We start from the raw sequence: 55,299 nt of genomic DNA on the forward strand, positions 1-55,299 counted from the left end.
GCCCTTGCCGAATGCATCGCAGACGCGAACGTAGCTCAAGGCTTCCGGATCGGCTGCCACGATCGCATCGGCAGCATGGACCGACCCACCGCTTGCCAAGGCCGCAGCGCTGGCGATGAGAAAACGCATGATGCTCATGAGTGAGATGCCCCGTTTCCGTTGACGTCGCCGCGGCGGAAGCTTCCACTTCACGCATCCGTGATGATCGCAAGAGGCAAATAGCGAGCGAACGTGAAGCGGCGGTGACAGTCGAATTAAGCATGGATCTCACATGCAGGGGGACGGCGTCCCGCTGTCATGAGAGGTTCATGATGCCGGAATAGGGGATGAAGGTTCAATCAGGAAATCGTGATGGCCGAGTTCTCCGCACTCCATGGATCTCCCTCCGAACGGGATCATCCCCTCGACAAAAGATCGATGGGGCGCTGGTTCCTTCCCGTGTTCGGCGTTCTCATCACGGGCGGACTTGGCTATGTCGCTTTTGCGCTCGGCCAGGACCTGACCAATGCCACGTCCGTTCCGTGGATCCTGCTGGGCGTGGCACTGATGATCGCGCTTGGCTTCGAGTTCGTGAACGGCTTCCACGATACCGCCAATGCCGTGGCGACGGTCATCTACACCCGCTCCATGCCGGCGGAAATCGCCGTCGTTTGGTCGGGGTTCTTCAACTTCCTCGGCGTCCTCTTCTCGAGCGGTGCTGTTGCCTTCGGCATCGTCGCCCTGCTGCCGGTGGAACTCATCCTGCAGGTCGGCTCCGGTTCGGGTCTTGCCATGGTGTTTGCGCTCTTGACGGCGGCGATCATCTGGAACCTCGGAACATGGTATCTCGGCCTTCCCTCATCGAGCTCCCACACGCTCGTCGGCTCCATCATCGGTGTCGGCCTCGCCAACCAGTTTCTAGCACCCGCCGGAAGTGCGACCAGCGGCGTGGACTGGTCGCAGGCGACCAACATCGGCCTGTCGCTTCTGATTTCGCCGTTGATCGGCTTCGGCCTGTCGGCTCTGCTTCTTCTGATCATGAAACGGCTGGTGCACAACAAGGCGCTCTATCGCGAGCCGGTCGGCAATGCGCCTCCGCCCTTGTGGATCCGCGTGCTCCTCATCTTTACCTGCACCGGCGTCAGCTTCGCCCACGGCTCCAATGACGGGCAGAAGGGGATGGGACTCATCATGCTCATCCTCATCGGTCTCGTTCCCACGGCCTTTGCCCTGAACCGGACACCCGACGTCAACTATCTCGAAGCGTACAAGACCGCATCCACCCAGGTCGAGCAGTCGCTTGGGAAGTACGTCAAGGCGGGTACGCCGGTGACGGACTACAAGGCTGCCGTCGGCGAGGCCGTCCGGACCAAGACCTGGTCCGACGAAACGACAGCCGCACTTCAGCGCTACATCAACGCCACGAGCATTGAGGTGGCTGCGTTTCCGACGCTAGAGGCCGTGCCGACCAACCTCGTCAGCAACATTCGTAACGATATCTATCTCATCGGCGAGGCGCTGAAGCTGATCGACAAGCAGAAGCTGCTGGCGATGGACGAGCCGGATCTGGCGGCCGTTAAGACGTACCATCAGGCGGTCGACAACGCGACGAAGTTCATCCCCTTATGGGTCAAGGTCGCGGTTGCTTTGGCATTGGGACTCGGGACGATGGTCGGATGGCGGCGTATTGTCGTCACGGTTGGCGAGAAGATCGGGAAGACACATCTGACCTACGGGCAGGGCGCAGCTGCCGAGGTCGTCGCGATGGCTACGATCGGAGCTGCCGATCATTTTGGGTTGCCGGTCTCGACGACCCACGTCCTGTCGTCGGGTGTCGCAGGCACGATGGCCGCGAATGGATCTGGCCTCCAGTGGTCGACGGTCCGCAACATGCTTACCGCCTGGGTCTTGACGTTGCCAGCGTCCATCGCTCTGTCATTCACTCTCTTCCTTATCCTCCGACAGATGTTTTGAGGAATGACCGCAACATCATTTTGATCGCCCAAAGCGAATGATGAAGCTGGAAGTCAGCGGTTCGATTCCTTTCAAGGCGTGGGTATTGATGGGAGCGGCTCTTGCTACGCTTTACGTGGCTCAATGGAGCTGCTGCGATTCAAGTTCTAAACGATAGATATCGAAGTCCGATAAGCCCACTGCGATTGATGAATACCCAAAAGAATGAAAGGTACAATACTCATTAATCGTTCGGTTGATAAACAGGGCTACATTTCGTCTAGCTTATAGATAACGGGTATAATTTACCTAGCGCGCTAGACACTATTGGGCTATACAAAGCTATCTCTGCAATCCATGCACGGTCATAAAGAGGCGTCATGTCACATCGTCTAGGTACCCAGCTTTCATTCGCCATCTACGGTGTGGCTGGCCGGGTGGCACGTATGCACAAGCCTTTCCTGGAGCCGTTGGGACTGACGTTCCCGCAATACCTGGTGATGCTCGAACTCTATGCCGGAACACCTCGATATGTCGGCGACCTCGGCAACAGCCTCGGCATGGACACTGGCACCATTACACCTCTACTCAAGCGTCTCGAAGCGTCTGGCATGATCACACGGATGCGCGATCCCAGCGACGAACGATGCGTACTGATCAACCTGACCCCGGCTGCGGAAGCCATCAAGAATGAAGTCTGGAGCATTGCCGGCAGGATCAAGAGTGCCTGCAAGATCGATGAAGCCGGCATGATCGCCCTGCGCGATACGTTGAACGATTTTGCCCGCCCCGCAGTAGAATAAGAGAGGACACATTATGAACATCGGAATTATCGGCTCCGGCAATATCGGCGCAGAACTGGCCCGGAAACTGTCAGCAGCCGGGCATACGGTCAAACTCGCCAACTCCAGGGGACCTGAAAGCCTGAAGGACATCGTTCACGCCACAACAATCTCCGCCGTCGCCAAGGAAGATGTGGCAACAGACTCAGACGTCGTAATCCTGTCGATACCGTTCGCCCACAACGGTGAGGCGGCATCGTTGGTGGCCAAGGCACCTGCCGACACCATTTTTGTCGATACCTCGAACTATTACCCCATGCGCGACGGGCGGATCGCCGAGGTTGAAGGCGGCAAGCCGGAAACGGTCTGGGCCAGCGAACAGGTCGGCCGGCCGTTGATAAAGGCATGGAATGCCATTCTCTCGCAGACCCTCGTCGAGGCGGGTACCATTTCCGGAACACCAAACCGTATTGCCGTTCCAATCGCAGGCGATGATCTTGCTGCCAAGCGCGTCGTGGCCGAACTCGTCAGCGCAACTGGTTTCGACACGGTCGATGCCGGTCAGCTCGCGGACTCCTGGCGTTTCCAGCCCGGCTCGCCGGCATATTGCACCGAGTTGACGAATGCGGAACTCGACGCTGCCCTCTCGAATGCGAGCAGGGAACGTTCACCGGCCAATCGCGACGCGATCATGCAGGCGATCACGGACGGCAAGGTGCCGATGACACGTGCGGCCATGGCTTCAAACAACCGCCTCATGTCCAACTGAGCACGTAAGATAACCATCAACCGCGAAGATCCCTCTGCGGGTAATTATCTCGCGAACGAGTAAATAGAAAGCTAGGTTTATGTCGGCCATCGCCACCTCTCCCGAGGTTAACACACAGAACGCCGGGGCCAGCGATAAGCTGAGACCTGAGTTCAAGATTGCAATCAGCGTGCTGTTTGCCTCGACTTTCACCGTCATCCTCAATGAGATGCTGATGGGCGTTGCTCTGCCGACCGTGATGGCCGACCTCGGCATCACCGCTTCTACCGGGCAGTGGCTGACAACCGCCTACATGCTGACAATGGCAGTGGTCATCCCGGCGACGGGCTTTCTCACTGAACGGTACAGCATGCGCACCGTTTACACGCTGGCTATGTCCCTGTTTGCCGTCGGAACACTCGTCGCCATCATAGCGCCGGGCTTCGAAGTCCTGCTCATCGCCCGGATCATCCAGGCAGTCGGCACGGCGATTGCCACGCCGCTGGCGTTTACGGCGGTGACCGCACTAGTGCCACCATCCAGAGCTGGCCGCATGATGGCACTGCTCACGGTTTCGGTATCGACCGCGCCGGCGTTCGGCCCAGCCATTGCGGGCGCGATTTTGTCCGTCGCCGGCTGGCGCTGGCTGTTCGTGTTCATCCTGCCGATTGCGGTGATCTCCCTAGCAATCGGCAACATGATGATCCGTATACCGGGTACGTCGCGCAAAACCAAAGTGGACGGCCTGTCCGTGTTGCTTTCGGCCATCGGCTTCGCGAGCCTCGTTTATGGTCTGGCATCCTTCGGCGAAGCCTCCGGAGGCCATACGATCGTTTCGCCATGGACAGCGCTCATCGTTGGTATCGTGGTGGTGGGGATGTTTACAGCGCGGCAGTTGTCCCTGCAGAAGTCTGAACGCGCACTGCTGGATATGCGTCCGTTCGCAGTACGGAGCTTTGCAGTCCCGGCGTTGCTTGCCGTGTTCTTCATGACCGCCGCGACCGGCATGATGACGCTGATGCCGGTCATCCTGCAGGCCTCGTATGGCTTGACCCCTCTGCAGACCGGCCTGTTCATGCTCCCAGGCGGGCTGACCATTACGGTTATTTCCGTTGTCGTTGGTCGCGTCTACGATCGCCTTGGCGCACGTCCGCTCATGGTAGCGGGTGCTCTCTTTGATGCCGCGGGCCTTTGGTTCCTGTCGACGCTTGTACCCGGCACACCCATCTGGCTTTTGCTTGCCACCTACATGTTCATCATCGTCGGGCAGGCCTTTCTTTGGACCCCGACCTACGCGGCCTCGCTCGGTGCCCTCAACAAGCACCTTCTGCCGCATGGCAGCGCCATCATGAACACAATCCAGCAGCTCTCGGGTGCGGCGGGTATCGCGATCGCGTTTTCGATCATGACGGCGACCAGTGCGGCACTCATATCAGGCGGGGAAGCCGTCCAGCCGGCAATGGCGCAAGGTGCTCAGCAGTCGCATCTGGTCGCCTTTGGCGTGGTTGTGCTGGGTCTGATGGTCGCACTCATGATGCCGAAGACAATGGCGACCGGCAAAGGTCCGGTTCAGATTCACTAGGAACGCAGTTTGGTGGTCAGTATCCGACCGGATGTAATCAGGCGTTTTGAACAACCTTGCTGGCTTCTAAATGAACAATGTGCGGCATCCGTAGGGTGAAACATGTCTCATTCTCATCAGAAGTCACGTGAATATGGCCTCCGTGAGCTTTTGCAATATGCGACGCAATAAACAGTCCGAGGCCTAAGCCTCGGCTCCCTTGCTGGGAGCTGCCTCGCTGGAAAGGGAGAAACAACTTCTCGATCAGTTCGGCTGGGATCGGGTCTCCAGCATTTGCAACGCTAAACTCGATGTTATTACCGGTGATTGTTCCACTGATCCGGACAGGTGCCTTGTCAGTGCCATGTGTCAGCGCATTCCCGATGAGATTTGAAAACAATTGGGCAAGCCGGGCATGGTCTGCTGATAAATACGTAGGCTTATCAATCTGAACACTGAATTCACGCTCAGGATGGGCGACCTGCAACTCGTCAACGATGTGCAACAGGGTAGCTGCGACGTCACCATGAGCGCGGACGATCGTCAGACCTTCGCCAAGCCGGGCGCGGGCCAGGTCCATGATGTTCTCAACAAGATTGGTCATCCGCGCGGTGCTGGCCTGCATCAGTTGGAGGACAACAGGACTGCGATCGGTCCAGCCGTCTCTCAGCAATCGCTTCGTTCCGGCCTGGAGCGCTGCGATCGGATTGCGCAGGTCATGACCAAGGACCGCGATGAACTGTTCGCGCAGCTCCGCAAGTTCCTGCTCGTGGCGGAGAGCGGCAGCCGTGGCGGCAAGTTCTTCCGTTGCTTCAAGCTGATGCGCAATCAGCTGTGCGAAAATCTTGAATGCCTCCACGATCGCGACGGTGTTGACCTTGGCAGGACTCGGGTCGATCGCACAAAGCGTACCCCAGAACTGGCCGTTGGCCAGAATGATCGGGACCGAGATATAACTTCTTAAGCCATAAATCCGCGGTGTATGGTGATCGCGGTAGATCGGATCCTGTGTTGCATCTTCAAACACCACGACCTGCCGATGGCTGCGGATCTCATTGCACAGCGTGCTTTCGATCGGCAGTTCGCTTCCAGGCTTCAGCCCGAACCCCACGGGATCGAGCACTTGGCACGCGATCCAGCGATCCTCGGTGACACGAGCAACAGCGGCAAAGCCCATGCCGGTCATCCTCACGACGACGTCAAGCATCTTGGGGATGACGTCCATGTCGTGAATGCGTTCAACGTCCTTGGCCAACGAGTCGACACTCAAGCTTCCAGTCGGCAGGTGATGCGCGCTGGCCGTTTTCACGCTGAGAAGCTGTATCGTCTCATAGGCTGTCGCGGCCGCACGTGCGAGCGCTTCCAGAATGTCAATCTCCCAGCCTGACGGTGCGTAGGGCTGTGCCCAGTACGCGCCGATAGCACCTACGGGTTGGCCGGGTTCGATCGGCGCCATCATCAGGGCGCGAACGAACGTGCCCTGGTAGAGCTCGTATGGGATCCGATCGTCTCGAGCGATGTCCGGGATGACCACGGTCTGGCGATGGATCATCGCCCAACCGCTGACGCAGGCGACTGCCGGGAACGATTGTCCTTTCCACAAGGCACCGATCGCGTCTTCTTCTATATAGTGACAGACCTCACCGTCCCTGCGGATGATGGCGATACCCTCGCACCCGATCAGGTTTCGGGCCGTTGCTCGTATGGATTCCACAAGACTTTCGACAGTACGAGCGCGGGAAATGGCGCTGACAGCGTCCATCACGCGGGCAAGCGGTGTCGGGGTAGGGTGACGAAGGAATTGCGATGCCATGACGGCCGATCTGCCATACCAGTATGGCTATATGAGAACGGAAATTACCGATCACCAGCGAACTCGCCGCAGATTATCCTGAATACATGCGCTTGTCACTTCATCTGGCTGGCATGGCAACTTGGTACGCATCCCGGGCCACTATGAGCCGTAACCGAGCTACGCATCAGTCGTCTAACGACTTCAAGACATCTTTCAGCGCCCTTAGAACGGCCTCCCGTACATAGGGCTTTGGCAGGAATTTTCCGCCTTGGGGTATTTCGGGACCGATGGGCCGGTGATGTCCGGATACGATCACGATGGCTATGTCCGGCCAGCGCTTGCGGACAATCTGGGCCAGGGCCAGACCGTCCATCTCTCCCGGCATGTCGATGTCCGTAAACAGCACGTCGATATATGGGTGCTGTTCCAGCACTGCCAGCGCCTTTGCAGCGTTTGCGGCTTCGAAGGCCTCAAAGCCTTCGTCCTCGATCATGTCGATGGTATCGAATAGGATGAGGGGCTCGTCTTCTACAACGAGAATGCTGTGCCTGGCGATGACGTGCTCCTCGCTAACTGCGTTCATTTGTGTTGGTTTCGGACGCAAGCATGACCTCTTCGCTGATTTTTCCGGACACCGCGTAGCGGAAGCCGGACGCCTCATAGCTTTGGTGAGCTTCGCCATGGAAGTAGCTCGGCACGATGCGGCTGAGAAGACGTGATCCAAACCCGCCCCGGGTGGGCTGAACAGCCGGTGGACCGCCTTGTTCCACCCAGATTAGTTCAAGTTGGTTGTCATCGAGTTTCCACGACACCTCGACCGTACCAGCATCGCTGGAGAGCGCACCGTATTTTACCGCGTTGGTGGCTAGTTCATGGATTGCCAGCGCCAGTCCAAGCGCCTGCTGCGCCTGAATGGCAATGTCAGGACCAGTGAGGTGAATGCGGTCGTCAGAAGTCTGATAGGGGTTTAACGTCTGGTGGATGATGGTCCGGACGTCCGTAGTGGCCTCTCGCGTGGAAACCAGCAGATCCTGTGCATTCGACAACGCGGCGATACGATGGCTGATCGTTCGTCCAGCTTCATCGAGTGATTGCGCATGCCGCAGACTTTGGGACACAACCGCCATTGTCATGGACAGCATGTTCTTAATACGATGTGCCATTTCCCGTTGGATAACGCGATGCTGCGCGTCAAGACAGGCCTGCAGCTCAAGCTTTCGCTGCGCTTCGGCAACAGACTCGCTGAGTGCTTGCCGGTCAACGACGGCATCCGTGGTTTCTGTTGCGATGTTGATCATACCGGCAACGCGGCCGTTCATGCCGTAGAGGGGGCTGTAGGAAAACGACCAGTAGGTCTCCTCCTCGTAACCTTTCCGAGTCATGATCAGTTTCATGTTCTCGAACCAGCTCCCGTTGCCGGAAAGCGCGTCCAGGACGATCGGGGCGATGTCGTCCCAGACGTCCGCCCAGACCTGTTCGAAAGGCTGTCCGAGCGCAGACATTTCGCGAACGCCAAGAAACCGTGCGTAGGTGTCGTTGTAGATGAAGTTAAGGTCCGCGCCCCACACGAGACAGATCGCTTGCTTGGAATGTACCGCCATCTCGACGATGGTCTTTAGAGCAGGCGACCACGTGTCGATGCCGCCAATCGACGTTCCGCTCCAGTCGAACGCGCGGATGGCGTCGGCCATTGGCCCCCCGTTCTCCAGAAAACGGGATTGGTGGGCTTCGCCCGCTTCTTTCCAAAGAGTGTAGGATTTCATTGCAGTGACAGATGCCGAACAGATTTATTTATCGGCTGCTATAACAATTCGGCCAGATTCCGTCGAGGTGGTTCTGAGAAGCCGTATCGCTACATAAATCTACCCGGAGATAGGCATTAAAGCGTTTAAGGGGGGGCCTTAGTCCACCCCTTAAACGCCTGAAACAATAGTTACATCATGCGGCTGCGTTCAGCCAATGACGAACTTTTCACGGTTTCGCTCGATGAACTGGTCCAGCGTGGTCAGCGGGATACCCCAGCTGCGGACGGCGTCGAGATCGACCTTGTAGCCCTCGACGTTGTTCCAGGTCTCGTGCTGGTGGCCCAGTTCACCATAAGGCTTGGCAAGCGACTCTTCTTTCGAAAGGGTGATTGCCGAAACCGGCTTTCCGGTGGCTTCGCTGATCTTGGCTGCTACCTCGGGCAAGGTAAAGGTGTCCGCAGCGAGATCGATCTCATGACCGTGGAAGCGCTCCGGATCGGCGAATGCGGCCGCCGCGAACGCGCCGATGTCCTTTGCCGAAATCCAGTCGATGCCAGCGTCGGCTTCGACTGCAGTCTCGAACCGCCCATGTTCACGCAGCGAAGGCCACATGTTTTCCACCATCGGCGGCACGAGGTTTTCCATAATCATGGATGGCTTCAGGATTACCCGGTACGGGAAACCTGCATCCTTGACCATGTCGATGACAGCGGCCTTGTTGTCCCAATAAAGCGGCTCCCAGCGTCCTTCATCCCAGCCGACAAAGTTGTGCTGATCGCCTGCACGCGCGACAGAGGTATGAACGACCACGCGCACGCCAGCACGATGAGCCGCCTCGACCAAGGCCTTGCCGGTGACGACCTCGGTGTCCGGATCTCCGGGATGAGATCCCATCTGCATCGAGAACACGCCATCCGCCCCTGCCAAGGCCGCATCAAGGCTGGCCGGATCGTTGAAGTCACCCTTTACGACCTCGACGCCCTGCGCCGTGAGCGCCTGCGCAGCTGCTGAATGAGGATCGCGCGTCATGGCACGCACGGGATAGCGGGCTTGCAGCAGGGCACGAACGACGGAGCCGCCCTGTTTGCCGGTAGCGCCGGTGACGAGAATGGGACCTGTGAGAGTAATTGACATGGAAAGCCTTTCTTTAGGGGGCAGCGCGAGAGCGCCACTGGTTCCCCCAAAGGATAGGGCTGCTAAATACGAAACGCAAGGGTTTCGGTAATATTGTGTTTCGGATGATATGCTCTATATTGTCGCTATGAATCATACAGCCACCGAACATCAACGTCGCCTGCCGCCATCACAACGCGGGCGCACTCAGGACAGCAGCCGCGACGAGGTCATCATCGCGGCGGCACTCGAACTCCTTGCAGAAAAGGGCTATCACGGCCTGACCATGACAGATGTCGCCGCTCGGGCGGGGGTGTCAAAAGCAACGCTTTACCGCCGCTGGACCGCAAAGGTCGATGTCGTCGCCGACGCGGTGGCCACGCTCAGTCCGATGAAACCGCCCCGCTATACCGGCACCTCACTGCGCGACGATCTGATCGCACTGATGGAGCAGGCGGGGAGTTGCGACGATCGCCCCGAGATCGTGACCGCGACGTTCGAGATGGCCAGGTCGCATCCCGATCTTTTCCAGACCCTGTCCAATCGCTTCGCTAGGTTCGTCCGGGTGGAGCTGGAGAAGCTTGCCCAGCGAGCGGCGGCGGACGGGCATACGCCCTTGGCGGGGATTGAGCTTGACCTCATGAGCGATACGGCCATCGCGCTTCTGGCTCGCAATACCGATCCGGTGACCAAATCCATCTCGCGTGACCGTTTGGCGGCGCTGGTCGATCATGTGCTGATGGTCCTGATGACAGGAACGCGTACCTCGCGATAAACGGTAGCCCTTCACGAACCTAAAATAGGACCAGCTGGCGCGTGTCGAGTTCCTGTTTTCGCCAGTTGCCGGACGATGCCGCTGCGTCGAGAGCTGCAATCACAAACGCCACCGGCCCGCCCGCCTCGTCGACCAGTGCCGGATCCGTGAAATGGGACAGGAAGCCGGTTTCGGTCAGGGGGAGGGGGCACCGCGCCGGCACCTCCGATGTCAGGGTCAGGTGGCAGGGGTTGTAGCCTTTGATCGCCAGCCAGTTCCGCTCATAGGTGATCCGGATGCGGATACCGCGCCAGTCGATGTGGTAGATATCATAGCGGTGCTCTCTCATGGCTAGGCCTCCGCATCGTCCTGCGGGCGCACTACCCTGACGCGGAAGTCCACCCGACGGTAAAACTCCGTCATGTAGCGGCTTGCATTGGCCTCTCTGACATCGAGCAAAAACTCCTGAATGGCAGCGTGCGCCTCGGCACGACTGGTGAACGTCTGCGGCATGGTCACGCCGTCCTCGTCCTCCTCGGTCCATGTATTGGTCCAGCCGTCACAGACGATGTGCTGTTCGACCTGATAGCGCTTGTTTGTTGTCATCTCTTCTCCTTAGGGCTTGGGTTGCTCATGCAACCTTGCCCGTCGGCGAGATCGGGGTGTCCAAGCCGTCAGAGGAGAATCCGGCCGGGTGGTGCGGGCGCACGACGCGTAAGCGGCGGAGCCTCGGCCGGCCTGATTGTCCTTGCGGCGCGGGGAGGGGCTGGCCCCTAAGTACGAGGCGTGCCGATGTCAAATCCGGGACGCCAGCTTTCACGAACAGGAAACTTGCCATCGTTATGAAGGAGGATGTTTCTTGTCAGGCTTTGCCAGAAACTGATTGATAGTCTTGGTTCTCTTGATCCATTTGTCGACGCTGTAGCCTGATTATCGGCAATTGCATCAAGGCGTCGGACCGCTGTCTGACAAAGGCTCTTGATTTGCAGCAATCGAGTAGCGTCTTAGCACCTCGTCACCAGTCCTGATGCGGAAACTTTTCCCTGAAGCTTACTATGCCGGCTACAAGCGGTATATTGGTCACCGAAGGAAAATGAGAGGGCCAAGTCGTATAGCCTTTACGCCTAGAGCTTTCTTCACGAAGGCCAAGGCATCATCGGTGTCGGCAACTTTTATCGTACCGCTAACGCGGCGATCGGCCAGCATCGAACTTGTGATGACGATGTGACCGCCAAAGTGTCGATTCATCTCATCCACGACAGCTGAAAGCGGCGCATTGTCGACGGCAAGCTGTCCGCGCTTCCAGGCGAGCGCGACAAGACTATCCACCGGCAAAACCCTGGTTTCTCTCGTCGCGTGATCATAAACAGCCTGTTCGTCGTGATCGACTTGGATCGAGCGAGAGGAGTTCCCGACAGTATCGATCTGCACAGCATGCTCCGTGACGGTCACGTCCGTTTCCGTGTTGCCGTAGCGGACGTCGAACGCCGTTCCGAGCGCTGTGACGCTTGTCTCTCCCGCCTCTACCGTGAACGGCCGTCCGGGGGCGGTAGCGACGCGAAAGAAAGCCTGCCCGCGCAACAAATGAACTGTGCGACGCTTCTCGGTAAAATCAATGGAGATCGCCGAAGACGCGTTCAGCTGAACGTCGGACCCATCTTCAAGGGTGATCACCGGCATCTCGCCGGATTCTGCTATCACGTCCGCCTCAAGACGCACAGGCCCGTCGAAGGCAAGAAAGGCTCCCGTTGCGAGCACTGCGGCGACGAGCGTGGTCACGATCGGTTTTGCTCCGCTCCGGGACGTCACTTTGATGTTGGCAAGCCCTGGGTCGGACTGGATGGCTTGGCGCGCGTCGCCCATCAGGCGCTCGGCAGCGCTGTACGTCCGACAGTTCTCCGGATCACTATCGAGCCACGCTTCGAACTTCGATCTCTCGTCCTGCGACAGGTTCGGATTGCTGTTGCGCAGCAGCCAGTCGGATGCTTCGCGATTGCGCTTTCTTTGCGTGTTTGTCACGTCTTTGCTCCGCATCATCGACCGTAGCCCCCGCCTCTGTCCTCAAGACGTTTCACGTTATCGGTTAAGGACTGTGTAGATCTGTTCGGCTGAGAATACGTCTCCGTTTTCTTTTCCAGATTGCAGGATCTTGAACGGTCTCTAGAGGAGGCAATCAAGGCAGTGGGCGAAAGCGCGACGCAGGTGGCGGTCCACCATGTTTCTTGAGATATTCAGCTTTGCCCCAATCTGGTCCGGCGTCAGCTGATGCAGCCGATGCAGGATGAAGACGACGCGGCGTCGTTCCGGCAGATCGGCGATCGCTTGCCGCAGTATAGCCAGCCGCGCTTCGATCTCCAGCGCGTGATCGGGCGCCGGACCCGCGCTTGCCACCGAAAGTGCCTCACGTTCGGTGCCGGAGAAGAGCCGTGCTTCCTTCGTCTCCCGGCGCTGACGGTCGATCCCCAGATTGATCGCGGCGCGGCAGAGGAAGGCTTTGATCGAACTCTTATTCTGCAACACGTCCGGCCTGGCTGCGAGCTTCACATAGAGGTCGTGGACGACGTCTCTGGCGCTGGAGCCGGAATGACCGCGTCGGCGGACGGCATTGGTGATCTCGGCGTAATGGGCTTCCATCGCCCGGTTGAGCAGGTCATTGCTATCGACACTGTCCCAGATGGAGGGCGAAGGGGTGGAGCTCGACATTGGTGCGATGTTCCCAAACCGGCGGTCATCTTCAGAGCGATAGCCTGAACCTTGATGACGGATGGCTACTGAATCCCGAAAATCCATGCAAGAGCAATAGGTTAGAAACATTCCAAAGAGATGTTTGACCCTAGCCACAAACAGGAGTGAATGAGTCACCTTTACCGCTGATTTCGTTGCAGGATTCTCGGATCTTCTTTTTTGTATCCAGCGCCTGCCTCCATCGAGACGATGATCGAATGCGCAGGCGGTGTGATAATCCGGTGACAGCTATGGTCTTGCTACAGCGGAACGCAAAGCGGCGTGCCGGCAACGGGGTCGCGGATCACGAGCGTCTTCACCTTGAAGACATCGGCAATCGTCTTGGCGGAAATGACATTGTCCGGCGGGCCTGCCGCAATGACCTTGCCGTCCTTGAGCATGACGATATGCGTGGCGTAGCGTGCCGCTTGGTTGATGTCATGCAGAACGGCAACCACCGTCTTGCCGTGTCTATCGACCAGCGTCTTGATCAGGTTCATCAGTTCGATCTGATGTTCGAGGTCGAGATAGGTTGTCGGTTCGTCGAGCAGCAAGACTTCACCCTGCTGCGCCAGCGTCATGGCGATCCAGGCACGTTGGCGCTGGCCGCCGGAAAGACTGTCGAGCAGGCGGTCGGAGATATCCATCGTTCCGGTCAACGTCAGCGCCTCGTCGCAGGCCTGCTGGTCGGCGGCGGACCATCGGCCGAAGAGCGATCGGTGGGGATAGCGGCCTTGCCGCACGAGGTCGCCGACGGTCAGCCCCTCGGGCGCGACGGGCCCTTGCAGCAGGACGCCGACCTTGCGGGCAACCTCCCCGGTCGAGAGGTCCGTCAGGTCTCGGCCATCCAGCAGTATACTGCCGCCTGAGGGCTTCATGAGTCCTGCATAGGCCCGGAGGACCGTGGATTTTCCACTGCCGTTGGGTCCGATGAGCGCCGTGAAGCGTCTTTCTGGAATATCGAGATCGAGCGTCTCGACAATCCGACGTTTGCCATAGGCAAGATCGATGTGTTTGCCGGAGATCTTGGCTTTATGTTCGCAATCAGCAGCCATGGCGACGCCCCCACAGGAGATAGGCAAAGAAGGGTGCGCCCACGAGGCCGGTGACGATGCCCGCGGGAAATTGGATCGGTGGCAGGATGATGCGGCCGAGAAGGTCGGCAGCGACGACGAGGCAAGCGCCGACGAGAGCCGCGACCGGAAGTATGCGGGCATGAGAGGCCCCGACAAGCCTGCGCGCGATATGCGGCGCGACAAGGCCAACAAAGCCGATCAAGCCCGACACGGCAACGGCGGCTCCCGAGAGCACTGTGACGAGCACGATCATCAAGCCACGGATGCGGTCGGCCGGTTGACCAAGACTTTTGGCAGTGCTGTCGCCGAAGCGGATGAGATCGAGTTCACGGGCGCTTGAAAAGGCAAGAGTGAGGGGAACGATGAGCCAGAGTGCAAGCAGTCTGACCTTCACCATGCTGGCATCGTAGACGCTGCCGGCAAGCCAGATCATCGCGCGCTGCACATTGCCGATCTCGCCGAAAGCGGACAGAAAGGTGGTGCCGGCGGTGGCGAGCGACGACAAGCCGATGCCGATCAGGATGATCCGCAACGACGATGTGCCGCGCCGCCAGGCAAGCGTAAAGACGGCAAGCGCCATGGCTGCCGCGCCGCAGAAACCGGCAGCCTGCAGCAGGGCAACGGGCGGGTCCCGCACCAGAACGATGACCGCCATGACCGTGACCGCCGCGCCGCTATTGATGCCGAGGACCCCGGGCTCTGCGAGCGGATTGCGCATGATGGCCAGTGTGATCGTTCCGGCGGTGGCAAGTGCTACACCCACGAGAAGGGCAAGCAGCACGCGCGGCAGGCGCAGATCGTGCACAATCATGCTGCTCTGTTGATCCGTACTTCCGAGGGAATGGTAGAGCTCCATCCAGGTCAGTGACACGTCGCCGAAGGCCAGGCTGGCCAAAACGAGGAGCGCAAGCGATAGGCTAAACGCGATGAGCAGACGGATCATGCCGCACCCTTCAGCCGCGTGTGTGCGAGATAGAGGAAAAAGGGCGCGCCAACCAGCGCAACCGTTACCCCGACTGGAAAGCTCTGGCTGCCGAACACGAGCCTGCCGGCCATATCAGAGACGACGACGAGGAGGGCGCCACCCAGCGCGCAGAAGGGTAGAACCCAACGATAGTCGATACCGACGAGCATGCGCACCACATGCGGCACGACGAGGCCGACGAAGCCGATGGGTCCGGCGAGCGCTACGGCGCTGCCTGCCAGCAGGATCACGACAACGACCGATGCGCCGCGCCAGACGATCGGGTTCTGCCCGAGGGTACGCGAAGCATCTGCGCCGAGGCTCAGCGTGGTGAGGTGTCGCCCGACAAGAAACGCGGCTACGAGGCCAACGAGGAGTGCAGGTGCAACGGTTCTCGCCTGCACCATCGTCCGGCCCGTTACCGAGCCCGCGGTCCACAGCCGCACAGCATCGAGCGTGCTTTCATCGAATATGAGAACGGCAGTGGTGAGCGAGGTAAGAAAAGTTGCGACAACAGCGCCGGCCAGCACGAGGCCCAGCGGCGAGTACCCGATGGCACCAATCGAGCCGAGCGTAAAGACGACAAGGGCAGCTGTGCCTGCGCCGAGGAAGGCATACAGGAGATAGACGTCGCTCGTTCCCGTTCCGAAAAAGGTCATCGCCGTGACGACGGCAAAGGCAGCACCGGCATTGATGCCAAGGAGCCCGGGCGATGCGAGCGGATTGTTCGTGACCGCTTGCATGATGGCGCCGGAGACGGCGAGCGCGCTGCCGGCAAGCAGCGCTGCAATGACGCGCGGCAGGCGGATCGTTGTCACGAGAAGGTGGTCGCGCGACCCGTCATACCGAAAGATCGCTGAAACGATGGTGGAAAACGGCATGGTGGTCGTGCCGAGCGCGACGGCGGTGATCGCGGCAAGCATCAGCAGACAGAGAACGGCAATCAGGGCCAACGCCCGGCCGCGCTCGGTTGCGGTCACGCCGCCTGCGCGTCGCACCTTCATGGATCCGCCACGATATAGCGTTCCACGTCATCGAGAATCCGGTTCGCCGAGCCGATGCCATGAAAGCTTTGCCAAGGGCCGCGATCCACCCGGTGAGCACGGCCCGCCTGCACGGCCGGCAGAAGCTGCCAAAGCGGGTTCCCGGTTACCTGTTTCTCCAGGGCGTCATCCGGTCCGATCTCGAAGCCACTGGCGGACACATAGAGGAGGACGTCCCCGTCGAGGTTGGCGAGCTCCTCCCAGTCCGGCCGCTTGACGATCGTGCCATCGGTGACCATCTCATAGGCGGTGCGCTTCACTCCGGCTTCGCGCAGCACGGCAAAGGGGGCGTAGGCATCGGGTCCATCGACGAAGACGACGAAGCGATCTGGCGCGAAACGGACGGTAGAGACCGTGAGGTCCTTCGTCTTCATCCTCTCGCGGATCGCCGCGACCCGTGCGTCATAGGCGGCAAGCGAAGCATCCGCGACACCCCTTCGACCGGTGACCTCGGAAAGACGCTGGAGGTAATGCTTCCAATCCATGTGTTTGAAGAGGACCGTCGGGGCGATCCTGGCCGCCTGCTCGTAAATACCCGCGTGGACTTCGGCCGAACCGATGATCAGATCCGGTTTCAGCGTTGCGACGCGTTCTAGGCTCGGCTCCTTCGGATTGCCGAGATCCATCATTCTCCGGGCCTTCACCGCGTCGAGGACGTCGTTTTCCACAATCCCCATATAAGGCGTCGCGACGACGGGTGCGTTCAGCTCGATCAGGAGCCCGAGCGTGATCAGCGGATCGAGTGTGACGATCCGCTTCGCCTCCACGGGTAGGCAGACAGGCGGATTGTAGATCTCCTCGGTGATGGTCTTGCCCTCACAGGCCGCGTGCGCCAGCGCGTTGGACAAGAGAAATGCGAGAAGGAGAATACAGACGCGCAAGACGGATACCATGTCGTTACCGGGCTTGAAGGAGGGACTGCGGGACCAGCGCCCCGCAGTCCCTCGCCATTAGAATTTCGTGCGGATATTCAAGCCGAAGGAGCGGCGCTTGCCGGCCTGGCCGAAGGGCAGTGAGTAGTCCGGATCGACAATCGTGAAGTATTTTTCGTCGGTCAGATTTTCCGCAAAGGCGGTGATTTCCCAATTGTCCTTCTTGAAGCCCGTCTGCGCGTTGAGGATGAAGCGTGGATCGATCTTGTACATGCCCTTCGTGCCGAAGCGCGAATTGTAGCTCGTCGTGTACTTGGCATCCGCCCCGACGAAGATACCATTCTCGAATTCGTATCGGCCGCCAAAGCCCCAGCTCCATTCCGGCGCTTCCGGAAACGCCTTTCCATCCTGCGGAACCGTGAGCGCCGCGTGATTGAAGTCGAGGAACTTAGTGTTGAGATACCCGATCGAGGCAAATGCCGTGAACTGTTCGGTCACTGCGAAGGTCGGCTCGATTTCGAAGCCCCAGGCCCGCGACGTCGCGGCGTTCGACGTGATGCGATAGCCGGGGATGGTCGGATCCGGGCGGATTTCGACCTGTTGATCGTCATATTTCGTGTAGAAAACATTGGCGTTGAGCGTCAGCCGCTCATCAAGCAGCGTGCCCTTGTAGGACAGCTCGATATTCTGGGAATATTCCGGATCGTATGTCCCAAGCGAACCGGTCACACGATCGAAATAGGAACCGCCCGAGCGAAAACCCTGCGTGTAGGTGAGGCCCACCGTCTGGTTCTCTCCAAACTCTTTGGAAAGGCCGACCTTCGGCACGAAGTTCAGCTCGCTCAGCGACGTCGGGTCGCCTGTCAGAATGGGCGAGGAATCGATCCCGCCGAAGTAGTTCTGCTGATGGTCCTTGTCCTTTAGGTAGTCCAGGCGGCCGCCAAGCGTTGCAAACCATGTCGGGGCGAATTCGTAGCTCGCTTCGCCGAAGACGGCGAGATTCGACGTTCTGCGATGCTGTGAATCGCTCTGCTGATAGGCATCGAATGCGACGATATCTGTTTCGCCATCCCAGACTTCCCGGCTGCCATAGACGCCGGCGACCCATTTCCAGCGGTCAGCCTCATAGTTCAGGCGAAGTTCCTGTGTGAAGATCGAGTTGTCGTCCTCGCCGGTGATGCCGTTGACCACACCTTCCGTCCCGTAGTCGATCGAACGGCGATTGTTGATGCCGAATTGATAGCCGGTCATCGAGGTGAAGCGCAGCGTGTCGGAGATATCGTGCGTAACCTCCAGCCCAATATTGTGCGCCTCGGTCCAGCGATATTCGGTATAGGTGACCGGAGAATTGTTGAAGTCGCCGCGGCCGCTGTAAAGACCGACAAGCGCATCGTTCGGCCGATCCTTCGAATAGGCATAGGTCAGCAGCGCACGCGTATCCGGCATTTCGGACGGGGTGATCAGCAGCTTGGCCCTTATAACGCCACTAATATCCGTCGTCAGGTCGTCGAAATTGTCGAAACTCTCGAAATCATTTTAGGTGGGTTCTGCGTGAAAGCGCTCGAAGGCGCCGGAAATGCGCAGTGCGATCTGGTCCTCGACGAGCGGCGTGTTGACCATGAAGGCGGTTCCCGCAAGGTCGTTGCTGCCGACCGTGCCGGAAAGTTCGGCTTGCCTGTCGAAGGTCGGATCCTTCGACTTGATATAGATGGCGCCCGTCATCGCCGCGCGGCCGGACAGCGTCGATTGCGGACCGCGATAGACCTCGACCTGCTCGACGTCCCAGAGGTTGCGTGCACCGAAACGGGAGTTGTACCGCGTTTGCAGGATGCCATCGATGTAGACGGAGCCCGCGGGGCCGCCCGAAGGGACCAGGCCTTCCGAGCTCATGCCGCGGATGACGAAGCCGGCGTTGACCGTGCCGCTGTCCAGCACGTTCGCCATCCGCCGGAAGGTCTCCTGCGTGGTGCGGATCTGGCTGTCGGCAAGTGTCTCGACGCCGACAATGGCGACGCTGCTCGTCGTGCCGCCGAGCGTCGTCGTGTTGCGCGCGCCATAGATCGTGATCATCTCCAGTTCCGTCGCGCCATCCGGTACCATACCGGACGCGGCCCCACCGCTTTGCAGCGTCACCTGGTTGCTGCCGGCAAAGCGCGCGGTAACGCCGGTGTTCCCGAGCACCGCATTCAGCGCCTGTTCGGGCGTCAACGTGCCCTTCGCACCCCGTGTCGTCTTTCCATCGGCAACCGATGCATCGAACAGGATCTGAAGGCCGGTCTGGGCGGCAAGGCTGTTCAGCGCCGCCGTCAGCGGGCCGGCCGGCACGGAGATCGGCTCTGCCGTCACCTGTGCCACCGCTTCTTGCACAATCCCCGGCACCGCGGGGAGCATCACGAGGCTCGTTCCTGTGAGGAATGCCGCCCGTAGGCTCGCCCTTGCCCTGCGCGAAATACATCTGGTCGTCGTCATCCGAAATCCCCAATCCTACGGCGTTCAAGGCGCCGCAGCCCACCTTCATGAACGGCTAAACACTCCGCTCATGAAGGAAGACGATCCGATTTCCGAGTTTGGGACTCGGGGACTGGAGAAAAATTGAACGAAATTTATAGATCAACTGACGCCAAGATGCCGGCGCATGGCAAGACGCAATTCCGCATCCCGCTCTTCCGGCCTCTTCAGCACGCATGTCGGGCAGTATGTGCCGCCTTCCACGAGATAGTAACGGCAGCAGCCGCCACGCTGGCGGAAGGTATAGGAGAAATCCTCCTGCCGGCTGTCGAGCACCGTCAGGTCGAAATAGTGGAGCTGGCGATTGGCAAGCGGCGAACCGGGCACTTTCAGAATCCGCATCGCGGCCGCCTTAGACGCCTCGACCGCACCGAAATGGCGCCCGGAGTCGAGAAAGCGTCCGGCTATCGCATCAGCGGCAAGCCGCCACAGCGCTGCGCGAGACAGATGCGTCCGGGTGTGGATCGCCTCGACGACGGGGCTGAGATGCCGCTCGATTTCGACGCGGAACCGTTCCCCATCGGCGAGGTCATCGAGCTGGCCTTGCCAAAATCCTTCTTTGCTAAAACGTACATGAGCTCGTCGTGTACGGTGCATCTTCCCTTCATGCGGCTCCTCGATCGTGTAAAAGGAGAGTGCGACAGCGGCAGGAGTCAGATCCGGAACCAAGCCGAAGCCGCTGAAAAGAGGGACGGCCGCAGCGGCTAGAATGTAGCCGTAATCCGTCATCAACAGTGCTGCTGCAGTCCGTAGGTCGGTGCCTTTATTCAACGACTGCTCGAAGTGAATAAATTCGTTCAGGCGAAGTTCGTCGTTGAAGAAGGCTTCTGCTGTTACCCATCCTTCTCCAGCCGGATGAAGATCTGCGCGAACGTCGGGCATGTAGACAGCCTGCGCCTCGAGCGCGCGGCAGAGAAAGTCTGGCGTCTGGCATAAAGCAAGCGTCATGAGATCCGTGATGTCCGGCCGAGATTCGGCAGTAAGCGATCGCGCAGGCCACTTATCATCGAAAGACTCCCCAATCGGCCGACGAAGACATAACTGCCCGTGACACAAATCTCAACTCAAGCTCGCATCGCCGCTGGTTCGATTCCTTTCAAGACCTCCGTTACCCAACTCCGAAATAAACCGATACACTCTTACAGCGGATCTGCCGCATTGCGCATGCAAGGCTGGATGTATGCCTCGCACTCGGCGGGGATGACGTATAGATCTTCATAGAAGCGCGTTACGTTGCCAAGCTGTGTTCGAAATCACAAAGCTCGATCCCGAGCTGGGCGATCTCCTCGAAGAACAGGCTGTTGTAATCGTTGCGGTATGTGATGAAGTATTCGAGCTTTGGCAGGCGGAACGCCGAGCGGATGATCCGCAGGCGCCCGTCTGTGACATAGCGGCTGAAGAAAGCCTTGGGCAGGATGGTGATGCCGAGACCATGGGCTGCAAGCTCGGCAAGGGCCGCCATATTGTTGCACGAAATCGTTTTCGTGAACGGCATCCGCGGATTGTCGATGACGTCCTGCAGGATGGGGCGCAGCATGGAGCCGGCCGACTGGATGAGCAGCGGAAACTTCAACATATCCGCGCGGCTGAGCTCAGCATTGCCGCTATAGAGCTTCGGACTGCACATCCACACAAGCTCGATTTCGCCCAGTCGCTTATTGACGAACTGCGGGTGCTGGGTGAGGCGCGGGCAGATGACGAAGTCGATGCGGCGCTCTTTCAGCCGCTCTAGCAGCCCCGCCGTCAGATCGATCTCCGGCTCCAGTGAGATGCCGGGATAACGCTCCATGATCGTCGCCAGAAGCTGCGGCAGCCAGGAGAGAGCAACGAGGTCCGTCACGCCGAGCCGGAATCGGAAAGGTGGCGCATTGGCGGCGCGGGCGGTCAGCGTCAGCCGGTCGTTCAGACGTAGCATCTGTTCGGCAATGTCGCGGATGTCCTGCCCCTTGCTCGTCAGGATCGACTGGCGGCTGGAGCGATCGAACAGCGGCACTGGAAACTTCCCCTCCAGCTCGCCGATCCGCTTGGAGATCGTCGATTGCGTGACATTGAGGTAGGAGCCTGCCGCCTCGAAGCTGCCGAGCGTCGAGACCCAATAGAGCGCTTCGAGCTGCTTAAACGTAAACATGGGAACAACCTCGCATGAAAAAAAGCGATATGAATAGAAGCGAATTTATCGCTTTTTTTCGGATGAACGCAAGTTTACCTTTTTGGCTAAGGGCAGACCTTGGGAGAGGTCTTCTTGAAGGTCCAAACATCGAGCTCTTAGGAGGAGACATGACGATCGAAGAAAACGCAGCTCCGCAGGCGGTAGATCCCGGCCTGATCAGCGAGTATCGCGGGGTTGCCACCTCCATCATCAGCGACAACCTCTCCCGCCTGCCGGGCGCGACCGGCGTGCTGCCGTATCATGCAGGCGGTCCGCTCATCGGAACGGCGCTGACGGTGAAGACGCGCAACGGCGACAACCTCGCCATTCACGCCGCACTGAATATCGCGCGCCGTGGCGACGTGATCGTGGTCGATGGAGGCGGTGATGTCAGCCAGGCGCTGATCGGCGAGATCATCCTGACGCATGCGGAGTCCATCGGCGTCGCCGGTTTCGTGATCGACGGCGCCATCCGTGACGTTTCGGCGATCCGGGCTTCTGACCTTCCGTGTTATGCCCGTGGCGTGACCCACAAGGGTCCCTATAAGAATGGTCCGGGATCTCTCAACGTTCCGGTTTCGATCGGCGGGCTGGTCGTCCATCCCGGTGATCTCATCGTGGGCGACGACGACGGCGTGGTCGCATTGTCGCCGCAGGTGGCCGCTGCTCTGCTGCCGGGTATCCGGGCGCAGGAGGAGCGCGAACGGGTGAAGATCGCCAAGTTCAAGGAGGCGCGGCTGCAGCTTGTGAGGGCCTGAGCCCGTCCTGCCGGACGGATCCATTCGAACGACAATGAGGAGAACGTCGTTGAATTTCTGGAAATCCATTGCGCTGGTCGCATCGACCGCCTTGACCACCCCCGCCAGTCTTGCGCATGCGCAGGATGCGACCGCCGTCACCATCGTGCTTCCCGCCGGTCCAGACCGGCTGGACCCCTGCGAAACGCCCCGCTCGGTCATTGGCCGCATCATCAAGCAGAACGTCGTGGAAACGCTGGTGGAGCTGGACTATGCCAACCAGAAAACCTTGCCGCGTCTGGCGGAAAGCTGGGAGCAGACGGCGCCGACCGAATGGGTGTTCAAGCTTCGGCCGGGGATTACCTTCCACGACGGCACACCCTTCGACGCCAAGTCCGTCGTCCACTCGCTGGAGCGCACCAACGATTCGGCGCTCACCTGCATCACCCGTACCAAATATCTCGACGGCATCGATATCAAGGCCGTGGAGGTTGATCCGCAAACGGTAAAGTTTACAACGAAGACGGCAGTGCCGATCCTGCCGACGCTGCTCGCGCAGCTCACCATTTCATCGGTCAACACACCGAAGGGCGAATACACCGCCAAGCCGATCGGCACGGGCCCCTATATTTTCGACCACTGGACGCAGGGCGAAAATATCGGCCTCGTCCGCAATGATGGCTACTGGGGCGAAAGGCCGGTGATCGACAAGGCGACCTATGTCTGGCGCACGGAATCCTCGGTCGCGGCGGCCATGGTGGAGACAGGCGAGGCCGATCTCGCTTTTTCCATCGCGCCGCAGGATGCGACCAATCCGGAGACGGACAAGGTCTACCCAAATTCCGACAGCGCATTGTTCCGGCTGTCCGTCGATATTCCCCCGCTCAACGACATCCGCGTGCGCAAGGCGATCAATCTGGCCATCGACCGCAAGGCGTTTCTCGGCAGCGTCATCAGCGACAAGGCGGAGCTGGCCATGCAGCAGGTGGGCCCGAGTGCGCTGGGTTTCAATCCCAACCTGAAGCCTTGGCCTTACGATCCGGAGCAGGCGCAGAAGCTGCTGGCCGAAGCCAAGGCAGATGGCGTGGAGGTCGATCGCGAGATCCGAATGATCGGCCGCCCGGCGATGTTTGCCAACTCGAACGAGTTCGTCGAAGCCTCTGCCGAAATGCTGCGCGCCGTCGGCTTCAACATCAAGCTCGAAAACCTCGAGATGACGCAATGGCTGAAGATGGCGAACAAGCCTTTCTCGCCGGACCGGGCGCCCAACATCTTCCTGACCATGCACGACAACAACAGCGGCGACGCGGCGTTCACGGCCTTCTTCAAGTACCATTCCGACGGCCGGCAGAGCGAGTTGCACGACCCGGCGCTGGACGCCCTGATCGTGGGTGCCGGCACGAAAGCCGGCGATGAACGCGTGCGGGAATACAACGAGGTTTTCCGCAGGATCTACGAGGACGTCGTCGCCGACGTGCCGCTGTTCCATATGGTCAACTACATGCGTGTCGGTAAGCGGCTGGACTTCACGCCAACCATCGCGAACGCCGTCGAACTGCAGCTTGCCCGGCTGAAGCTCGCCGACAAGGCGACGGACTGACCTGTCTGACGATGCGCCTCCTGTCCAAGGGGGCGCACCGTGTCCGACCATCGATCCACATCCGGCGGAGGAGGCTGATATGGGGTCTTTCATCTTCAAGCGATCGTTGCAGAGCGTGTTCTCGCTCATCGCGCTGATCATTCTCATCTTCTTTCTGGCGCGCATGACGGGCTCGCCCGCAGATCTTTATCTGCCGCAGGACGCATCCGCAGAAGCGCGTTTCCAGTTCAACGAGCAATACGGGTTCAACGATCCGCTGATCGAGCAGTTCGGGCGCTTCCTGTGGGGGCTCCTGCATTTCGACATGGGCCAGTCGCTGCAGTTCTCACGCCCTGCCGTCGAGGTCGTGCTGCAGGCCTTCCCGACGACACTGGCGCTTGCGGCCATCACCATGCCGCTCGTCCTTCTCGTGTCGATCGTCACGGGATCTCTCGCAGCGTACCGGCCCGGCGGCATCTTCGACCGGCTCGCCAGCATTATCTCGCTGATCGGCGCCAGCACGCCGAATTTCTGGGTGGCGATCGTCGGCGTTCTCGTCTTCGCCGTCACGCTGCGGGTCCTGCCGACGTCCGGCACCGGTACCGCACTGCACTGGATCCTGCCTGTCGGCGTTCTCATGCTGCGGCCGACCGGCGTGCTCGTTCAGGTGGTCCGAACATCGATGATGACGGCCCTGTCCTCCACCTACATCAAGACCGCGCGTGCCAAGGGCGTCGGTTCGCGTGCCATCGTCTTTGTGCATGCGCTGCGCAACGGCCTGCTTCCGGTCATCACGGTCGCGAGCGACCAGGCGGCCGGCATCGTCAACGGCGCCGTCATCGTGGAAACGGTGTTCGGATTTCCCGGCATCGGTAAACTCATGATCGACTCCGTCCTCCTGCGGGATTTCGCCGTCATCCAGGCCGCCGTCCTCGTCACGGCCCTCGCCGTTTTCGTCATCAACATCATCGTGGATATCGCCTATGCCCTCGTCGACCCGCGCATACGGTACAGCTGAGATGGCCGAGCCCGCCTCGCTCGCCGCCAGACCCGCCGCGCCGTCTTCCGGCGTCTTGGAGATCCTCGGCCTTCTCTGGCAGGACAAGGTCGCCGCCGTCTCGGCAGCCCTCCTGACCCTCGTCCTCGCCTGCGTCCTTCTCGGACCCTGGCTGCTCGCCGATCAGGCGCGCGCGCTCAACCTCATGGCCCGCAACGCCCCGCCGTTTTCGATCGACAAGGGTTGGCTGTTCGTGCTCGGCGCGGATGCGCTCGGCCGTAGCCTGCTTGCCCGCATTGTCGTCGCCAGTCAGAACACGATGCTGATCGCGGTCAGCGCGGTCGCCATTTCCGTCATCGTCGGCGGCATTCTCGGCCTCATCGCCGGCTATCAGGGCGGATGGGCGAGCGCCATCCTCCTGCGGCTGGCGGATGCGATCATGAGCTTTCCGTCCATGCTTCTGGCGGTCATCGTGCTCTTCGTGTTCGATCCCGGCGTCACCAACGTCATCCTCGTGCTGGCCGTCTCCCGCATCCCGATCTTCCTGCGCACGGTGCGGGCCGAGGTGCTGGAAATCAAGGAGCGCATGTTCGTCATTGCCGCCCGCGCTATGGGCGCCCGGACGAACCGCGTTCTCCTGCGCCATGTCGCGCCGATGATCCTGCCGACCATCATCAACCTGGCCGCGCTCGAAATCGCCTTCGTCATGCTCGTGGAGTCCGGTCTCTCCTTCCTCGGGATCGGCATCCAGCCGCCGGAGGTGACCTGGGGGCTGATGGTGGCCGACGGGCGCAACTATCTGGGCTCCGCCTGGTGGCTCGCTTTCTGGCCCGGCGTCGCCATCATGCTCGTCACCATGGCCCTCAACCTTCTTTCCAACTGGCTCCGCGTCGTCACCGATCCGGTCGAGCGCTGGCGCCTTCAGACATCGGTAGGCAGACATGACTGATCAGCCGCTTCTCAACATTCGCCATCTCTCGATCGACTTCCCCAACCGCCACGGCGTCGTCCATGCCGTTGCCGATGTCAGCTGGTCCGTGAATTCGGGCGAAACACTGGCAATCCTGGGTGAAAGTGGCTCCGGCAAGAGCGTCAGCGCATCGGCGGTGATGGACTTGGTGGATGCGCCGCCCGCGCTCATCACCAGCGGCGAAATCCTCTACCGCGGCCGCGATCTTCTGAAGACGCCGCGCGACGAGCGCCGCAAGATCAACGGCAAGAATATCTCCATGATCTTCCAGGATCCGCTGGCGGCCCTCAATCCGGTCTACCCGGTCGGCTGGCAGATCGCGGAGACACTGCGGGTCCACGGCATCGACAAGCCGACGGCCCATGCACGGGTGATCGATCTTCTTGGCCGCGTCGGCATCGCCGATCCGGAGCGCCGGGCGAAACAGTATCCGCACCAGTTTTCCGGCGGCCAGCGCCAGCGCATCATGATCGCGTCGGCCATCGCGCTCGAGCCCGACCTGCTGATTGCCGACGAGCCGACCAGCGCGCTCGACGTGACGGTCCAGGCGCAGGTTCTGAAGCTTTTGAAGGAGTTGCAGGCGGAAAGCGGTATGGGTCTTGTGCTGATCACCCACGATCTCGGCGTTGTTGAAAAGGTGGCCGATCGCGTCGTCGTCATGCAGAACGGCCGGATCGTCGAAGCGGGAACGGCAACCGCCATCATGACCAAACCGCAGCACCCATATACCCGCAAGCTGCTCGACGCGATGCCCGGACGTCATGGTTTCGAGACGCCGCCGAGCGTCGCGGCGAGCGCGCGGCCCATTCTGGAGGTGTGCAACGTCTCGCGCGTCTACGGCGTCCTTCCCGGCAAGGTCTCCGAGATCGTGCCGAATGCGGTGAAGGCTGTGGACGATGCGAGCTTCGTGCTGAACAAGGGGGAAACGCTCGGCATCGTCGGCGAATCCGGCTCCGGCAAATCGACGCTTGCCCGAATGCTGCTCGGGCTCGACAAGCCGACGCTCGGCACGATCCGGTTCGATGGTCACGACCTCAATGCCATGTCGACGGCCGAGACGTTCAAGGTACGGCGGCGGATGCAGTTCGTCTTCCAGGACCCCACGGCCTCGCTCAACCCGCGCATGACGGTTGGTCAGATCGTCTCGGAGCCTTGGGCAATCCATACCGACGTGCTGGAAAAGCGGTTCTGGCGCGACCGTGCCATCGATCTTCTGGAGCGCGTCGGCCTGAAGGCCGATCAGATCGACCGCCATCCGCACCAGTTCTCCGGCGGCCAGCGCCAGCGCATCGCCATCGCCCGGGCGCTGGCGCTCCAGCCGGATGTGATCGTGTGCGACGAGGCGGTGTCGGCGCTCGACGTGTCGGTGCAGGCGCAGGTGATCGATCTTCTAAAGACGCTCCGTCGCGACTTCGGTCTTTCCTACATCTTCATCGCCCACGACCTTGCGCTGATCCGCGACTTCGCAACCTCGACCATCGTCATGTACAGGGGGCAGATCGTCGAGCATGCATCAACAGAAGCCCTCTTCCGCGACCCGCAGCATGCGTACACTCAAAGGCTGCTTCAAGCGAGCGAAACGCATCTTGAGGTGGCAGCGTAACGTCATCGGCATGTCGAATGCGCAAGGTGTTGGTTTCCACTCAGAACTTAGTCGCTTAGGCTCAGGACCTATTAATCTGATTTGAGATGTGATTCACAGTCTCCATTGAGGAGTCCGTGATGAGTGATTTGTTTTTGCTGAGCGAGCGTCAGATGTCTCGGATCTCACCGATCTTTCCCTTGGCGCATGGTGTGCCGCGGGTCGATGACCGGCGGGTGGTGAGCGGGATCGTCTATCGCTTTAAGCCCGCAGCAGCAATTCGTTCGGACCTGCCGTTTCGACCCGATTCCGCCCAAGGGCTTTTGCCCTATACAGGGCGCCGTCGGCACTTGCGAGCATCCCGGTGAGGTCCTGGCAGTCCGGCGCCGCAAGACCGATACTGACGGTTGCCTGGGTCTCCAGGCCCTCTGCCCGAGCGGCTGCTTTTGCGAACCTGCTTGCAATGACTGAGCCCCGACTGAGAGCTTGACGATGGTCGCATCGTGGCAAGAGCGCGGCGAATTCCTCACCACCAAGTCGGACAAGAAGCGCGTCGGGTCCCGCTTCTTCGCGGGCGGTTTCGGCGAACAGTTTCAGGATTCTATCTCCGACCGGATGGCCATGGCGGTCGTTGATCGCCTTGAAGTGGTCGAGATCGAAAGCAAGTAGGGAGACGGGGTAGTGATGCCGCTCCCTGAGGATCAGAGCGGCCTGCTCAAAAAAGGCGTGACGGTTTGCGAGCCCGGTCAATTGATCGGTATGCGACATGCGGAGCAGGTGCTGCTTCTCCTCCTCTCGAATGATCATCAGAAAGGACATCGGCATCGCTACCGAGTACAAGACGGCCTCATACATCGTTGCCTTCCCGATGGTGGAGAGAATATCTGGTCCGTACTGCTGAAAGAGGACAGGGGATATGGACGCACGGCCGAGGTAGAACACGGCATGGACAGCCGAGATCCATACTGCGATCGGACGTGAGCGCAAGCGTCGCGCAGTGTGGCTGCGCATAAGTATCCATGCTGTCAGGCCGCAGGTCAGCGCGATCGGGAGAGACGAGACATGGTTCCAAAAGGCTGCCGGGAATTGCGTGCCAGCCATCGCCCAGGCGAGGACCAGGAAGCCCAGCGCTCCAGCGGACAACCTAATATATCGGTGACCGTCGAGGCCGGCGCTGGCATTGAGGACTAGAAGGTATCCCAACATCATCAGGATGTTGGTCGCCCCCATGCCGAGAACAACCGGTATGTGGCTGCGGTTCATTGCAACGACGCAGCCGAGAGCGAATGTGAAAAGTGCCGCGATTAGAACGCCTAGCACGCGTGCGCGAGCAGGGTGAGCCTGCCTTTCCCAAAGTAGAAGCGAAGCTGATACCAGCAGCGTCCCAACCGTTAAGTACCAAAGAGTTTGTAAATCGATCTGCATTGCTCTGCCTGCCTCACGTAGAGGCTACAGGGCAGTGTTTATAAGATCCTTTACGTTGCCTCCTATACGGACGACATAGTTTGCACAACGTTAAGCGTGGTTTCAGTGTTGGCATTCACGGATAAGGGTTGATTTCCGCCGTGATAGCGATTTTGCGTCTGATCGAATGCGACGGCAGTTTCGCTTAGCCGCCCTCGCGGTCGGTATGACGGTGATGCTGGTAACCAGCCTGCTCGTGTCAAGAGACCTTTTCCCTTTCACAGCGCTGAATGGGGCGTCTGCAGTGCGCGAAATCCTCATATTCGGAGGCTGCTCAGTCCTGTTGATCATCGCGATCCAGCTGGGAAAGCGGTCGGAGGTGGTGATGAATGTCTTTCGAAAGACATTCGGAATGCGTACTCCGCACGGTATATGGGCATGGTTTGTCAGCATCCTAGCTCTAATTGTTGCGGCTTGGGGAGTGAAGAGCTTCTCCGAGATGGCGTTTGGATCGAAGCGGATGCTAGCCTACTCGCTCGACATGTGGGGCTTCAACGAGTCGACGCGAGGATTATTCTTGAATTAGGGGTCAATTGTTGATCCGCGCGCGGCCGTCACTCACTACGGCCTATCTATATTGAAATGGATTGACTCCGCACGATGAGCGAATAACTGCGTGGACCTCGGCTAATTCGTATCGATGTGAGATCCACGCGTCGTGCTCGCACATCTTGCGCTGGCCACGGGATCGTCCTTGGCCTAGGAAATACCGATGCCAGAACAGGACGACGTTATTCATCCGGAGGCGGCCGTTGCTCCGGGTTATCTTGCCAACCACGCTGCCCGCGTGTTCAACCGGTTGGTCGATACGGCGCTGCGACCATACGGGCTTTCCTTGGCTCTGATCGGTCCTATCATGCTTCTGTCCTGGAAGGGACCGATGCTTCAGCGCGACCTTGTCCGTGCCTCGGCCGTCAAGCAGCCGGCGATGGTGGCGCTCCTCGACAAGCTGGAAGCGATGACGCTGATCTCCCGGTCGCCGTCCTCAACCGATCGAAGGGCGGCGCTGGTGGAATTGACGAGCCAAGGTCAGGAGGCGGCCTTGCGTGGGCGCGACGCATTGTTGGCTGCCAATGCCAAAGGTCTGGAAGGCTTTTCGCCCGAAGAGGCGGCGTCGATGGTTCAGCTCTTCCAACGCCTCATCGACAATTTCGAGCGATAGCGAGCGGAACAAATATATCAAGAGTGATGTTCTTTAGGAAAAGGAGATCACCTCATGCCCCCTCGCATCCTCATCACCGGCGCAAGCGTCGCCGGCAACACGGCCGCATGGTGGCTAGGCCACTACGGCTTCGACGTGACCGTCGTCGAACGCGCGCCCGCGTTTCGAGACGGCGGCCAGAACATCGACATCCGAGGCGTCGGCCGGGAGGTGCTGCGCCGGATGGGGCTGGAGCAGACGGCACTCGATCGCGGGACAGGGGAAGAGGGCACCGTCTGGATCGACGAGCAGGGCGCAGACGTCGCGAGGTTCATCACCGAAGACCTCGGGAGCGATGGCCCGACGGCGGAGATGGAAATCCTGCGGGGCGATCTCGCACGCCTTCTGTACGAGCCCGCGCGCAACCGGGCGACGTTTCGCTTCGGCGATCGTGTCGCTGGCATCGAGGAGGGCGCGGAAGCGGTTTCGGTCACTTTCTCCAGCGGACAGATCGAACGCTATGATGCGATCGTCATTGCCGAGGGCGTAGGCTCATCGACCCGCGAGCTTGTTTTTCCACAGGAAAACGATCCGCGATGGATGGACCTCACGATCGCCTATTTCACCATCCCGCGGCAGGCCGACGACGACCGGATGTGGCGCTGGTACAACGCGACGGATGGACGAAGCATCTCGCTGCGTCCGGACAGGCATGGAACGACGCGCGCCATGCTGTCGCTCCAGCAGCCACCGAATGGCGAGCAGGACTGGAGCGTCGAGCAGCAGAAGGCCTATATGCGCCAGCGTTTCACGGATGCCGGCTGGCAGGCGCAAAGAGTGCTGGCCGCCATGGACGACACGGACGACTTCTACTTCGACGTTTTGCGCCAGGTGCGCATGAAGCGATGGTCGAAGGGGCGCGTCGTGCTCACCGGCGACGCCGCGTGGTGCGCAACACCCCTTGCGGGCATCGGCGCGACACTCGCCGTGACGGGCGGCTATGTCCTTGCCAGCGAGCTGCAGCGGAGCAGCGATATCGGGCAAGCCTTCTCGGCCTATGAGGACGCGATGCGGCCGATGGTCGAGAAAGGGCAGGGCGTCCCGAAGATTGCACCCCGCATGATGAACCCCCACAGCCGGCTTGGCATCAACCTTTTGCACAACGCCCTCAACATTGCGAGCAAGCCAATCATCCGCGGCCTTGCCACCAAACTGTTCGCCAGCGAACCGGACGGACCGGATCTTTCACACTACGACGCGTCAAGCCCATCATCAGGGAATTAGCGACTTCGCCCGTTCCATAAGGTTGTATCGAGATTGACAGTCGAGCGCCTATCTCGCTCCCGAGGTTGGCGCGCTCTTTGGCACCAATTGTTGCAAGAATTCATGCCCAATCAAGCCTGCCTTCCCTGTCATGCGAATTGCGGATTATCAGCGCACGCGTCCATATCCGTACCGGACACGTGTCTGGCAATTGTCACTGATCCGCAGCTTCAGTGCAGCCTGCTCACCGCGTTTCGACATGTAGACGTAAAGCGACGATTGATCTTCAGCACTGCACTTGCCCGGCGGGTGGATATGTTCGAGTCTGAACGGACCTTGTCAGAAATCGAACGCTTCCGGGCAGGCTTCAGAACTTTTTTGACAGCACATCCGGAAGCATGGCCGTCCAGTGACACTTCCGCAACGATCCGCTTCAGCTTTGCCTCCTCCTCTTCCACCTGGCGCAACCGCTCATCTCGTAGGGCATGTGACCTGCTTATTTCTTGCGTCAGATGTGGGACGTTGCGGCCGAAAAGCCTTCCTTCCGGCAGACCTTCCCAATTGGCAAGCCGTAACAACATCGGCGGTTCGAATTCACCGCGTCCCTCCCGGCGCGCAGGAATGCGCGAGACTCCATAGGAGTCAGCCGTCTTCGACTATAGTGTTCAGAATTAACGGTTTGCCAGTTCAATGCCGTCGGGGAGGCATTTTGCGCTGACGGAAGACCCCAGTCAGGCATCCCTCTGCTGATCGCCACTCTCGGCCAACCTGGAAAACTCCGATGTCGTTTCTGCCCCGTTTTCCAGGTCGTCGAAATAGGCCTCGAAATACTGGCGCATGAGGATCGCGGTCATCGACGGGCTGCGCTGAGGATCGATGATGAGGGAGAGGGTGAGCGGTGGCAGGCCGCGATCGCTGAGAGGCAGATAGGCTAGACCGTCGTCCCGTCGGGCCTGTGCGCCCTGTGACAGCGCGATCAGGCCGAACCCAACACATTCTCGAACCATCGACCGCATGAGGTCAAGGCTATTGGTCGTCAGCACGGGCTGGAGCCGCGTTCCGGTCCGGGCGGCGGCGACATCGACGGCATCGCGAAGATGCGTGCTGGCATCGGGTATGATGGTCGGATTCTGAAAGAACGCCTCAAGCGAGAGCGTCGTCTCTGCTGCGGAGACCGTGCCTGCCGGTACAACAGCATGCAGGTGAAAGGGAGCAGAGCGGGTTACGGTCACGCCCGGCAGCGGCTGAGGGCTGAACGTCAGCCCGAAATCGGCAAGCCCGTCCAGGACAAGTTTACGAACCTGATCGGAGTCTGCAACGAGCACAGTGTTGCGGATACGCGGATGGTCGCGCATAAACCGGGCTATTGCGCCCGGCAGGAAATCGAAGACGGCTTCCTGCGAAACGGCGATCTTGACCTCGCCGCGGCGCAGGCCTTTCAGCTGCTCGATTTCGAACGTGATGCGGGAGAAATCCTTGCGCCATCCCCTGACGCCATGAATGAGGATCTCGCCTGCCGCAGTCAGGCGCATGCCGCGCGGCAGGCGTTCAAAAAGGGCCACGCCCAATTCCTCCTCCGCGCGGATCAACTGTTTGTCGATGGCGGAAGCGGACACGTTCAGTTCCGCTGCCGCTTTCCGGATGGATCCGAGACGCGCGATCGCCTCGAGATACTGGGCGAAGCGGGAGAAGAGCAGCCTGCTCATGAGAGATCGACGGCCCTGTGTTGAGAAAAAGGAAACGCACCGGACAGATCTTGATGTTTGTAAAAGTCACGCTGTCGATTGTCTATAGAGGCTTGCCGATGAAGGACCCACATGATCCCGAGCGCACCTCAGACCTTTAGCGTGGACATTGCAGGCAAGACGTTTGACCTGCCGATCATCGCGCTCAGTGATCGGCGTGCGATAGCGCTGCTCATGGTGATCGATATGGGCATAGGCTTCGGCGATCTCGTCGGCGATGCGATGGCGGCTCGGTTTGCCGCGCTGAAGCCCGATATTGTGGTGGGCAGCGCGACGCTCGGCATTCCCGTGGCCATCGAGGTGTCGCGCCGTCTCGGGCTGGACCAGTATGTCATTCTGCAGAAATCGCCGAAATTCCACCTCGCAGAAGCGCTGATCGAGGACGTGAGGTCCATCACCACGGGCGGCTCCCAGCGGCTCCTGCTCGACAGGCGCTCCATCGCGCTCCTGCAGGGCAAGCGCGTGCTGGTCGTTGATGACGTTGTTGCGACCGGCTCCAGCATGGCCGCGGCGATCCGGCTGGTGCGACGCGCCGGGGCCGAGGTGGTGGGTGCCGGCGCGATCCTGGCCGAGGGACGCGCCTGGCGCGACGCACTGGGCCGGGATGCCGACCTCGTGACCACGCTCGGTCAGATCCCGCAGTTCGATATCGTCGACGGCATCGCCATACCGGATGACGCAGCGGAAGGTTCGGCTCGAACAGGCGCCAGCCGCGCGTTTGATCGGGACAATCGGAACGCCGCGGGACGGTTTGCCGGCTAGAGCTTGTCAGGGGACAAAGGGACACCAGCGTTCCCGAAACGAGAAATGCAAACAAACACCGAGGGTTCTTCAGGACCGAACCGAACCTGGTCCGGACCGTCGGACAACAGACGAGCAGGCGGACGGCTCATGGGCCCAACCGCCTTTGACAGACCATCAGGGAGGTCTCCCGGGGCGGGCGCCATGCCCGAAGACTGTCTCTCTCTCAACACAAGGGGAACGATGAAAATGCAACAGACAACTCTCTCCCACAGTGAGGGCAACACCCTCTTTCCGCTCGTGCTTTCTATCGTCGCGGCTGCCGCCACCGGTGTGCTCTGGGCCTATGCCAATCCGATGCAGCTTGTGCCCGGCGTCATCCAATGGCGGATCTTCGCCTTTCTTCCGCCGCTGATCGGCATCCTGCTCGGCTGGCGCAGCGGCTTCATCTGCGGCTATCTCGGCACGATCGTCTGGTCGCTTCTCGCCGGCACGTTCATTCCCGCCCATTCGCTGATCGTCGACGGCATCATGGTCGGCCTGACGGGCCTTGTTCCGGGCGTCCTGTTCGATCCGGCAAAGACGACTTTCGACCGCACGGTTCTGGTCAAGATCGCGCTCGCCTGCCTGGCCGTTGGCATTGTCATGGTCGCCGCCGTGTCCGCAAGCCTTGCCTATCTCGGCATTTTTCCGTTCTGGTGGGCTTTCGGCTATATCGGCCTGTCCGACATCGTGCCCATGGTCATCGGCACGCCCCTGCTGATCGTCCCGGCCATGAAGATCCTCAAGAGCGCCCACCCCGTGGGCTTCAAGCGCTTCTGAGACCAACCGGAAAGATCCCGTGCTCAAAATGACCAGCCTTCGTCTCGGTTTCGGCGGTCCCGATCCTGTGATCGCCGAGGCGGACTGCCATCTGCAGGAAGGCCAGCGGCTCCTGATCTGTGGCGAGGCCGGCAGCGGCAAGACGACGTTTCTTGCCGCTGCCGCCGGCCTTATCCCGCGCCTGCTGCCGATCCCCGACCATGCGGGCGAGGTCACGCTGATGGGCCGCCCGATGGCGTCCTTCGACAAGACCGAGCTTTTTTCCACCATCGCCTTCGTCTCGCAGAACATCGACGACCAACTCTGGGATCTCTGCGTGGAGGATGTCATCGCCTTCCCGCTGGAAAACCGGGGCGTCGGGAAACTGGCGATTCGCGAGCGGTTGCGCACGCTGATCGCGGCCTTCGAGATCGAGGCCCTGTGCGGGCGCCGGGTGCTAACGCTGTCCGGCGGCGAGCGGCGCATGGTGGCGATTGCCGCGGCCCTTGCCGCAAGCCCCTTGATTCTGGTCATGGACGAACCGACCACCGGCCTCGACCCGGCAGCGCGGGCGCGGCTCGCGGCACTTCTGCAAACGGTCGCGACGTCCGTCTCGTGCCTCATGGTCGCCGAGCAGGATGCTCTGGCCCTCCTGTCGGTGGTTGACCGTATTGCACTTCTGTCCGATCGCCACCTGTCGCGCCCCGTCCCCGCCGCCGACCTGGTTTCAATCGATAGCCCCTGGCGGAATGCTGGCCTCCTGCCGCCGCGGCGGCCACGCTCCGTGCGTCCGCCCGCTATCCTCGGGCGGCCCCTGCTGGAGGTGCGCGGCCTGACCACGCGGCTCGCACGGCCCGGCGGCCAGCCGGTTCTCGAGGGGGTAGATGTCGAGATCCGCGCCGGCGAGGTTTTGGCCCTGATCGGGCGCAACGGCGCGGGCAAAACCACCCTCTTCAAGGCGATCCTCGGCCTTGAGAAGACCGCGGCCGGCACACTCGTTCTCGACGGAGCGGGCGCCAACAGGTGGACGGTTGCTGCCCGGGCGCGCAGGATCGCCTATATCCCCCAGAACATGCGGCATATCCTGTTCAACATGACGGTGACCGGCGAGGTGATCTTCGCCATCACGGCTGCAAGCGCCACCTCGACCGATCCCGACATTCTCGCGCGGGCCGCAGCAGCGCTTGATCGCTACGGCCTGTCGGCCTTTGCCGAGGCCAACCCGTTCGTTCTATCGGCCCGCCAGCAGGCGCTGCTCGGCCTTGCCTGCGCGGATGCGGCCGGCGCGCTGATCGCCATCATCGACGAACCTCTCCTGGCCCGCGACCTCAAAGGCCGTCGCATGCTCGACCTCTTCATCGCCACCCTGCAGGAAAGTGGCCGATCCGTCATGCTGATCTCGCACGATCTTGAACTGGTGGACGATGTGGCGACCCGCATGATGATCCTCGACGACGGCGCGATCGTCTTTGACGGTGCGCTGGACGAAGGCTGGGAGAGCGCGACCTTCCGCCGGCTCGGCTGGCCGGCACCCTATCGCCAGATGGCCGGAGAGATCGGATGAGCCGGCTGCACGAGATCAATTTCTTTATCAAGCTCAGCTTTGCTTTTGCCGTAATGCTGGTGGCCTGGCTGGTACCCGGCTGGCGCTTCGGCGTGCCGCTCGCGCTCCTGACGATCGCCTTCCTGTGGCTTGCCGGCGTGCCTGGCCTGCGCGGCTACATCAAGGGCGCGCTGCTGCTGTCGGGCATGGTTGTCGTCAGTTGGCTGGTGAACCTGTGGCTGCAGGGCGCAACGACGGCCGCAGCCCTGCCGATCGCTGCCGGCATGGCTGCGCGTCTGGTGACGACCACGGCTGCCTTCTTCTTCGTCATGGAAACCAGCACGCCCGGCTCGATCCTTGCGGCGTCAAGCGCTGCGCGCCTGCCGCCGGTCGTCACGCTCGTGCTGTCGCTGACCTTCGGCATTATCCCCATGCTGCGCGACGACTTCGAGCGCATCGCCGATGCCCAGCGTGCGCGGGGCATGGAGATCGACGATGTGGCCCTGGCGACGAAACTGCGGTTTGCGCTGGCGCGGGGCATTCCGCTTCTCGTTCAGGCCATTCGCATGGCGCACGCCATTTCCTTTTCGCTCGCCATTTACGGGTTCGACCTCAAACAAAAACGAACCACATGGCGCACCGTCGGCCTCATGGTCGAACCTCGCATGAACATGAAGGACAACGCCGATGACAGATAACCCCGCAGACGCAAAAACCGATCCGGCAACGGGACAAAGCTGGTGCGTTGACGTCGCCGGCTGGCCTATCGATCTGCCGATCGTGGCGATCAAGCCGGACTTTGCCATTTCGCTGATGATGGTGATCGATCTCGGTGTCAGATTCGGCGCGCATGTCGGACAGGCTCTGGCCGCCAAACTCAAGGCGCTGGAGCCCGACATCATCGTTGGCGCCGCGACGCTCGGCATTCCGGTTGCGATCGACGTCACCCGTGCTCTTGGCCTCGACGCCTATGTGATCCTGCAGAAATCGCCGAAACTCCATCTGGCGAACGCGCTGGAACAGCGGATTTCATCGATCACCTCCAAGGGCGAGCAGCGCCTTCTCCTCGACCGTGCGGCGGTTCCGCTGTTGAAGGGCAAGCGCGTCGTCGTCGTTGATGACGTCATCGCATCCGGTTCCAGCATGAAAGGCTCGCTGGACCTCGTGCGCAAGGCAGGCGCCGAGGTGGTCGGCATCGGCGTCATCCTAACGGAGGCGACGGAGTGGAAGCCGATGCTGGGCGCCGACGAACACCTTGTCCACAGCCTTGCCCATATCCCCCAGTTTTCACCCGACCGGGACGGCACCTGGAAGCCGAGGGCCGGGACATGACGTCCGGGGCGTTGTCATCGCCGGCGAGAGCCGATGGGAGATGTCGAGAAAGCGCTGAACCCAGCACGAGAAGGGCCCGCAGCAGATCTGCGGCTGTGGGCACGGCTCTTGGTGGCATGAGGCGGCGCCCAGGATGGTCTGGACGCTGATCTGCCGCCATACAACGATTGCGCGAAGACCCCAAAAACGCGTCCGCCTAAGACCGATCGTCCAGAATCCGTTGTCCTTCGGCTCGATCAGCTCTTCAGTCAAGCTCACCAGCGCAGCCAGAACCGGCCCATCAGACCACCAAGCGCCGTGCAGAGCCCGATACCGAGCGTGTACCAGAGGGCAACGAAGGGGAGGCCGTTTTCGATGCAGCCCCAGCTGTAGGTCCAGGCGCCGAGCGCACCGGCGGCAAGGCCGGCCAGGGTGCCGGCAAGGGTGGGGGCGGTGGGGGCGCTTCTGCGCAGGAACCAGAAGGTCGCGGCCATGAGGGGCGCACCGGTCGCAAGGATGATCAGCGGGCAGTAGAGAGCGGACACGCCCATGACGAGGCGGCGGCTCTCTTCCGGCGAGGCGGCCTGCCGCAGCTGCAGGACGGCGAGCGCGACCAGCAGCGCATAGACGATCGCCACCTCGAGCACGCTGCCGAGCGGCCGTCCGCCGGGCCGCGCGACGACGAGCAGCGCCCCGAGGCCGATGAGGGCGAGCAGCAGCGGATAGGCGGACTTGACCCAGAAGGCGGGGACGGAGAGGGCCGCCCCGAGATCCGGCCGCAGCCCGTGGCCGAACAGAACGAAGGATGCGGAGAGCGCCATTCCCGGCAGCAGCGCGCGGGCAAGGAGGCTTGCAAGCGCGTGCCTGCGCACCGGCCGGAGATCCCGCACGAGGTCCTCGATCAGGTCATTGGTCTTTGTCATGATCGCCTCTCAATCTTGCCGCCAGTGCCTTGATTCCCCGGTGAATGCCGACCTTGACCATGCTTTCGGACCGGCCCGCATGCCGCGCGGCCTCGGTGATCGATCGGCCGTCGAGCCGCACCTGCCGGATCGCCTCGGCCTGCCAGGCGGGAAGACCGGCCAGCAGCCGCCGAATGTCCATCTGCGCCGACACCGCATCCTCGCGATAGCCATCCGCCATCTCGTCCACCGCCTGCAGCCCGACATGGCCGCGACCGCCCGTCCTGCGGTGATGATCCACCAGCTTGTGGCGGGCGATGGTGAAGAACCAGGCCGTGAATGGCCGGTCGCGATCATAGGTGATGCGGCGCTGGTGCAGCGCAAGCAGCGTCTCCTGCACCAGATCGTCCACCTCGCTTCTGTCCGACCGTCCGAGGCGCCGTCCGTAGTAGCGCTCCAGAAGGTGCCGGAGCACGTCGAGCAGGCAGCGATAGGCCGCCTCGTCCCCGTCGAGGGACAAGAGCATCAGCACCTTCAGCTCGGACTCGGTTACATCTGGCATGTCTCTGGAAGACTCATACGGGAAGACCTCGAAACGGTTACAGCGCTTCCGGAAAAAAGCGAGCGAATTCCCGGCACGATCACGTCCGCGTGATGGCTGTAACCGGATCGGCCTCCCGCCCGAATGAGTGTCCCGTGAGCATCGACGCAGCCCGCGTCCGTCACCTCCAGAGGAGATCCATCATGACCCATCGCATCATCGCCGCCTCCGCCTTTCTCGGCCTTGCTCTCTCCTTGGGTGCGGCGCAGGCTCAGACCGCCACCGACGCCATGAAGAAGCCGGACGCGATGCAGACGGACAGCATGAAGGCCGACCCCATGAAGACGAATGCTATGAAGCCGGACGCCATGAAACACGACGCCATGAAGGGCACCAAGGCGGACTGCGCGCACAAGGCCGGCATGGAAAAGGACAGCATGAAGAAGGCCGACATGATGAAGGGCTGCGACGCCCTCTAGGCATCGCCGCCGCAGTGATCCTCGCCGTTCCCCGCTTCGTAGATGGTTTCATGAGCCGGGGAACGACGGTTCCGGGTCCACCTTCGCTCGCGAAGGCAGGTCCCGGAGATCGTCCCGATATCGCCGACTTCGAAGGGAACGTCATGTTCGGCTCGTCTTCCACCCCGTCCGGTCAGCGGATACTGATCCGCCGTCACAGCCTCACCGTGCGCCTGTCGCACTGGCTGAACGTGCTCGCCATGACGGTGCTGCTCGTCAGCGGCCTGCAGATCTTCAATGCGCATCCCTCGCTCTACTGGGGCCAGTACGGTGCCGACGACGACCCGGCCGTGCTCTCGCTGCAAGCCGTCGAGACAGACGGTGCGCTCAAGGGCGTGACGCGCATCGGCAGCCTCTCGCTCGACACCACGGGCGTGCTCGGCGTCTCCACTGTCGATGGCGCGCCAACGGTGCGCGGCTTTCCGGCCTGGATCACGCTTCCGAGCTATCAGGATCTCGCCACCGGGCGTCGATGGCATTTCTTCTTCGCCTGGGCCTTCGTCATCAACGGTCTCGTCTATGTCGCCCATGGCCTCGTTTCGCGGCATTTCCGGCGCGACCTCGTGCCGACCCGGGCCGAGCTGACGCCGGCCCATCTCGGACGCGAGATCGCCGACCATGCCCGGCTCCGCTTTCCCAAGGGCGAGACGGCGCGGCACTATAACGCGCTTCAAAAGCTCGCCTATCTCGCCGTCATCGTCCTCATGCTTCCGGGCATGATCCTGACCGGGCTGACCATGTCGCCGGGCTTCAACGCCTTTGCCCCGTGGCTGCTCGATCTCTTCGGCGGCCGGCAGTCGGCCCGCACGCTGCACTTCATCTTCGCCACTTCGCTCGTCGCCTTCGTCATCGTCCATATCGCGATGGTGCTGGCCTCCGGCGTCGTCAACACCATGCGCTCGATGATCACCGGCCGTTACGCGATCCGCACGGAACCATCGCCGGCCGCTTCATTGACGGCATCGGAGATCGCGCCATGACCCGTCTTCTGACCCGCCGCCGGTTCCTCATCGGCTCGACGCTCACCGCCTCGGCGCTTGGCCTCACCGGTTGCGACGGGCTTGCGGAGGATGGCACCGTCCAGTCCGTCATCCGCATGGCCGAGCGCCTGACGATGGGAACGCAGCGCCTTCTCATAGGCGACACGGCCCTTGCCCGCGAGTTCCGCCCGGAGGATCTCTCGCCGACCTTCCGCGCCAATGGCACCACCATGCCGGACGGCGCCGAATATCAGGCGCTGCTCGCCGGCGGCTTCACGCAGTGGCAGCTGCAGATCGGCGGTCTGGTCGAGCATCCCGCAAGCCTGTCGCTTGCCGCCCTGAAGGCGATGCCGGCGCGCACGCAGATCACCCGGCACGATTGCGTCGAGGGCTGGAGCGCGATCGGACAGTGGACCGGCGTGCCGCTCGGCGCGGTGCTGAAGGCTGCGGGCCTGAAGAAGGAGGCCCGCTACATCGTGCTCCACTGCGCCGACGAATACGAAAAGACGCTCGATGGCAGCGGCTGGTATTATGAGAGCATCGACCTCGTCGATGCCTTCCACCCCCAGACCCTGCTTGCCTACGCCATGAACGGCCGCGATCTCGAGGTGGCGCACGGCGCGCCGCTGCGGCTGAGGGTCGAGCGGCAGCTCGGCTACAAGCAGGCGAAATATCTCATGCGCATCGAGGCCGTCGCCGATCTCGCGGCGTTTTATGGCGGCAATGGCGGCTTCTGGGAGGATCGCGGCTACGAATGGTATGCCGGGATCTGACGGACCTTGATGTTTTTGTTTTCGGTCGTCTTTTCGGCATGTCGGGTTCCTTTTGTCCCGCAGAGACGCCCGGCGAAACCGGCGACCAACCCCCGCATGCGCCGGACTTGACGACAGGGGATGAACAAGGAATGACACATGGCCTATTTTTCGAACATCGGCACGGCTGCCCTGACTGGCGTCGCCCTCGCGGCCCTGCTCGGCACGGCCGTCCAGGCGGCTGACCAGATCCGGGTGCGCGGCACCGTGGAAAGCCTTGACGGCAACACGCTGTCGGTCAAGACCCGCGAGGGGACCGACGCGAAGATCCTGCTGAAGGACGGCTGGAAGGTCTCGAGCGTCGCCAAGGCCTCGATCGACGATATCAAGACCGGGGACTTCGTCGGCATCGCCTCGCTGCCGACGGCCGAGGGCGGCGACGGCGCGCTGGAAGTGTTGATCTTCCCGGCGGCCATGAAGGGCACGGGCGAGGGAAGCTATGCCTGGGACCTGAAGCCCAACAGCTCCATGACCAACGCCACCGTCGCCAATGCCGTCAAGGCGGTGGACGGCCAGACGGTGACGGTGACCTACAAGGGCAAGGAAAAGAAGATCTCCATTCCCGCGGGCACGCCGGTCGTCACCTTCGCGCCGGCCGTGGAGGCGGACCTGAAGAGCGGCGCCACCGTCTTCGTCCCCTCCGAAAAAGCCGCCGACGGCACGATCTCCAGCAGCCGCGTGGTCGTCGGCACCAACGGCGTTCAGCCGCCGATGTAGCAGGAAGAACTGAACCCGCTGCGAGCGGCGATCCGCTCGCAGCGGGTTATGGGAGATCGCTGATAGCGTTGAGGTCAGTCTCTGCGTTCAGCCGGGCAGCCTGCGGCATTTCGTTCGAGGCGATGATGATGAACGCGCGGAATATCTAACGACTGCAAGGAAGCGGCGCACTTAAGAGCCACTTTGTGATTATGCAAGATCCACCTTCTACAGTATGTCCCTAAAGAAAATGCAAGACGTTTGGAAAGAGCTACTGCGAGTCGCGAGGGGAAGTTTCCCTTAGGCTGCTCCGGCGGATAATTAGCCCCGGCTTGACGTCTATTGCCATTGTGCCGGTCGCCCCATCGAGGAGATCGAGGATAAGGCTGCCTGTGCGCAGGCCGATCTCGCGCGCATGGGCGTCGATCGTCGTCAGCGTGGGTACGCACATGCCGGCGATTTCGTAGTTGCCAAAACCTCCGATGGCGATCTGGTCCGGGACGACGATGCCGCGTCGGTGGCATTCCGTGAGCGCTCCGAACGCAGAGAGGTCCGAAACGCAGATCACGGCGTCGGTGTCGGGGTGATCGTGCAAAAGCCGCGCCATGGCATCTGCACCCTCGCGCATGGAAATCGGCGGTGCGCCCGCTGCGATGAGGCAGGGGTCATCGTGCCCATGGGATCTCATCGCAGTGAGGAAGCCGCGCCGCCTGTCGCTGCCGCGTGTATCCCGTCCCGCATCGCCCCCGATAAAGGCGATCCGTCTATAGCCGACCGCAACGAAATGATCGACCATGGCACGCACGGCGTCGGCGTTCGAAAACCCGATATAGTGGTCGATCGGCTGGTCCGGGACGTCCCATGTCTCGACCACCGGGATCCGCGCATTTTCCAGCAGGCGGCGCGCGCGCGCCGTATGGTGTCCGCCCGTGACCACGATCGCCTGGGGATTGCGCCGCAGAAGTTGCTCGATCAGCTGCTCTTCGACGTCCACGTCGTAATTCGTATAGCCGAGCAGGGTCTGCATGTTTCGGCCAGAGAGGATCTCGGACAGGCCCGCAACCGTATCGGCGAAGTTCGCGTTGTTGATCGAGGGAATTGTCACCGCGACGAAGTCCGTCCTCTGCGAACGCAGGTTCGATGCCGCCGCATGAAAGATGTAACCGAGCTCCTCGGCAGCCTCCAGAATGGCGCTGCGGGTTTCCGGGCTGATGACGCTATCGGCCTTCAGCGCGCGCGAGACCGTCATGGCGGACACGCCGGCCTTGCGGGCGACGTCGCTCATCGTCGGCGATTTTCGATTGGGTTTCATGGAGGGGACTTATCGTCAGAGTTACGATTCTCTAGCGCACTCCATCGCGTTTCCGTGCCAGGCGCAAGGGTGCGGCCGGGACGAAACGGGCTGAAGACATGCCAGTCTCTCCTCGATCGTCTCCGGCAACGGCAAATCACGGCCGAAGGTCAGGGCCACCTCGTCGGCGCCGGGTTGTTCCAGCGTGGCGAACGAGCTCTCGAGCAGGGAGGCCCGGCATGATGTGCCCGCGACCTTTCCCTCATTCGGGAGGAGATCAGCTCCATGAAACCTGCGAGATGGACGAAGACGAGGCCGTCGTGAACCCGGTTGCGGATGCGGTCCCGATACGATCGCTTCAACGCCGAACGGTCGATGACGGTCGTGCCCGCGCCTGTCCCGAGCCTGTTGCCGTCGAAAAATCGTCCGTCCAGCGCAGCGCTGACCGTCAATTTGTCGCAGCCGGAAACGCCGATGACCACGATCTTGCAGATCGGTTTCACGTCAGAGCGAGGCGGTGATGCCGCCATCCACGTACAGGATATGGCCGTTGACGAAGGAGGACGCATCGGACGCAAGAAAGATGCAGGCGCCGACCAGTTCCTCGACCTTTCCCCAGCGGCCGGCCGGTGTGCGCTTTTCCAGCCATGTCGAAAACGCCTCGTCGGCAACCAGAGCTGCGTTCAGCGGCGTGTCGAAATAGCCGGGTGCGATGGCGTTGCATTGCAGGCCATGCTTCGCCCAGTCTGTCGCCATGCCTTTCGTCAGATTGCCGACGGCACCTTTGGTCGCGGTGTACGGCGCGATGCCGGGGCGGGCGAGTGCCGTCTGGACGCTCGCGATGTTGATGATTTTGCCGGCACCCCGCGCGATCATGTGGCGGGCAACGGCCTGGCCGACGTTGAAGACGCTCGACACGTTGGTGCGCAGCAGCCTCTCGAAAGCGTCGGCCGGGAACTCTTCCAGCGGCGTGCGATACTGCATGCCGGCATTGTTGACGAGGATATCGATTGCGCCGACATCGGCCTCGAACCGATCCACCGCCAGGCGCGCCGCCGGATGATCGGTGGCGTCGAAAGCGAGATGATCGACCGGCGTTTCGAATTGAGCGGCCGCTGCCGCAAGCTTCTCCGCATCGCGCCCGTTCAAGACGATGCGCGCACCGGCAGCCTGCAGGCCGCGGGCAAGCGCAAGACCGATCCCCTGCGACGATCCGGTGATCAGAGCCCGTTTCCCAGATAGGTCGAACAGCCGCACCGACATGATTCTCTCCTGATGTCTCTCGACAACGTCTTCTTTCTACGGTTATGTTATCGATAACATAACCTGTCAAGCCATTTCCGCAACATGCGGGCCCCGAGCGCAAAAGCCCCGAACGCGAGAGCCATGATGACAAAACCGCAGATCCTCCAGGTCGGTCCCTATCCGGAATGGGACGAGACGCCTCTCAATGCCGCGTTTGCGGTCCATCGCTATTTCGAAGCGGCCGATAAGCAGGCCTTTCTGGCCGAGATCGGGCCGGACGTCCGGGGCATCGCCACGCGTGGCGAACTGGGCGCCAGCCGCGCCATGATCGGGGCCTGCCCGAACCTCGAGGTCATCGCCGTCTATGGCGTCGGCTACGATGCCGTCGATCTCGCCGCCTGCCGGGAACGGGGCATCCGCGTGACCAACACGCCGGACGTGCTGACCAAAGACGTGGCGGATCTCGGCGTTGCCATGATGCTCTGCCAGTCGCGCGGCGTCATCGGTGCGGAAACCTGGGTGCGGAATGGAAACTGGGCCGGGCGGGGTCTTTATCCCCTGCGCCGTCGGGTCTGGGGCCGTCGTGCCGGCATTCTGGGCCTCGGCCGCATCGGCCTGGAGGTGGCGAAACGGCTGAGGGGTTTCGATATGCAGATCGCCTACAGCGGCATCCGGCCCAAGCCCGAGGCCAATGGCCTGACCTTCGTGGCAGATCCTGTCGCGCTGGCGCGGGACGTGGATTTCCTGTTCGTAACGCTGGCGGCATCCGCCGAAACGCGCCACATCGTCGGCCGCGACGTTATCGCGGCGCTCGGGGCTGACGGCATGCTGATCAACATCTCCCGTGCGTCCAACATCGACGAAAACGCCCTGCTGGACGCCCTGGAGCAGGGAACGCTCGGCTCGGCGGCACTCGACGTGTTCGAGGGCGAGCCTGCGCTCAATCCGCGCTTCCTGGCGCTCGACAACGTCCTTCTCCAGCCGCATCATGCCTCGGGCACCATCGAAACCCGCAAGGCGATGGGGCAGCTGGTTCGCGACAATCTGCAGGCGCACTTTGCCGGCGCGCCGCTTCCGACCCCGGTCCTGTGAGGTTGCCGTCATGAAAGCCATCATCGCCCATGCCGCGAAGGATCTTCGCATCGAAGAGACCGCGGACGAACAGGCCGGTCCCGGCGAGGTCCGGCTGCGGCTTGCCACCGGCGGCATCTGCGGCAGCGACCTGCATTACTATCATCACGGCGGCTTCGGTGCGGTGCGTCTGAAGCAGCCGATGATCCTCGGCCATGAGGTTTCCGCCTATGTCGAGGCTCTGCGCGAAGGCGTTGACGGGCTGGAGGTCGGAGACCTCGTCGCCGTGTCGCCATCCAGGCCGTGCCGTACGTGTCCATATTGCCAGCAAGGCCTGCAGAATCATTGCCTGAACATGCGTTTCTACGGCAGCGCCATGCCGTTTCCGCATATTCAGGGCGCCTTCCGCGAGACTCTCGTTGCGGACGCTTACCAATGCGTTCCCGCCGGCGATCTGTCGCCTGGCGAAGCGGCCATGGCGGAGCCGCTGGCGGTGGTCTTGCATGCGACGCGCCGGGCGGGAGACCTGCTCGGAAAGCGGGTGCTCGTCACCGGTTGCGGCCCGATCGGCGTCCTGTCGATCCTGGCTGCGCGGCGTGCCGGTGCCGCGGAGATCGTGGCGATCGACCTTTCCGACTTCACGCTCGCGATGGCAAAATCAGCCGGCGCCGACCGGACGATCAATACGGCACGCGAACCCGATGCGCTGGCGCCGTACGCGGCGAACAAGGGCACGTTCGACATTCTCTACGAATGCTCGGGTGCCGCACCGGCATTGCTCGGCGCCATTCCCGTCCTGCGGCCACGCGGCATCATCGTCCAGCTCGGCCTCGGCGGCGATATCACCCTGCCGATGACGGTGATTACCGCCAAGGAGCTGGACCTGCGTGGCTCGTTCCGCTTCCACGAGGAGTTTGCGACGGGCGTCGCCCTGATGCGCAAGGGCCTGATCGACGTCAAGCCGCTGATCACGCACACCGTGCGGCTCGAAGACGCGCTGTCCGCCTTCGACATCGCCTCCGACCGCAGCCGGGCGATGAAGGCGCAGATCGTGTTTTCCTGACACATGGGACCAAGGAGGAACCGGAGAAGGTCGGTTTTCTTTACCGGCTTTTCTCGGACTTGACACCCGTGCAACTCCAGTGACCCTCGGCCCCCAGCCTCTCCACGACCGAGAGAACGATGTTGCGGACCTCGATGACGGCCCGGCTGGGCGGATGGTTGACCGGCATATCGAGAACGAGCCGGCGCTGGAGGCCGGGCTTCACCAGCGTCGCGGTCGACAGACGTTCGTTCTCGTGATCGGCGTAGACGGCACCACGCCCGAGGATCGTGACGCCCAGTCCGGCGCGGATGGCGGCTTTCGTGCTCGCCACGCCTTCGATTTCGCGGATGATATTGATCTCGCGCCCGAGCATCAGCGCCTGTCGCTCGAGAAGAATACGAATCCCGTGTCTGCGTGTGGGGAGGATCAGCGGCAGGCCGAGCGCCTTTTCGATCGTCAGCGTTTCACCGGGGGCAAACTGACCGTTTGCGCCTATGGCAAACAGCACCTCGTCGAACAAGGGGATGGCAGCCGGCTTGGCAACGCCCTCCAGCGTGACGGCAAGATCGTAGAGTTTCGTATCCACCCCGACGCGCAGCGCCTGGCTGTCCCCCTCGCTGATCGTTAGTCGCACCTTGGGAAAGCGCTGCGCGCACGCTTGGATGACAGGAATGCCGAGGATCGGGCTGATCGAGCCGAGAATGCCCAGCGACACGTCGCCGCTCGGATATTTTGCCTGCTCCTTCGTCGCGACCTCCGCCTGATCGACGGCCCTCAGGATCGCCTGGGCGTGGGCCAGAAGCGTCTGGCCGGCCGCCGTCGCCGTCACGCCGCGCGGCGTCCTGTTGAGCAGCAGAACGCCGAGCTGCTCCTCCAGTGTCCGTATGTGCGAACTGAGGGCCGGCTGCGCGACACCCAGCTCGCCGGCTGCGCGGGTAAACGAGCCGAGTTCCGCGATCTTGCTGAAGTACCGCATCTTCAAAAGGTCGAGCGTCATGGTCGCGGATCCGTCCATACAGAATGAATATATCTATTATCCTCAATATATATTTGTTCGAATGTCCGGCAACGGATAAATCTCACCCTACCAGCGAGAGGATGCGCTGTTTGGGAGGATCGACATGAACATGAATCGAATTCTGGGAGCCGTTATCTTTGCTGGCGCGGTCTCTCTGTCGGTGACCGCAAAGGCTGAACTGCTTGACGATATCAAGGCAGCGGGAACCCTGAACTGCGGCGTGCTGACCAATTCGCCGCCGCTCGGCTTTCAGGATGTGAAGACCCGCGAGCCCGCCGGCTACGAAATCGAGATCTGCCAGAAGCTCGCAAAATCGCTCGGCGTGACGGCGAAGCTCACCGCCGTTTCTCCCCAGACCCGTATGGCGGAACTGACGCAGGGGCGCGTCGATATCCTGGCATCGCTGCTCAGCTACAGCAAGCAACGTGCCGAACAGGTCGATTTCAGCGGTGCCTACATCGCCGAAGACTTCAACTTCGTGGTGCTCGACAAATCGGATATCAAGACGGTGGACGATCTCGCAGGCCAGCGCATCGGCCTCGTCAAGGGCTCGGTGTTGATCCCGATCACGGAGAAGCGGCTTCCGGACGCCCGTGTTCTTTCCTTCGAGACGAGCGCGGCCTCGTTCCTCGCCCTGCAACAGGGCAAGGTAAAGGCAACCGTCTATCGCTACTCCGAAGGCAAGGCGGTCGAGCGCAATGCCGGGGCGGATATCAACAAGCTCCGTTTCCTCGACGAGCCGCTCCTGTCCATGCCGTCCGGCTTTGCGTTCCGCAAGGGATCGCCGGAACTCGTCAAGGCGACGAACGCCTTTCTCGCATCTCTGGAAACATCCGGCGAGGGGCAGGCCCTCTACGACAAGTGGCTGGGCAAGGACAGCGATCTGAAGGCGACCCGGAAATTCGAATTCGGCAAGCCGCAGGAAACCTGGTTCACCAACTGAGACATTCCCGGCAATGACGGTTCCGCGGCCTTCAGGCGCGCAACCGTCCCACAGGTCAGGACGGCGACGGTGATGCGCGTGGAAACGTGCATCCCGTGAGAGGCAGAATGGTATTCCCATGGGCTATCAGCTTGATTTCAGCAAGGTTCTTCAGGGCGAGTATTTCGATCTCATTCTGCAAGGGCTCCAGACGACGATGGTTCTCTTCGTCATTTCCTGGGTTCTGGGGCTGATCCTCGCGATCTTTCTGACAGTCGTGCGGGCCATCGAGTTCCGGCCGACGCAGTTCCTGGTCGCAGCTTTCGTCGAGTATCATCGCAACGTGCCGATCCTGATCCAGCTGTTCGTCTGGTATTTCGGCTTCGCCGTGGTGCTGCCCGATGTCGTCAACGACTACCTCAACGATGTCGGTGCCGAGATCGGTTATGCCATCGTGGCGCTGGCGCTGAACAAGGCGGCCTATATGTCGGAGGATTTCCGCAGCGGCCTTCGCTCCATCCACCCTGCGCAGATGGAAGCCGCCCGCGCCATCGGATTGACCTATCTCGGCGCCATGAAATGGGTGATCCTGCCGCAGGCATGGCGGCTGGCGCTGCCGGCCCTGCTTGGCCAGACCCTGATCCTGTTCAAAGGTACCAGCCTTGCCGCCGGTATCGGCGTGGCCGAGCTCAGCTATCAGGCACGCTATGTCGAGGAACAATCCTTTCGGATCTTCGAGGCCTATGGCGTCGTCACCGCGATCTACATGCTGATCTCGTTCGCAATCATGTGGGCCTCGTCTTTCCTGTCCACACGCTACCGGCTGAGGGTCAAGTGATGCTGGACATCCTTCAGGAATACGGCGTCCTCCTTCTCATCGGCGAATATCCGCACGGCAAGCTCGGCGGTCTGGCGATGACGCTCATCATCTCCTTCGTCAGTCTGATCGTGACGTTTCCCTGCGCCGTCCTCATCGCGCTCGCCCGAACGGGACAAAACAAGCCCCTGAAAAGACTGGCCAGCGGTTTCGTGCACTGCGTGCGCGCCATTCCGCTGCTGATTCTGATCTTCTGGGCCTATTTTGCGCTTCCCGTCGTCATTGGCATACCGATCGATGCGACCTACACGTTGATCATCGCTATCGTCATCTATCAGACAGCCTATCTCGGCGAGATCATCGCCTCGGGCCTTGAAGGCCTTCCGAAAGGACAAATGGAGGCGGCCGAAGCGCTCGGTCTCGGTTACATCCCGACGACGTTCCGCATCCTGTTGCCGCAGGCGCTGTTCAACGTCATCCCCGGCATCGTCAACCAGTTGACGACAATCATCAAGGAATCCTCGCTGGGCTCGATCATCGCCGTGCCGGAACTGTCCTATGCCATGCTCCAGGTCAACTCGAACGAGGTCACCAAGCCCCTGCAGATCTTCGGCATTCTCGCCGCCACCTATTTCGTCCTCTGCTTTGCACTGAGCCAGGCAACGGGCGTGCTGGAACGGCGTATTTCCAACCGGCGAACCGGCCGGGTCGTCGTGGAGGCCGTGGCATGATCGAGTTTCACAGCGTCTCCAAGCGCTATGGCGCGCTGCAGGTGATCCACGATATCTCGGCCGCGGTCGAGAAAGGCACGACCATCGTGCTGTGTGGTCCCTCGGGTTCGGGCAAATCCACGCTGGTGCGAACGGTCAACCGGCTGGAGCCGATCCAGTCGGGCAGGATCACGGTCGCCGGGCGCGATATCCACGCAAAGTCCGTCGATGTGAATATGTTGCGCTCCGGCATTGGCTTTGTCTTCCAGCAGTTCAACCTGTTTCCGCACCTCACGGTCGTCGACAATGTGATGCTGCCGCTGCGTCGCCTTCGCGGGCAGTCGCGCAGACAGGCGCTGCCGACGGCCATGCTCATGCTCGAGCGCGTCGGCCTTGCCGACAGGGCGCAGTCTTTGCCGGCCGATACTTCGGGCGGGCAGGCGCAGCGGGTGGCCATTGCCCGCTCGCTGATCCTCAAGCCCGAGATCCTGATCCTTGACGAGCCGACCAGTGCGCTCGACCCGGAGATGGTCGGCGAGGTGTTGAAGCTGCTGCGTGAGCTTTCCGGCGGCGGCATCACGCTGATGTGCGTCACCCATGAAATGGGCTTTGCCCGCGAGGTCGCCGACCGCATCTGGTTCCTCAAAAGCGGGCGACTGACGTTCGACGCCAGCCCCGACCTGTTCTTCTCCCAGGAAGCACATCCCGATGTGCGGGGCTTCCTCTCCTCCATCCACCGCAATCATTGAAACAGTCGAGAGATCCGATCATGATCCATATCAAGCAAATCCCGGCGCGTCCAAGCGCGGAAGACATCAAGGCGCTTTCACCCTTCTCGCCGGCAACCATTCATGAGGCACAGGGGCGTCGTGGCGCCCTGTCGTCGCGCATCAAGCCTGTCGATTACCGTATGAAACTGTGCGGACCGGCCTTTACCGTGAAAAGCGCACCGCGCGACAATGTCATGCTGCAGCTGGCGATCAATTATGCCAGCCCGGGCGACATCATCGTCGTCTCGGGCGGTGCATACGAAGAGGCCGGTTCCTTCGGCGATGTCCTCGCCAATGCCTGTCTCGCCAAGGGGATCGGCGGGCTGGTGACCGATACCGGCGTGCGGGATACGATGCAGCTGCGTGATCTCGGCTTTCCCGTTTTCTCTCTCAGCGTCTGCATCAAGGGGACGGTCAAGGAGACGTTGACAGCTGTCAACGACCCCATCATCGTCGGCGACGAACTGATCTATCCCGGCGACATCATCGTCGGCGATGCCGACGGGCTCGTGGTCGTCCGTCGTGGCGAGGCGCAGGCGGTGGCGAGGCTTTCGCGGGAGCGGGAAGAGGCCGAAGCCGGGTATATCGCGGCCTACAAGGCGGGCAGGTCGGTGATCGAGGTCAGCAATCTGGAGCCGGTGCTGAAAGCCAAGGGCTTCCGGTCGGAGATCTGATCTCAGACGACGCTGGGTATCAGGCCTCGGCGGTGGCCAATGCCGTTTCTGCCATCTGCAGGCTCCGCTTCAGCCGGCTTTCCCGCCAGACGGCAAACAGGCCGGCGGCGGCCACGATGATGCCGCCGGCGATCGTGGTGGCGACGGGCAGCTGGCCGAAGGCGAGATAGCCGATGACCACGGACCAGATCAGCGTGGAATACTCGAACGGCGCCAGCAGCGAGGCCTGCGCATGGCGAAGGCTCAACGTGATCAGGATCTGCGTCATGCCGCCGGAAATTCCGGCGGCCAGAAGCAGGCAGAGCTGCGTGGCGCTCGGCATCGTCCAGCCGAAAACCGCCGTCGCCAGGCCGATGACGGTGGTGACGAGCGAGAAATAGAGCACGATGGCGCCCGGCTGTTCGGTCCTGGCGAGATGGCGGATCTGCACAGAGGACACGGCGGAGAAGAACGCCGCCACCAGCCCCGCCGCACTGCCGAGCAGCAGGCCCATGCCGATGGCGTCGGCCTTGAAGATATCGAGATGCGGCGCCAGCATCACCAGCACGCCGGTGAAGCCGACCGCGACCGATGTCCAGCGGTAGACCCGGACGACCTCGCCCAGCAGCACGGCGGCCAGAATGACGGTGAAGAGCGGCGCGGCATAGCTGAGCGCCGTCGCGTCGGCGAGCGGCAGATAGGCGAGCGCGAGATAGCCGAAGAACATGCCGCCCGTGCCGGAGATGCTGCGGACGATGTGCCCGCTAAAATGCTTCGTGCGAGTGAGGGCCACAAGGTTTCCCTGGAGGCCGAGCCAGATGCCGAGAGGCAGAAGCGCGCCGACGGACCGGAAGAACACGACTTCCCCTGTCGGGATCTCGCCGTTCAGCCCCTTCACGCTCGCCGCCATCAAGGTCGCGCAGAGGGCGGCCAGAAGTTTGAAGAGAATGCCTTTTGCGGGATTCATCATATCCACCGTCGCCAAACCTCCCGAGCTGGCCTCCCGGTCGCCATTCACCACGAACCGCCGTCGACGGAAACCGGAAATGCGCTCCATCAAAACTTCGTCTGACCCCATCGCCCCACCGCTGATGTAGCAAGAATGGCACCCTTCGCCGCGACGGCCGGCGAGCCGGGACCTTGCAGACAGGTGGCGAATGGACCTCTCGAAAATCAAAACCCTGATCGACTTCGTCGGCCAATCCGACATCACCGAATTGACGGTGAGCGAGAAGGATACGACGGTCCGGATTTTCCGGACGAAGACGACGGGCGAGACCGCCGGCCCCGTCGTCCGGCCGGCCGCTGCCGCGCAGGAGACCGGCGCGACGCCGGTGACGGCGCCCATCTTCGGGATCCTGCATGCGGCATCGGCACCCGGCGAGAAGCCGTTCGTCGCCGTTGGCGATTCCGTCGAGGCCGGCCAGACGCTGTTCATCATCGAGGCCATGAAGGTGTTCAACAGCATTGCCGCGCCGTGCGCCGGCCGCATCGTCCGGCTCGCGGGCGTAGACGGCGCCGAGATCGAGGCCGGCGACCTTTTGGCGGAGATCGGCTGATGTCCGGCGGCGCCACGACCGCGCAGGACGCGCGCAGCTTCGATACGGTCCTCATCGCCAATCGCGGCGAAATCGCGCTGCGGGTCCTCAGGGCCTGTAAGGAGCTCGGCCTCAAGACGGTGATGATCTGCTCGCAGGCCGACCGGGACGCGCAATATGGTGCGCTGGCCGACACCTTCCTGTGCATCGGCCCGGCCAGCGCCGGCAGAAGCTACCTCAATCAGGATGCGATCCTCCTTGCGGCGCGCCTGACGGGCGCCGGCGCCGTTCATCCCGGCTATGGCTTCCTGTCCGAGAATGCCGCTTTCTCCGCGGCCGTCGAAGCGGCGGGGATGGCGTTCATCGGGCCGAGTGCCGCCGCGATCTCGACCATGGGCGACAAGATCGCGGCGAAATCCGCGATGATGGCGGCCGGCGTCCCTTGCGTTCCCGGTCCGGATACGGCGCTGCCGGACGATCCCGCAGCAGTCCAGGCCATCGCCGCGGAGATCGGCTATCCCGTGATCGTCAAGGCGGCCGGCGGCGGCGGCGGACGTGGCATGCGAGTCGTGCTTGCGGCGCAACATCTGCAGGACGCGGTGTCGCTGACCCGCGAGGAAGCCCGTCAGGCCTTCGGCAGCCCGGCGCTCTACATGGAGAAATTCCTCCAGCATCCGCGCCACATCGAAATCCAGGTTCTTTGCGACATGCACGGAAACGCCGTCTGGCTCGGGCATCGCGATTGCTCCATGCAGCGCCGCCACCAGAAGGTGGTGGAGGAAGCACCGGCGCCGGGTATCGCGCCCGAGCGCATCGGTCCCGTCGCCGAAGCGTGCCTGACCGCCTGCCGGCTGATCGGCTATCGCGGCGTCGGCACGTTCGAGTTTCTCTACGAGGATGGCGAATTCTACTTCATCGAGATGAACACGCGGCTTCAGGTCGAGCATCCCGTGACCGAGATGACGGCGGATATCGACATCGTGCAGGCGCAGATCCGCGTGGCGCAGGGCGAGCCGCTGGCGCTGGGGCAGGAGGACGTGACGGCCGAAGGCCATGCCTTCGAATGCCGGATCAATGCGGAAGACCCCGAGACCTTTCTGGCCGCCGCCGGCACCATCACCGGCATCGCCCTGCCGTCCGGCCCGGGCATCCGGGTCGATACGCATGTCTATGCCGGCTACAAGGTGCCGCCCTATTACGACTCGCTGATCGGCAAGCTGATCGTGCATGCGCCGAGCCGGCCCGAGGCCATTGCCGCCATGCGCCGGGCGCTGGCGCAGACGCGCATCGACGGCATCGCCACCAACCTGCCGCTGTTGCGCGCGCTTTTCGACGACGCGGCCTTTGCCGCCGGGGGCACGGACATTCACTATCTCGAGACATGGCTGAAGCAGCGGAGCGCGGCATGAGCAGGCTGGATTTCACCGACCCCGCTGTCCTCGACGCCCTTGCCGCCGCCCTGACGGCCGCGGGCGTGGACGGCATCGAAATCACGCAGTCGTCGCGCACGCTGCGGCTGGTCGTGGCGGGCGAGCCCCCGCGCGCGACGGTGCACCGCGACGCCAGCCCTGCCGCCGCAGCCGCAGCCGATATCGTCGCGGCACCGATGGCCGGCCTGCTCGATCTTCGCACCGTCCCGAGCGACCTGCCGCGAACCGTCCGGGCGGGCGAGATCCTTGCCTGTCTGCGCGTCGGGCCGGTGCTGGTGCCCGTCAGAGCCATGAAAGCCTGCACCGTGATGCGGTGCCTGTGCGATGCCGATGCGCTCGTCGGCTTCGGCGATCCCCTGTTCGACATCAAGGCCCGCCCATGACCCGCGCCGCCACCTCTCCTGCCAGCCGGCCGCTGATCCGGTCGCGACCCGGGATCTCCGCCATCGGCGCGCGGGCATTCCTGTTCGACGCGCCGGGTGCGTTCGAGCTGGCCGCGCAACGCCGGATCTGGGCGCTGACGCAGACCGTGCGGCAATGGCCCGACGTGATCGAAACCGTGCCGGGCATGACCAATCTGCTGGCCATCTTCGAGGCCGTGCCGGAAGACCCCGACGGCGTGATCTCCCGTCTGCTCAAGGCCTGGGAGCGCGCCGAAAGCATCGACATCACGGGCCGGACGATCGACATTCCCGTTCAC

General features: G+C 61.7%; 57 protein-coding genes and 1 pseudogene (1 of these 58 only partly in view). 33 read left to right on the plus strand and 25 right to left on the minus strand.

Annotated features, from left to right (window positions below; translation table 11 throughout):
• On the minus strand, positions 1-138 hold a 138-nt coding region (locus tag LRX75_RS10090), incomplete at its 3' end, for a porin (protein WP_231814501.1).
• Between the two features lie 279 nt (positions 139-417).
• Between LRX75_RS10090 and LRX75_RS10095 the strand changes: the two genes are divergently transcribed.
• From LRX75_RS10095 to LRX75_RS10110, 4 genes are all read left to right on the plus strand, one after another.
• A complete protein-coding gene (locus LRX75_RS10095) occupies positions 418-1,953 on the plus strand; it encodes an inorganic phosphate transporter (protein WP_420851185.1) in 1,536 nt (511 codons plus the stop codon).
• A gap of 359 nt (positions 1,954-2,312) precedes the next feature.
• Positions 2,313-2,735, plus strand: coding sequence for a MarR family winged helix-turn-helix transcriptional regulator (locus LRX75_RS10100; RefSeq protein WP_231813999.1), 423 nt, complete (start codon positions 2,313-2,315; stop codon positions 2,733-2,735).
• 13 nt (positions 2,736-2,748) lie between these two features.
• Positions 2,749-3,483, plus strand: coding sequence for an NADPH-dependent F420 reductase (locus LRX75_RS10105; protein WP_231814001.1), 735 nt, complete (start codon positions 2,749-2,751; stop codon positions 3,481-3,483).
• Positions 3,484-3,562: 79 nt separating this feature from the next.
• The gene (locus LRX75_RS10110) at positions 3,563-5,044 is read left to right on the plus strand and encodes a DHA2 family efflux MFS transporter permease subunit (protein WP_231814003.1); all 1,482 of its coding nucleotides are present in this window, start codon (positions 3,563-3,565) and stop codon (positions 5,042-5,044) included.
• Between the two features lie 37 nt (positions 5,045-5,081).
• On the opposite strand, the gene LRX75_RS10115 is transcribed toward LRX75_RS10110, so the two are convergent.
• The 4 genes from LRX75_RS10115 to LRX75_RS10130 form a co-directional block, all read right to left on the minus strand.
• Positions 5,082-6,836: a sensor histidine kinase gene (locus LRX75_RS10115; protein ID WP_231814005.1), complete on the minus strand. Its 1,755-nt coding sequence runs from the start codon at positions 6,834-6,836 to the stop codon at positions 5,082-5,084.
• A 166-nt stretch (positions 6,837-7,002) separates the two neighbouring features.
• Positions 7,003-7,401 (minus strand): response regulator, encoded by a 399-nt coding sequence (locus tag LRX75_RS10120; RefSeq protein WP_231814007.1) that lies wholly within the window; start codon positions 7,399-7,401, stop codon positions 7,003-7,005.
• Entirely contained in the window at positions 7,388-8,509 is a 1,122-nt protein-coding gene (locus tag LRX75_RS10125; RefSeq protein WP_231814009.1) for a PAS domain-containing sensor histidine kinase, read from the minus strand. Before LRX75_RS10125 ends, LRX75_RS10120 begins: the two co-directional genes overlap by 14 nt.
• 261 nt (positions 8,510-8,770) lie before the next feature.
• Positions 8,771-9,697, minus strand: a complete 927-nt coding sequence (locus tag LRX75_RS10130) for an NmrA/HSCARG family protein (RefSeq protein WP_231814011.1) — start codon at positions 9,695-9,697, stop codon at positions 8,771-8,773.
• Between the two features lie 109 nt (positions 9,698-9,806).
• On the opposite strand from LRX75_RS10130, the gene LRX75_RS10135 reads away from it, so the two are divergent.
• On the plus strand, positions 9,807-10,451 hold the full coding sequence (locus LRX75_RS10135; protein ID WP_231814013.1) for a TetR/AcrR family transcriptional regulator: 645 nt from the start codon (positions 9,807-9,809) through the stop codon (positions 10,449-10,451).
• A gap of 19 nt (positions 10,452-10,470) precedes the next feature.
• Here the strand turns inward: LRX75_RS10135 and LRX75_RS10140 are convergent, their stop codons facing one another.
• The 12 genes from LRX75_RS10140 to LRX75_RS10195 all read right to left on the minus strand — a co-directional run bounded on the left by LRX75_RS10140 (position 10,471) and on the right by LRX75_RS10195 (position 21,745).
• Positions 10,471-10,779, minus strand: coding sequence for a hypothetical protein (locus LRX75_RS10140; protein WP_231814015.1), 309 nt, complete (start codon positions 10,777-10,779; stop codon positions 10,471-10,473).
• A gap of 2 nt (positions 10,780-10,781) precedes the next feature.
• Positions 10,782-11,036, minus strand: coding sequence for a hypothetical protein (locus tag LRX75_RS10145; protein ID WP_231814017.1), 255 nt, complete (start codon positions 11,034-11,036; stop codon positions 10,782-10,784).
• Positions 11,037-11,510: 474 nt separating this feature from the next.
• Positions 11,511-12,449 (minus strand): FecR family protein, encoded by a 939-nt coding sequence (locus LRX75_RS10150; RefSeq protein ID WP_338110304.1) that lies wholly within the window; start codon positions 12,447-12,449, stop codon positions 11,511-11,513.
• 141 nt (positions 12,450-12,590) lie between these two features.
• A complete protein-coding gene (locus tag LRX75_RS10155; protein ID WP_113152149.1) occupies positions 12,591-13,133 on the minus strand; it encodes an RNA polymerase sigma factor in 543 nt (180 codons plus the stop codon).
• Positions 13,134-13,414: 281 nt separating this feature from the next.
• Positions 13,415-14,209 carry an ABC transporter ATP-binding protein gene (locus LRX75_RS10160; protein ID WP_231814019.1) on the minus strand — a complete coding sequence of 265 codons (795 nt, stop codon included), beginning with the start codon at positions 14,207-14,209 and terminating at the stop codon, positions 13,415-13,417.
• Complete coding sequence (locus tag LRX75_RS10165) at positions 14,199-15,173, minus strand: FecCD family ABC transporter permease (RefSeq protein WP_231814021.1); 975 nt, start codon at positions 15,171-15,173, stop codon at positions 14,199-14,201. The genes LRX75_RS10160 and LRX75_RS10165 overlap by 11 nt, the downstream gene beginning before the upstream one ends.
• Positions 15,170-16,198: a FecCD family ABC transporter permease gene (locus LRX75_RS10170; RefSeq protein ID WP_231814023.1), complete on the minus strand. Its 1,029-nt coding sequence runs from the start codon at positions 16,196-16,198 to the stop codon at positions 15,170-15,172. The genes LRX75_RS10165 and LRX75_RS10170 overlap by 4 nt, the downstream gene beginning before the upstream one ends.
• Positions 16,195-17,085 carry an iron-siderophore ABC transporter substrate-binding protein gene (locus tag LRX75_RS10175; RefSeq protein ID WP_231814024.1) on the minus strand — a complete coding sequence of 297 codons (891 nt, stop codon included), beginning with the start codon at positions 17,083-17,085 and terminating at the stop codon, positions 16,195-16,197. Before LRX75_RS10175 ends, LRX75_RS10170 begins: the two co-directional genes overlap by 4 nt.
• Before the next feature lie 102 nt (positions 17,086-17,187).
• Positions 17,188-18,555, minus strand: coding sequence for a TonB-dependent receptor (locus tag LRX75_RS10180; protein WP_231814026.1), 1,368 nt, complete (start codon positions 18,553-18,555; stop codon positions 17,188-17,190).
• Between the two features lie 90 nt (positions 18,556-18,645).
• Positions 18,646-19,500: a TonB-dependent receptor gene (locus LRX75_RS10185; protein ID WP_231814505.1), complete on the minus strand. Its 855-nt coding sequence runs from the start codon at positions 19,498-19,500 to the stop codon at positions 18,646-18,648.
• A 219-nt stretch (positions 19,501-19,719) separates the two neighbouring features.
• Entirely contained in the window at positions 19,720-20,565 is an 846-nt protein-coding gene (locus tag LRX75_RS10190) for a (2Fe-2S)-binding protein (protein WP_231814028.1), read from the minus strand.
• Between the two features lie 280 nt (positions 20,566-20,845).
• Positions 20,846-21,745: a LysR family transcriptional regulator gene (locus tag LRX75_RS10195; RefSeq protein WP_231814029.1), complete on the minus strand. Its 900-nt coding sequence runs from the start codon at positions 21,743-21,745 to the stop codon at positions 20,846-20,848.
• Between the two features lie 149 nt (positions 21,746-21,894).
• On the opposite strand from LRX75_RS10195, the gene LRX75_RS10200 reads away from it, so the two are divergent.
• From LRX75_RS10200 to LRX75_RS10225, 6 genes and pseudogenes are all read left to right on the plus strand, one after another.
• The gene (locus tag LRX75_RS10200) at positions 21,895-22,524 is read left to right on the plus strand and encodes an RraA family protein (RefSeq protein WP_231814507.1); all 630 of its coding nucleotides are present in this window, start codon (positions 21,895-21,897) and stop codon (positions 22,522-22,524) included.
• Positions 22,525-22,573: 49 nt separating this feature from the next.
• Entirely contained in the window at positions 22,574-24,103 is a 1,530-nt protein-coding gene (locus LRX75_RS10205) for an ABC transporter substrate-binding protein (protein ID WP_231814031.1), read from the plus strand.
• Between the two features lie 79 nt (positions 24,104-24,182).
• Positions 24,183-25,100, plus strand: a complete 918-nt coding sequence (locus LRX75_RS10210; protein ID WP_231814033.1) for an ABC transporter permease — start codon at positions 24,183-24,185, stop codon at positions 25,098-25,100.
• A 1-nt stretch (position 25,101) separates the two neighbouring features.
• Positions 25,102-26,028 (plus strand): ABC transporter permease, encoded by a 927-nt coding sequence (locus LRX75_RS10215; protein WP_420851186.1) that lies wholly within the window; start codon positions 25,102-25,104, stop codon positions 26,026-26,028.
• Complete coding sequence (locus tag LRX75_RS10220; protein ID WP_231814037.1) at positions 26,021-27,652, plus strand: ABC transporter ATP-binding protein; 1,632 nt, start codon at positions 26,021-26,023, stop codon at positions 27,650-27,652. Before LRX75_RS10215 ends, LRX75_RS10220 begins: the two co-directional genes overlap by 8 nt.
• 119 nt (positions 27,653-27,771) lie before the next feature.
• Positions 27,772-27,888 (plus strand): annotated as a pseudogene (locus LRX75_RS10225) (IS5/IS1182 family transposase); the annotation flags it as partial.
• Positions 27,889-27,892: 4 nt separating this feature from the next.
• Here the strand turns inward: LRX75_RS10225 and LRX75_RS10230 are convergent.
• The gene (locus LRX75_RS10230; protein ID WP_231814039.1) at positions 27,893-29,056 is read right to left on the minus strand and encodes a GGDEF domain-containing protein; all 1,164 of its coding nucleotides are present in this window, start codon (positions 29,054-29,056) and stop codon (positions 27,893-27,895) included.
• Positions 29,057-29,807: 751 nt separating this feature from the next.
• Between LRX75_RS10230 and LRX75_RS10235 the strand changes: the two genes are divergently transcribed.
• Together LRX75_RS10235 and LRX75_RS10240 are read left to right on the plus strand one after the other, a co-directional pair.
• A complete protein-coding gene (locus LRX75_RS10235; RefSeq protein ID WP_231814041.1) occupies positions 29,808-30,257 on the plus strand; it encodes a MarR family winged helix-turn-helix transcriptional regulator in 450 nt (149 codons plus the stop codon).
• Positions 30,258-30,311: 54 nt separating this feature from the next.
• Entirely contained in the window at positions 30,312-31,520 is a 1,209-nt protein-coding gene (locus LRX75_RS10240; protein WP_231814043.1) for an FAD-dependent oxidoreductase, read from the plus strand.
• Between the two features lie 710 nt (positions 31,521-32,230).
• Here the strand turns inward: LRX75_RS10240 and LRX75_RS10245 are convergent.
• Positions 32,231-33,205: a LysR family transcriptional regulator gene (locus tag LRX75_RS10245; protein ID WP_269456157.1), complete on the minus strand. Its 975-nt coding sequence runs from the start codon at positions 33,203-33,205 to the stop codon at positions 32,231-32,233.
• Positions 33,206-33,316: 111 nt separating this feature from the next.
• Here LRX75_RS10245 and LRX75_RS10250 point away from each other — a divergent pair, with 111 nt between their 5' ends.
• The 5 genes from LRX75_RS10250 to LRX75_RS10270 all read left to right on the plus strand — a co-directional run bounded on the left by LRX75_RS10250 (position 33,317) and on the right by LRX75_RS10270 (position 37,661).
• On the plus strand, positions 33,317-34,006 hold the full coding sequence (locus LRX75_RS10250) for a phosphoribosyltransferase family protein (RefSeq protein ID WP_231814047.1): 690 nt from the start codon (positions 33,317-33,319) through the stop codon (positions 34,004-34,006).
• Positions 34,007-34,234: 228 nt separating this feature from the next.
• Positions 34,235-34,807 (plus strand): aminotriazole resistance protein, encoded by a 573-nt coding sequence (locus LRX75_RS10255; RefSeq protein ID WP_231814049.1) that lies wholly within the window; start codon positions 34,235-34,237, stop codon positions 34,805-34,807.
• A 28-nt stretch (positions 34,808-34,835) separates the two neighbouring features.
• Entirely contained in the window at positions 34,836-36,350 is a 1,515-nt protein-coding gene (locus LRX75_RS10260) for an ATP-binding cassette domain-containing protein (RefSeq protein ID WP_231814509.1), read from the plus strand.
• Positions 36,347-37,027 (plus strand): energy-coupling factor transporter transmembrane component T family protein, encoded by a 681-nt coding sequence (locus tag LRX75_RS10265; protein WP_231814051.1) that lies wholly within the window; start codon positions 36,347-36,349, stop codon positions 37,025-37,027. The genes LRX75_RS10260 and LRX75_RS10265 overlap by 4 nt, the downstream gene beginning before the upstream one ends.
• Positions 37,017-37,661, plus strand: coding sequence for a phosphoribosyltransferase family protein (locus LRX75_RS10270; RefSeq protein ID WP_231814053.1), 645 nt, complete (start codon positions 37,017-37,019; stop codon positions 37,659-37,661). The genes LRX75_RS10265 and LRX75_RS10270 overlap by 11 nt, the downstream gene beginning before the upstream one ends.
• Positions 37,662-37,915: 254 nt before the next feature.
• On the opposite strand, the gene LRX75_RS10275 is transcribed toward LRX75_RS10270, so the two are convergent.
• Complete coding sequence (locus LRX75_RS10275) at positions 37,916-38,563, minus strand: NrsF family protein (protein WP_231814055.1); 648 nt, start codon at positions 38,561-38,563, stop codon at positions 37,916-37,918.
• Positions 38,547-39,104, minus strand: coding sequence for a sigma-70 family RNA polymerase sigma factor (locus LRX75_RS10280; protein WP_231814057.1), 558 nt, complete (start codon positions 39,102-39,104; stop codon positions 38,547-38,549). The genes LRX75_RS10275 and LRX75_RS10280 overlap by 17 nt, the downstream gene beginning before the upstream one ends.
• A 182-nt stretch (positions 39,105-39,286) precedes the next feature.
• On the opposite strand from LRX75_RS10280, the gene LRX75_RS10285 reads away from it, so the two are divergent.
• From LRX75_RS10285 to LRX75_RS10300, 4 genes are all read left to right on the plus strand, one after another.
• A complete protein-coding gene (locus tag LRX75_RS10285; RefSeq protein ID WP_231814059.1) occupies positions 39,287-39,562 on the plus strand; it encodes a pentapeptide MXKDX repeat protein in 276 nt (91 codons plus the stop codon).
• A 143-nt stretch (positions 39,563-39,705) separates the two neighbouring features.
• Positions 39,706-40,581 (plus strand): cytochrome b/b6 domain-containing protein, encoded by an 876-nt coding sequence (locus LRX75_RS10290; protein ID WP_231814511.1) that lies wholly within the window; start codon positions 39,706-39,708, stop codon positions 40,579-40,581.
• Positions 40,578-41,354: a molybdopterin-binding protein gene (locus tag LRX75_RS10295; RefSeq protein ID WP_231814061.1), complete on the plus strand. Its 777-nt coding sequence runs from the start codon at positions 40,578-40,580 to the stop codon at positions 41,352-41,354. The genes LRX75_RS10290 and LRX75_RS10295 overlap by 4 nt, the downstream gene beginning before the upstream one ends.
• A 138-nt stretch (positions 41,355-41,492) precedes the next feature.
• Positions 41,493-42,110 (plus strand): hypothetical protein, encoded by a 618-nt coding sequence (locus LRX75_RS10300; protein WP_231814063.1) that lies wholly within the window; start codon positions 41,493-41,495, stop codon positions 42,108-42,110.
• Positions 42,111-42,360: 250 nt separating this feature from the next.
• On the opposite strand, the gene LRX75_RS10305 is transcribed toward LRX75_RS10300, so the two are convergent.
• Both LRX75_RS10305 and LRX75_RS10310 read right to left on the minus strand, forming a co-directional pair.
• Positions 42,361-43,401, minus strand: a complete 1,041-nt coding sequence (locus LRX75_RS10305) for a LacI family DNA-binding transcriptional regulator (protein ID WP_231814065.1) — start codon at positions 43,399-43,401, stop codon at positions 42,361-42,363.
• A gap of 483 nt (positions 43,402-43,884) precedes the next feature.
• Entirely contained in the window at positions 43,885-44,643 is a 759-nt protein-coding gene (locus tag LRX75_RS10310) for an SDR family oxidoreductase (protein WP_231814067.1), read from the minus strand.
• A gap of 126 nt (positions 44,644-44,769) precedes the next feature.
• On the opposite strand from LRX75_RS10310, the gene LRX75_RS10315 reads away from it, so the two are divergent.
• Both LRX75_RS10315 and LRX75_RS10320 read left to right on the plus strand, forming a co-directional pair.
• On the plus strand, positions 44,770-45,717 hold the full coding sequence (locus LRX75_RS10315; protein WP_231814513.1) for a 2-hydroxyacid dehydrogenase: 948 nt from the start codon (positions 44,770-44,772) through the stop codon (positions 45,715-45,717).
• Between the two features lie 10 nt (positions 45,718-45,727).
• A complete protein-coding gene (locus LRX75_RS10320; RefSeq protein WP_231814068.1) occupies positions 45,728-46,759 on the plus strand; it encodes an L-idonate 5-dehydrogenase in 1,032 nt (343 codons plus the stop codon).
• 40 nt (positions 46,760-46,799) lie between these two features.
• Here the strand turns inward: LRX75_RS10320 and LRX75_RS10325 are convergent, their stop codons facing one another.
• Entirely contained in the window at positions 46,800-47,738 is a 939-nt protein-coding gene (locus tag LRX75_RS10325; RefSeq protein ID WP_231814069.1) for a LysR family transcriptional regulator, read from the minus strand.
• Positions 47,739-47,862: 124 nt separating this feature from the next.
• Here LRX75_RS10325 and LRX75_RS10330 point away from each other — a divergent pair, with 124 nt between their 5' ends.
• The 5 genes from LRX75_RS10330 (at position 47,863) to LRX75_RS10350 (ending at position 51,652) form a co-directional block, all read left to right on the plus strand.
• Positions 47,863-48,702 (plus strand): transporter substrate-binding domain-containing protein, encoded by an 840-nt coding sequence (locus LRX75_RS10330; protein ID WP_231814070.1) that lies wholly within the window; start codon positions 47,863-47,865, stop codon positions 48,700-48,702.
• Positions 48,703-48,820: 118 nt separating this feature from the next.
• Positions 48,821-49,519 carry an amino acid ABC transporter permease gene (locus tag LRX75_RS10335; RefSeq protein WP_231814072.1) on the plus strand — a complete coding sequence of 233 codons (699 nt, stop codon included), beginning with the start codon at positions 48,821-48,823 and terminating at the stop codon, positions 49,517-49,519.
• The gene (locus LRX75_RS10340; protein ID WP_231814074.1) at positions 49,519-50,229 is read left to right on the plus strand and encodes an amino acid ABC transporter permease; all 711 of its coding nucleotides are present in this window, start codon (positions 49,519-49,521) and stop codon (positions 50,227-50,229) included. The genes LRX75_RS10335 and LRX75_RS10340 overlap by 1 nt, the downstream gene beginning before the upstream one ends.
• On the plus strand, positions 50,226-50,957 hold the full coding sequence (locus LRX75_RS10345; protein WP_231814076.1) for an amino acid ABC transporter ATP-binding protein: 732 nt from the start codon (positions 50,226-50,228) through the stop codon (positions 50,955-50,957). Before LRX75_RS10340 ends, LRX75_RS10345 begins: the two co-directional genes overlap by 4 nt.
• 20 nt (positions 50,958-50,977) lie before the next feature.
• The gene (locus LRX75_RS10350; RefSeq protein WP_231814078.1) at positions 50,978-51,652 is read left to right on the plus strand and encodes a 4-carboxy-4-hydroxy-2-oxoadipate aldolase/oxaloacetate decarboxylase; all 675 of its coding nucleotides are present in this window, start codon (positions 50,978-50,980) and stop codon (positions 51,650-51,652) included.
• Positions 51,653-51,671: 19 nt separating this feature from the next.
• Here the strand turns inward: LRX75_RS10350 and LRX75_RS10355 are convergent, their stop codons facing one another.
• On the minus strand, positions 51,672-52,601 hold the full coding sequence (locus LRX75_RS10355) for a DMT family transporter (RefSeq protein ID WP_338110306.1): 930 nt from the start codon (positions 52,599-52,601) through the stop codon (positions 51,672-51,674).
• A gap of 187 nt (positions 52,602-52,788) precedes the next feature.
• Here LRX75_RS10355 and LRX75_RS10360 point away from each other — a divergent pair, with 187 nt between their 5' ends.
• The 4 genes in view from LRX75_RS10360 to pxpB are tightly spaced (each overlapping or abutting the next) and all read left to right on the plus strand, a layout consistent with a single transcriptional unit that may run on beyond the window.
• Positions 52,789-53,190: an acetyl-CoA carboxylase biotin carboxyl carrier protein gene (locus tag LRX75_RS10360; RefSeq protein ID WP_231814080.1), complete on the plus strand. Its 402-nt coding sequence runs from the start codon at positions 52,789-52,791 to the stop codon at positions 53,188-53,190.
• Positions 53,190-54,578, plus strand: coding sequence for an acetyl-CoA carboxylase biotin carboxylase subunit (accC, locus tag LRX75_RS10365; protein WP_231814082.1), 1,389 nt, complete (start codon positions 53,190-53,192; stop codon positions 54,576-54,578). The genes LRX75_RS10360 and accC overlap by 1 nt, the downstream gene beginning before the upstream one ends.
• On the plus strand, positions 54,575-54,982 hold the full coding sequence (locus LRX75_RS10370; protein WP_231814084.1) for an acetyl-CoA carboxylase: 408 nt from the start codon (positions 54,575-54,577) through the stop codon (positions 54,980-54,982). Before accC ends, LRX75_RS10370 begins: the two co-directional genes overlap by 4 nt.
• A protein-coding gene (gene pxpB, locus LRX75_RS10375; RefSeq protein WP_231814086.1) for a 5-oxoprolinase subunit PxpB crosses the window boundary here: on the plus strand, positions 54,979-55,299 show its beginning. 375 nt of this gene lie beyond the right edge of the window; only the first 321 of its 696 coding nucleotides appear in the window; its start codon is at positions 54,979-54,981; the stop codon falls past the right edge of the window. The genes LRX75_RS10370 and pxpB overlap by 4 nt, the downstream gene beginning before the upstream one ends.

It is taken from the genome of Rhizobium quercicola (assembly GCF_021168455.1).
GTDB classification, from domain to species: Bacteria; Pseudomonadota; Alphaproteobacteria; order Rhizobiales; family Rhizobiaceae; genus Ferranicluibacter; species Ferranicluibacter quercicola.

What these genes read in the sequence shown, in the direction of transcription:
- LRX75_RS10095 (WP_420851185.1), top strand. Translation starts at nt 418, where the DNA reads ATGGGGCGCTGGTTCCTTCCCGTGTTCGGCGTTCTCATCACGGGCGGA.
- LRX75_RS10100 (WP_231813999.1), top strand. Translation starts at nt 2,313, where the DNA reads ATGTCACATCGTCTAGGTACCCAGCTTTCATTCGCCATCTACGGTGTG.
- LRX75_RS10105 (WP_231814001.1), top strand. Translation starts at nt 2,749, where the DNA reads ATGAACATCGGAATTATCGGCTCCGGCAATATCGGCGCAGAACTGGCC.
- LRX75_RS10110 (WP_231814003.1), top strand. Translation starts at nt 3,563, where the DNA reads ATGTCGGCCATCGCCACCTCTCCCGAGGTTAACACACAGAACGCCGGG.
- LRX75_RS10115 (WP_231814005.1), bottom strand. Translation starts at nt 6,836, where the DNA reads ATGGCATCGCAATTCCTTCGTCACCCTACCCCGACACCGCTTGCCCGC.
- LRX75_RS10120 (WP_231814007.1), bottom strand. Translation starts at nt 7,401, where the DNA reads ATGAACGCAGTTAGCGAGGAGCACGTCATCGCCAGGCACAGCATTCTC.
- LRX75_RS10125 (WP_231814009.1), bottom strand. Translation starts at nt 8,509, where the DNA reads ATGGCCGACGCCATCCGCGCGTTCGACTGGAGCGGAACGTCGATTGGC.
- LRX75_RS10130 (WP_231814011.1), bottom strand. Translation starts at nt 9,697, where the DNA reads ATGTCAATTACTCTCACAGGTCCCATTCTCGTCACCGGCGCTACCGGC.
- LRX75_RS10135 (WP_231814013.1), top strand. Translation starts at nt 9,807, where the DNA reads ATGCTCTATATTGTCGCTATGAATCATACAGCCACCGAACATCAACGT.
- LRX75_RS10140 (WP_231814015.1), bottom strand. Translation starts at nt 10,779, where the DNA reads ATGAGAGAGCACCGCTATGATATCTACCACATCGACTGGCGCGGTATC.
- LRX75_RS10145 (WP_231814017.1), bottom strand. Translation starts at nt 11,036, where the DNA reads ATGACAACAAACAAGCGCTATCAGGTCGAACAGCACATCGTCTGTGAC.
- LRX75_RS10155 (WP_113152149.1), bottom strand. Translation starts at nt 13,133, where the DNA reads ATGTCGAGCTCCACCCCTTCGCCCTCCATCTGGGACAGTGTCGATAGC.
- LRX75_RS10160 (WP_231814019.1), bottom strand. Translation starts at nt 14,209, where the DNA reads ATGGCTGCTGATTGCGAACATAAAGCCAAGATCTCCGGCAAACACATC.
- LRX75_RS10165 (WP_231814021.1), bottom strand. Translation starts at nt 15,173, where the DNA reads ATGATCCGTCTGCTCATCGCGTTTAGCCTATCGCTTGCGCTCCTCGTT.
- LRX75_RS10170 (WP_231814023.1), bottom strand. Translation starts at nt 16,198, where the DNA reads ATGAAGGTGCGACGCGCAGGCGGCGTGACCGCAACCGAGCGCGGCCGG.
- LRX75_RS10180 (WP_231814026.1), bottom strand. Translation starts at nt 18,555, where the DNA reads ATGCCGGATACGCGTGCGCTGCTGACCTATGCCTATTCGAAGGATCGG.
- LRX75_RS10185 (WP_231814505.1), bottom strand. Translation starts at nt 19,500, where the DNA reads ATGCTCCCCGCGGTGCCGGGGATTGTGCAAGAAGCGGTGGCACAGGTG.
- LRX75_RS10190 (WP_231814028.1), bottom strand. Translation starts at nt 20,565, where the DNA reads ATGACGCTTGCTTTATGCCAGACGCCAGACTTTCTCTGCCGCGCGCTC.
- LRX75_RS10195 (WP_231814029.1), bottom strand. Translation starts at nt 21,745, where the DNA reads ATGTTTACGTTTAAGCAGCTCGAAGCGCTCTATTGGGTCTCGACGCTC.
- LRX75_RS10200 (WP_231814507.1), top strand. Translation starts at nt 21,895, where the DNA reads ATGACGATCGAAGAAAACGCAGCTCCGCAGGCGGTAGATCCCGGCCTG.
- LRX75_RS10210 (WP_231814033.1), top strand. Translation starts at nt 24,183, where the DNA reads ATGGGGTCTTTCATCTTCAAGCGATCGTTGCAGAGCGTGTTCTCGCTC.
- LRX75_RS10215 (WP_420851186.1), top strand. Translation starts at nt 25,102, where the DNA reads ATGGCCGAGCCCGCCTCGCTCGCCGCCAGACCCGCCGCGCCGTCTTCC.
- LRX75_RS10220 (WP_231814037.1), top strand. Translation starts at nt 26,021, where the DNA reads ATGACTGATCAGCCGCTTCTCAACATTCGCCATCTCTCGATCGACTTC.
- LRX75_RS10230 (WP_231814039.1), bottom strand. Translation starts at nt 29,056, where the DNA reads ATGCAGATCGATTTACAAACTCTTTGGTACTTAACGGTTGGGACGCTG.
- LRX75_RS10235 (WP_231814041.1), top strand. Translation starts at nt 29,808, where the DNA reads ATGCCAGAACAGGACGACGTTATTCATCCGGAGGCGGCCGTTGCTCCG.
- LRX75_RS10240 (WP_231814043.1), top strand. Translation starts at nt 30,312, where the DNA reads ATGCCCCCTCGCATCCTCATCACCGGCGCAAGCGTCGCCGGCAACACG.
- LRX75_RS10245 (WP_269456157.1), bottom strand. Translation starts at nt 33,205, where the DNA reads ATGAGCAGGCTGCTCTTCTCCCGCTTCGCCCAGTATCTCGAGGCGATC.
- LRX75_RS10250 (WP_231814047.1), top strand. Translation starts at nt 33,317, where the DNA reads ATGATCCCGAGCGCACCTCAGACCTTTAGCGTGGACATTGCAGGCAAG.
- LRX75_RS10255 (WP_231814049.1), top strand. Translation starts at nt 34,235, where the DNA reads ATGCAACAGACAACTCTCTCCCACAGTGAGGGCAACACCCTCTTTCCG.
- LRX75_RS10260 (WP_231814509.1), top strand. Translation starts at nt 34,836, where the DNA reads ATGACCAGCCTTCGTCTCGGTTTCGGCGGTCCCGATCCTGTGATCGCC.
- LRX75_RS10265 (WP_231814051.1), top strand. Translation starts at nt 36,347, where the DNA reads ATGAGCCGGCTGCACGAGATCAATTTCTTTATCAAGCTCAGCTTTGCT.
- LRX75_RS10270 (WP_231814053.1), top strand. Translation starts at nt 37,017, where the DNA reads ATGACAGATAACCCCGCAGACGCAAAAACCGATCCGGCAACGGGACAA.
- LRX75_RS10275 (WP_231814055.1), bottom strand. Translation starts at nt 38,563, where the DNA reads ATGACAAAGACCAATGACCTGATCGAGGACCTCGTGCGGGATCTCCGG.
- LRX75_RS10280 (WP_231814057.1), bottom strand. Translation starts at nt 39,104, where the DNA reads ATGCCAGATGTAACCGAGTCCGAGCTGAAGGTGCTGATGCTCTTGTCC.
- LRX75_RS10285 (WP_231814059.1), top strand. Translation starts at nt 39,287, where the DNA reads ATGACCCATCGCATCATCGCCGCCTCCGCCTTTCTCGGCCTTGCTCTC.
- LRX75_RS10290 (WP_231814511.1), top strand. Translation starts at nt 39,706, where the DNA reads ATGTTCGGCTCGTCTTCCACCCCGTCCGGTCAGCGGATACTGATCCGC.
- LRX75_RS10295 (WP_231814061.1), top strand. Translation starts at nt 40,578, where the DNA reads ATGACCCGTCTTCTGACCCGCCGCCGGTTCCTCATCGGCTCGACGCTC.
- LRX75_RS10300 (WP_231814063.1), top strand. Translation starts at nt 41,493, where the DNA reads ATGGCCTATTTTTCGAACATCGGCACGGCTGCCCTGACTGGCGTCGCC.
- LRX75_RS10305 (WP_231814065.1), bottom strand. Translation starts at nt 43,401, where the DNA reads ATGAAACCCAATCGAAAATCGCCGACGATGAGCGACGTCGCCCGCAAG.
- LRX75_RS10310 (WP_231814067.1), bottom strand. Translation starts at nt 44,643, where the DNA reads ATGTCGGTGCGGCTGTTCGACCTATCTGGGAAACGGGCTCTGATCACC.
- LRX75_RS10315 (WP_231814513.1), top strand. Translation starts at nt 44,770, where the DNA reads ATGACAAAACCGCAGATCCTCCAGGTCGGTCCCTATCCGGAATGGGAC.
- LRX75_RS10320 (WP_231814068.1), top strand. Translation starts at nt 45,728, where the DNA reads ATGAAAGCCATCATCGCCCATGCCGCGAAGGATCTTCGCATCGAAGAG.
- LRX75_RS10325 (WP_231814069.1), bottom strand. Translation starts at nt 47,738, where the DNA reads ATGACGCTCGACCTTTTGAAGATGCGGTACTTCAGCAAGATCGCGGAA.
- LRX75_RS10330 (WP_231814070.1), top strand. Translation starts at nt 47,863, where the DNA reads ATGAACATGAATCGAATTCTGGGAGCCGTTATCTTTGCTGGCGCGGTC.
- LRX75_RS10335 (WP_231814072.1), top strand. Translation starts at nt 48,821, where the DNA reads ATGGGCTATCAGCTTGATTTCAGCAAGGTTCTTCAGGGCGAGTATTTC.
- LRX75_RS10340 (WP_231814074.1), top strand. Translation starts at nt 49,519, where the DNA reads ATGCTGGACATCCTTCAGGAATACGGCGTCCTCCTTCTCATCGGCGAA.
- LRX75_RS10345 (WP_231814076.1), top strand. Translation starts at nt 50,226, where the DNA reads ATGATCGAGTTTCACAGCGTCTCCAAGCGCTATGGCGCGCTGCAGGTG.
- LRX75_RS10350 (WP_231814078.1), top strand. Translation starts at nt 50,978, where the DNA reads ATGATCCATATCAAGCAAATCCCGGCGCGTCCAAGCGCGGAAGACATC.
- LRX75_RS10355 (WP_338110306.1), bottom strand. Translation starts at nt 52,601, where the DNA reads ATGATGAATCCCGCAAAAGGCATTCTCTTCAAACTTCTGGCCGCCCTC.
- LRX75_RS10360 (WP_231814080.1), top strand. Translation starts at nt 52,789, where the DNA reads ATGGACCTCTCGAAAATCAAAACCCTGATCGACTTCGTCGGCCAATCC.
- accC (WP_231814082.1), top strand. Translation starts at nt 53,190, where the DNA reads ATGTCCGGCGGCGCCACGACCGCGCAGGACGCGCGCAGCTTCGATACG.
- LRX75_RS10370 (WP_231814084.1), top strand. Translation starts at nt 54,575, where the DNA reads ATGAGCAGGCTGGATTTCACCGACCCCGCTGTCCTCGACGCCCTTGCC.